The following is a 56,776-nucleotide window of genomic DNA, read 5'->3' as shown; positions in this document are numbered from 1 at the left end:
AATTGGGTTAATCGTCATGATGTATCCACCGCTTGCAAAAGTGAAATACGAAGAAATGTGGCGCGTGTTCAAAGATTGGAAAGTGCTTCTGCTCTCCTTGTTTCAAAACTGGCTGTTAGGGCCGGTTTTAATGTTTTTCCTTGCAATTATCTTTTTACACGATTATCCGGAGTATATGGCCGGGTTGATTATGATTGGCTTGGCCCGTTGCATTGCGATGGTCATTGTATGGAATGATCTGGCGCGAGGAGATAGGGAGTATGTCGCGGGACTCGTGGCGTTCAACTCGATATTCCAGATCCTATTCTATTCCGTATTCGCCTACTTTTTCTTGAATGTGTTGCCTGGCGTATTCGGCATGGAGAACCTATCTGTCGTGATATCGATGTGGGAAATCACGAAAAGCGTCATGATATATCTTGGCATTCCATTCGTAGCAGGGATGTTGACCCGATTCATTGGCTTGAAAATTAAGGGGAATGAGTGGTATGAAAATAAGTTCTTACCCAAGATCTCCCCATTAACATTGTTTGCTTTATTGTTTACGATCGTCATGATGTTCTCTTTAAAAGGGGACACCATCATTGCCTTGCCGCTTGATGCAGTGCGGATTGCGATACCGCTTTTCATCTATTTTTTAATCATGTTTGCCGTATCGTTTTTTGCATCAAGAAAGGCGGGTGCATCCTATCCGGTTACGGCTTCCCTTTCCTTTACGGCAGCAAGCAATAACTTTGAACTGGCGATTGCGGTGGCCGTTTCCGTATTCGGAATCAATAGCGGCGCGGCGTTTGCGGCGGTCATTGGACCACTCGTGGAAGTGCCGGTACTGATCGCTCTCGTCCATGTCGCTCTACGTTGGGAAAAGAAATATTTCCGGACCATTAAATTATAACTGTTTGTTTTCAATACAGGAGGAAACCTTCATGACACATAGAAAAACCATCTACTTCTTATGCACAGGCAATTCATGCCGCAGCCAAATGGCAGAAGGCTGGGCGAAAAAGTTCTTACCGGATTGGACTGTGAAAAGTGCAGGCCTGGAAGCTCACGGATTGAATCCCAATGCTGTTAAGGCGATGAGGGAAGTAAACATTGATATTTCCGATCAAACATCGGATGTGATTGATAGGGGAACCTTGAATCATGCAGATTTAGTGGTTACATTGTGTGGGCATGCAGACGAGCATTGCCCAACCACGCCTCCACAAGTAAAGCGAGTCCACTGGGGTTTTGATGATCCAGCCAAAGCGGAAGGAACCGATGAGGAAAAGTGGTCCTTCTTCCAACGCGTTCGTGATGAAATTGGCGAACGGATCGAAGAATTCGCTGAAATGGGAGAATGAGCCTGCAAATAGCCAAGGGAAATTACTTGGCCATTGATTTATCCATAATAGAGGCATCTGCTTATTTATATGAAAAAAGGAGTGACTTCAATGAAGAAAATACAGATTTTTGACCCTGCCATGTGTTGCCCTACAGGTGTATGCGGTCCTTCAATCGACCCTGAGCTATTAAGGATGTCTTTTGTGACAAGTAATCTGAAGAAAAAGGATTATCCGATCGAACGATATAATTTAACCAATGATACCGAACAGTTCATGCAACATGAACAAGTGAGCACGTTATTGAACGAAAAGGGTCCGGATGTCTTACCGATTGTTTTCGTTGATGGAAACGTGGTACGAACAGGGAGCTATCCAAGTAATGAGGAGTTGGGAAGGTGGACGGGGTTCTCTGTTGAGGAACTGATCCAAAAGCCGAAAGTGCGATTGTCACTGAAGACGCAAAAAGATGGGGAGAGCTGACATGAAGTTATTCACTGATGAATTCTTCCCACAAACGCGATTTATATTTTTCACAGGCAAAGGTGGAGTGGGGAAAACATCCGTGGCAAGTTCGCTTTCCCTTTCTTTATCGAAGCAAGGAAAAAAAGTTCTGTTGATCAGTACAGATCCCGCTTCGAACTTACAAGATGTATTCGGGCAACCGTTAACCAATCATCCCCAATTGATCAAGGGCACATCGAACCTGTATGCCCTGAACTTGGACCCTGTCCAAGCGGCAACCGAATACAAGGAACGGATGGTGGCCCCGTATAGAGGAAAGTTACCAGATGCGGTGCTTGCAACGATGGAAGAGCAAATGTCAGGGGCTTGCACCGTAGAAATTGCGGCATTCAACCAATTCTCGACCCTTTTGACGGATTCAACAATTACGGAGGAATATGACCGGATTGTATTTGATACCGCACCAACTGGTCATACGCTGAGGTTATTGCAACTACCAACTGCATGGTCCGGTTTTTTAGATGTAAATACAAACGGGGCATCTTGCCTGGGTCCGTTAGCGGGATTGGAAAGTCAGAAGCAGATGTATCAGAAGGCCGTCAAGGTGTTGGCGGACAAAGGGCAGACTACACTAGTCCTTGTGAGCCGACCTGAAGAGGGGCCATTGAGGGAAGCGGCACGTGCGTCGGATGAGTTGAAGGAAATCGGGATTGCCAATCAACTCTTGATCGTGAACGGTGTCTTCGAACAGACGGATCGAGGTGATCGTTACGCAAATGCCTTGCATGACCGACAACAGCGGGCATTGGAAGACATTCCGTATCCATTGAAAAAACATCCGACTTTTTATTTGCCTCTTGTTTCATTTGCCATCACAGGAATCAATCACATGGAGAAATGGTTCACTCAAACATATGGGGAGTCTGAAAACTTATTAGATGAAATAGAAACGATCCCTCATCACTCTATTAAAGATTTGGTAGATTATTATGAATCAAACTCCCATCGGGTCATCCTTACGATGGGAAAAGGCGGGGTAGGAAAAACGACAGTAGCGTCACTTGTCGCCTTGGGACTCGCCGAAAAAGGGAAAAAGGTCCACTTAACGACCACGGATCCAGCCGCTCATATTGCTTGGACTTTTGATGCTAACACCTTATATGACAATCTAACGATAAGCAGCATCGATCCGAAGAAAGTCGTGGAAGAGTATAAAGATGAAGTGCTTTCCAAAGCAAGTGAAACGATGGATGAAGAAGGCTTGGCCTTTATAAAAGAAGACCTGGAATCTCCTTGTACCGAGGAAATCGCCGTTTTCCGGGCACTCGCCAATGTTGTGGCGCAGTCCAAAGATAGCATGGTCGTAATTGATACGGCACCAACAGGTCATACCCTTCTATTATTGGATGCATCTGAAGCTTATCATAAAGAAATTTCCCGTTCTTCTGGTGATATACCAGAGCCGGTACGCGATTTGTTGCCAAAATTAAGAGACGGGTCCTATACGAGCATCATCATTACGACACTTCCTGAGATGACACCTGTTTTGGAAGCAAAACGATTGGCAGAAGATTTGAAACGGGCGAATATATCCATCCATTGGTGGCTCATCAACCAAAGTTTTTTCGTCACGGATACAATGGAACCGATGCTTACCAGGAAAGCAAAGGGAGAGAAGAAATGGATCGAGAAAGTGAAAGAGCTATCCGGCAACCAAACTGTCATCCTCCCTTGGAGCCGGGAAGAGCCAAAGGGAATCAAGCAATTGCATCAAATTCTGGACATGTAAAAATGACATGCGAAACCTATTGGAGGAATAGAACATGAAAATGACCAATCAAGCAAAAGAGTATTTACAAGAAGCGATGAAGGCAAATGACGTATCCACTCTACGATTTTATGGAATTGCAGGGTGTTGCGGAATGAACCTTGGCGTTGCCTTACAAGAAGCAGAAACAAATGATATGGTGGTAGAAGTGAATGGGGTGAACATTGCCATTCAATCTGAGATGAAGGAACAGTTATCAGATGTAACCATAGATGTAGAAGAGGAAAATGGTGAAATGGGCATAGTGCTTACAGGATATAATGAAAACTCTTGCTGCTAAATATGAATGGGAAGGATATGGAGAGAATGAGTGAAATGAAAAAAGATGAAATCCGCGAAAGCGTACGAAGTAATTATAAAAAAATCGCCCTTAAAGTCGTGAACTCTGACAGCTGTTGTGCGCCAAGCTGCTGTACACCCGAAGAAAACCAAAATATTTCCGTCGAAGAGATTTCTAAAAAGATGGGATATACCAAAGAAGAGCTTCAAAATATCCCGAATGGCGCAAACATGGGATTAGGCTGTGGAAACCCTCAGGCGATCGCGGACTTAAAAGAGGGGGAGACCGTCCTTGACCTTGGGAGCGGGGGAGGGTTCGATGCTTTCTTGGCTTCTCCTAAAGTGGGGGAAAAAGGAAAAGTCATAGGCGTTGACATGACACCGGAAATGATTAGCAAAGCTCGGAGCAATGCCGAAAGAAATCAATTCGTAAATGTCGAATTTCGTTTAGGGGAAATCGAACATCTACCTGTTGCCGATCAATTCGTTGATGTGATCATGTCGAATTGCGTCATCAACCTATCCCCGGATAAAGGAAGAGTCTTTCAGGAAGCGTATCGTGTTCTGAAAAAGGGCGGGAGATTAGCGATTTCCGATATCGTGTTGACTGCGAATCTGCCTGAAGCATTGCAAACGGATATGAACCTCTACTCCGGATGCATCGCCGGGGCATCTTCAATTGAAGAATTGTCAGAGACGATGAAACAAGCTGGGTTTAAGAACATCTCCATTATCCCTAAAGATGAATCCAAAGAATTCATCAAGGAATGGGCACCGGAACATAAGGTAGAAGAATATATTGTCTCAGCGATTATCCAGGCGGAGAAGTAGAGTGGCTGAATACTAGAAGTTAGTTATATGTAAGCAGTTAAGAAGAACATGACCAACTGCATATAGTCTATTATTGTCGAGGAAGGAACTGATATGCAGTTCCTTGGGCGTGAGTTCGGTATTGTACCGGGCTCATGCCTTTTATTTTTCCCGGTTCGTTCAAGAAATGGTATTCTATCTATTTGAATCTCTAATATCCGTAACCTCATCGCATTTGTAGCAATCTAGCCCACAGACTTCCATGTAGATACATGGTTTTTTTGAACGTGTTTCTACTATTATATGGTAATTGGTTTCACCATTCATCAGATTCGAAAAACGCCCCACTGAATGAATTTCAATCATCGGAGCGTCTTATCCATAGGTATATACATGATCGGTTCTTTACTACATGGCTCTTTTGATGCTAGGCAATTTCTTTTTTCCTTGCCAACGATAATACATTTTCATCAAAGGCATAATTAAAATAAAAATGAACAGGAGCCTGAACGTTTGGAACATTGAAACAAGCGAGACATCTGCATGTACTGCATTCGCTAATAACACCATTTGATCTAAGCCCCCTGGGGCGGTGCTTAGGAAACTTGTAGCGAAGGTTGTATCCAATGCAAAGGACATGAAAAAGCTTGATCCAAATGTTAGCGCGATCAGTGCAAAGGCACTGAAAATACCCCCTATAAGTACACGTACCGGCAGTTTGATCATATGCGGCTTGAGCATGAGTCCGATATGGGCACCGATTAGTAACTGAGCGATATCCATGATTATGCCAGGTATTTGAGGCATTGCCAGTGGTGTTGTGAGTTGCAATGTAATGAATAAAAGAATGGGTGTAATGAAAAATGCGACCGGCAAATGGATGCGTTTCATTAAATGAGAGCAACCCCAAGCAAGTGCAATTAGTAGTACTAAACTGATTGTTAGCTTAGCGTCAGTTGGTGGCTTGCTCATTACTTGGCCAGCGACGATAAATGGTACGAAAACAACGACCAGTAAAAGTCGAATTACTTGAAAGTAAGAAATAACGCCGATATCTTTAACTTTTTCTTCCTCGGCAAAGACGACAATTTGTCCTAAACCGCCTGGGATGGCGCCTAATATGGCAGCTTTCACCGGGATTTTTGTCCATTTGCTCGTTAAGTAGGCGATGCCGATTGAACCGCCGATCAAAATGACGTTTAGGGTTATCATGTAAAGTAAAATGGAGCTCATCATGCCGAATAAATCGGTGTTGAATTGTACACCAATCGCGGTCCCGACCATGACGACACCTAAATCACGCATTTGGCTGGACCATCTAAGCGGTCCTTTATAAACGAATTGAGCTAACATGACGACAACAATTGGGCCAAGCATCCAGGGAATAGGGATGTGCAGCAAGCTAAAAATATAACCGCCAATGAAAGATAAGATTAACACTTTTAACATTGCCTTCAATAGAGACACCCCTTCCTATATAACATTCATCGCATAAGAACCACCAGCATCCTTCATCATGAATGGCTGGTGGTCAATTTATTATGAATTCGCTAATTCCTTAACTTGTGCTTCACGATCTACGTCATCGCGGCGACGGTCGCCCCAGTATGCAGATCCGTTTTTCAAGTATTCTTCATACGTCCATTTCACTGGCTCCCAGTCTGGCTCGAAGATTAAATAGCTGTTTGTAAAGATTTCAAGACGTAAGCCACTTCCTGGATCTTTTACGTAAATGTACATGGCTTGAGAAATACCGTGTTTACCAGGGCCTACGAATTGTACATCAGCTTCGCATAAAATATCAGCAGCACGTAGTAAGTCTTGGGAGTTGTCTAACCAATAAGCGATATGATGCATTTCGTTTGGTTCTTTTGAACGGGATGTAGACATGATTGCCACGTCATGAACTAAGTTTGTTACGGATAACCAGCTTGCGACTTGTACATCGTCTGGATTTACGAAATATTCACGTAGCTTGAAGCCTAATGCTTGTTGTAAGTAATTTACGATCACAGCGTTATCTTGTGAAGTTTGTAAGTTAACATGGTCGATGCGACGTGGTGATACACCTTTGGCCCAAGATTTATACGTTTGGTTTTTAAGCACTGATTTACGAGATTCATCAGCAGGTGTTTTTTCCATATCGTAATACAGTTCAAAGCGGTGACCACTTGGTAATTCGAAGCGGACTGCTTCCCCTTGGGCTACTTCTTCGCCTGCTTCTATCCAACGTACTTCTGTACCAGCATCTTCTAATAATTTAGCGAAAGTTGCTACGTCCTCAGGACGTTTTGTACGCCAGCCAATGTGATCGATGTAAGAAGTTTCACCAGCTGTAATGGATAATGTATGGTGTTCGAAATCGCCCCAAGCGCGCAAGTAATGTACACCATCTATCACTTCGGTTTCTTCTAACCCGATTGTGTCGCGGAAGAACCATAAAGATTTTTCAAGATTTGCTGATACTAAAGCTACGTGTCCTAATTTTGCAATTTCCGGTGCGTAAAGAAATTTTTCCATTTATATTCACCTCATAGTCATGTTTTTTTAATAAGAGGACAAGGAAAATATGATTTCAATCTTTATCCATCATACTTTCCGATGTTGAAATTACCCTTGAATGTTTGTTTGAACGCCGAATAAATTTCTACCGTATCCTAATATGCCGTCTTCATATAAAGAAGTAATGTGTGTGGCGATTGCCATCAGGTCACGAGTGTGCATTTCTACCGGATGACCTTTTAATAATGCGTGCCCACCTAAAGTCAGTAGGGCCTTAACACCGATTTGTGTACACTTATCGATGATTTTTGCACGAATCGCTTTATATTTTGCTCCTTCGTATGGACCACCTTTATCTTCTTCCATCATCCGGATGTATTCGTTCAATAAGCTTTTTGCAGAAATCATTTCTAGCTTTAACTCCGAAAGCACGCGTTGGCTTGTGGGAGAATCCTTTTCGTTTATGCCAGAGAAGCGGACGCGGCCGGCTGTATGCTTTTCGAACTCGTCAACTACACGCTCTGCACCTCCAACAGCCATTGCGGCGAACCCTACATAGAAGCCAGGATAGAATGGTGTATTGTAATATAAATAGTCTTGATCGAAATCTTCATATGGCGGTTGGCTCTTTTCGATTATTTTGCTGAAGCGTAAAATGGCATCGGGCTTAACGAAAACATTATCAATGATCAATGTATTACTGCCTGATCCACGAAGACCAAGGGAATCCCAAGTTTTCACCACTTCCAAGTCAGAAACCTTCAATAAAATGCCGACACGTTCGGGCTTGTCATTGTCTTCGAATTTCATCATGGCGCCAACGCCAACCCAATCACAGTAATTGATACCGCTTACAAAATTGTACTTTCCGGAAACGACATAGCCATCTTCAACTGGTTCCACTTTACCGATGGGGGCAAATACGTCAGCTACAAATCCACCTTGGTTAATGACTTCATCACGAATGTGCTTCGGATAATAGCAAACCCAAGAGTTATGAACGGAGAAGAAGTAGGTTAACCATGAAGCTGATAAGTTATGGTAACCAACTGTGCTTACCATATCAACGAATGTATGCCAATCGAGTTGTGGATAACCAAACTCTTTCGGTAAAATCAAACGGTGAATGCCTTCCTCGCGGATAATTTCCGCGATGCGTGGGGACACGGTCGAATTTCGATCTGCTTCGATTGCTTCTAACTCTGCGGCTTCACCGATGCGTTTTGCCTTTTGTATAATTTCTTCATACAGCCCTTTACTTTCAACTACTGTTACCATTTGATCAATCCTTTCAAAAATAGTTTATTGTGCTGTAACGGCTTGATCTTTTTCCACTGCCAAAAAGTCAACGACAAGTTTGTTCACGATTTCCGGTTGGTCCGTTTGAGCTTGATGACCGCAGTTTTCTATATATTCAAATGATATGTTCGGTAATAATTTCTCGAGTTTATAACCTGTCTCCACTGGTGCAACGGCGTCTTGTTTACCCCAAATGAATAGGCCTGGAATTTTCAATTTTGGTAAGGTATCTTTCATGCAGTAACGATCCCAAAGCTTAGGCTCTTCGTTCATCCTCGCTAAGTAGGCATCGAACGCCTGATTGGATTCTTTAACGCCTGGGCGGGTTGCCGCTTGATGACGTAGTTGAATCAGTTCTTCAGGAATGACCGTGTCTTCGCTTGAATTACGGTACATGAATTTACGTAAGGATTCTTCTGTATAGTCATAACCAATCACTTCTAAGAATGACCGCAGCTTTCTTTCAGGTACTTCATGCATCGCTTGATAGATGGTATTACTACCGATGTAAACAATTTTATTTACTTTTTCGGGGTGGTCTATGGCATATTTAGCTGCAACGTAAGCACCTTGTGAATTGCCGACAAGTGATACTTCGTCGAGGCATAATGCTTCAATGAAATCATGTACATGATCGACTAGGCTTTGATGACCATTTACAGGCCATGCGTGAGGGCGGGCGTCGGTGAAGCCCATTGAAAGTTGGTCTACTGCATATGCTCGGAAGCCAGCTTTAGCTAATGCAGGTAACATAAAACGCCAACCTGCTGCGCCGCATGCTCCAGGTCCTGCACCATGCAGTAAAATTACAGCTGGTCCTTCTGTTCCAGCCCAGGAATAATGTGTACGTACACCGTTTGCCAATATGTAACTATTATGAAACCCTTCAAGAATTGTCATCGCTTTGCCTCCTCATACTGATGTGCTTTTATTTTCTGTTTTGAGTATACCTGTTAATAATTTCAAACGTTATACTGATTTTTATTGAAAGAATAGTGTTAATCTTTAAAATTTATTGAAAAATCAATTTCACTTTTGTAATATGAGGAATAGATAGTCAAAGGGGATGTGATTTTAATGAGCGAAATTGCATTTGATTCCAGCGAAACGAAAAATATTTTAATGTCGGCAAATGCCTTCCATACATTAAAGAACAGCTTGTTTAACAACATTGGTTCTCATAAAACAAAAGGATTTTTATTTCGATTTGGGAAAGAGTTCGGGATGGAATCAGCAAGAAAGATGCTTCAAAATAAAGACTCGATAGATCCAGTCGGTAAGAGACATTCACGCTTAGGTCACGTGAAGGATGTAATTTTCATGGGGGAAATTGTGCGACATCCAGATGGCACGGTTGAATGCATCGATACGTGGGGACAATGGGTAGAATCATTCGAAGCCACGTTACACCTAAAAAATTATGGTGTAGCAAACGAATGTGTTTGTCATATGTTATGTGGGTTTGCAAGTGGTGCATTGACCTATGAGTATGGTGAATCGATTATTGCCGTTGAGTACAAGTGCGTCGCAAAAGGTGATCCGTGCTGTGAGTTTAAAGTGCGCTTGGAGAGCGATTGGCTCGAAGATGAGGAAGAGCTTATCCACCTTTATCAAAACGACAACATTTTATCTGAACTTGAAATGACTTATGATGCACTTTTACACCATAAGCAAGTGCTCGAGAAAATTTCATTGTTTAATAGTCAGCTCACACAAAAAGTAACAGATAAACATTCGATGGATGAAATTGTTCAGGTTGCGTCCGAGCTGTTGAACATATCGATTTTGATTGAGGATATCCATGGCAATGCGTTAAGCCATTTTGGTTTAACGGAAGAACAGCAACTAGCAATAAAAAAAGATAAGGTGAAATTATCGCATTTCGACGATACGCATAACGTTTCGCATTACAAAGGCGAAACATTCAGGAAGTTGACGGCACCTGTTCTTATTAACAAAAGGAATTATGCCACTTGTTCATTTTTCTACTTTGATGAAAAGGATATGGATGAAAACGACCACTTATTTTTAGAGCGGATTTCTACGGTGGTGGCCTTATGTATTTTATATGAGGAGGCGCAGTTTGAAGAGCAACAAAGGATGCGTAGCTCACTTTTGGAGCGCTTAATTCATAATCGGAAAATTAAAGATATCGAATCTTACTATAAATTTTTACCATTTAAATTTCAGCCGCCGTTCTCTACAGGTATTATCAGTGTCAAAAAGAAAAAGAAAAATAAAGAAATCATCGACATTCATGACCAGTTGACACAGCTGTCCAAGTTGGCAAAAGAGTGGGATTTGCCTTGTATTTTTGCAGTGCTTGGTGAGGAAATTGCGCTCCTCAATTCGCTAAATAGTGATAAGCAAGGCTGGAATAAGAAAATCACGAAAATTTTTCAAAAGATGGAGAAGCAAAATGCCAATTATAAATATTCGATCGGGCTTAGCGGAACATTTAGTAACTTCAAAGATTTCGAGCGTTCGCTACAAGAGGCGCGTGTTGCACAGCGCTTTCCCAACGATAAGCTGCTAACGGATTACGAAGATTTAGGAATGCTTGGGGATATCGTAAAGAACATGAGTATGGAGCATCTGCACGAAATGGCGAAGAAGACGTTAAAAGACTTATACAATTTTGATGATCCCCGTAAAAAGGAATTATTGCATACGCTTTACGTCTATTTATTAAATAGTCAGCGCTTGAAAGAAACGATGGACGAGTTGACGTTATCTATCGGCGGTATCCAATATCGTATCAAGCAAATCGAAGAGCAACTACAAATTTCACTGAAAGACGCATCGACTGCAGCGTATACCTTATTAGTCATTCAGGTACTGATCTTGTCGGATAGCTTAAGCTTCGAGGAATTTGCAAGATAAGAGCGGAGTCTATCAACCATTAGGCTCGAGATGGATGGAAGAGTTACGTAAACCGCTTTTATAAACAAAACAGACTGAAGACAAACTCATTCTTTGAGTTTGTCTTCAGTCTGTTTACATGTGATGAACCCATGGTTGAGTATTATCGCCCTGGGGCGATGTCAAGGTTTATCTGCTCTTCTTCTGTAGCACGACGAGCATCTTCTTTTTCAGTTGCGGTGATTTTTAATTTACGTGTGGCTACTAACACGATGGCCGTAACAACATATAAACTAACGATGACCAACACACCTAAGTTGAAGCCTGACCGCACGTTATCGCCTGCTTGTGTAATCAAGTACCCGGTAATCCATGGCCCGATTACTCCAGCCATACTTGAAATGGATAATGAGACACCCGTTACACTACCTACTAGATTTTTCGGAATGATCAATGTTTTAATCGCTGTATTTAACGGTAATAAGCAAGTGTTTATGATTAAGCCCATCCCTAGGAACAAACAGGCTAGAACCGGTGAAGCGACAATCGTGGTCATCGCATAAGAAGCAGCGCCGACCAGCAATACTGTAATTAATACACGATCATAAGATTTGATAAGGCTTTTATTTTTCTTGAATAAGTAGTCTGTGAATTTACCTATACAAATTGCGAACACTGTTCCTGAAATGCCCATTGCAGCGAAGATTAAGCCCATACGCTGTGGCTCAAGACCCACGATTTGTGTTAGGTAAGTTGGTGCCCATGTAAGGACCCAAGTTGTAATCCACATGGATACGAAACCTACAACTAAAATCGATAATACATAAGGGTTGATGAATACTTTAAAGATATGTTTGAACGGTACTTCCTTGTTGGAGGCTAAACTTTTTACGTCTTCGATGAGGGGTTGCTTTGGCTCGTCTCTCATGAAGAAGAAGAGGATCGCCCATGCAAAGCTTGCTATCCCTAATAATGCGAAAGTGTGCTGCCAACCAAAATTCGTGATGCCTTTAACTAAAAGTGGTGCAGCCAAGTACGTTCCAACTGTTGTACCAGAAGTCATGATAGCTGCAGCGACACCACGTTGTGAGCTAGTGAACCATCGTGCTAAGTGCACGATGCACAGACCGAGCGTACCACCTTCGAAGAAACCTAAGACAACACGCAGTAAAATTAAGTGTGTTAACGTTTCTACAAAATAAGCGCTTGCTAATGAAATGGTCCATCCAGTAGCAATCATCATTAATAAGTATTTTGTGTTGAAGCGATACGTTAAGGTACCTAAAACGATACTTCCGACAGCGTAAGCAGCGAAGAAACTACTTCCTACTAAACCGAACTGATCATAAGATAGATTCAGTTCAGTCATGATTGGTTCTGCGGCTAATCCTAAAACCGATTTATCCGTATAATTTAAAACAGATAGTAAGAATAGAAAAGCTAATACAACCCAACGCATGAAAATCCCCCTTGTATTACCGTATTTTCCCCATCCACAATTGTTTTTCAAAAAAGTATTGGTGGTCTGATACTTCTGTCTTTTTCTGAAAAGTAGTGATAGCGCTTTCAATTCGGTATTGGAATCATCAAACACCTCCATTATTGTAAGTAAAGGCACACATTTCACCATTATTTTCACTTTTCTCTACAAGAATAATAGTGAATGGTGGGAAAATTCGGAAATTTTTCTTCCATGAACAGAATTCTATTTGAAAAAAAAGAGATTTACAAGCAAAAAAATAAGGATACTAATTTGTGTTTTGAAAGAGAACAAAAATGAAAAAGAAAAATTTCCGATTTACATTGTGGAATTTATAATGGAAGGATATATGATACAGCTGATTTTTTGTAAAAATAATTCACAAAGAATTCAAATTTATTTTCATGTGCAATTTTATTGTTTTTATCTGAATTTTCAATAAAAAATACAATGATAATTTTAAATGGACTGATTTATGATTGAATTATTCAGTTACGAATGGAGGAATTAGGATGGATGATCGTTTATTTAGAGATGCAATGGGAAAGTTTGCGACAGGTGTAACCGTTCTTTTAACAGAAAACGAAGGTGAAACACATGGAATGACGGCAAATGGTTTCGTGTCAATATCATTGGATCCTAAGCTTGTCTTAATTTCCGTTGGACATAAAGCAAAATTCTTAGAGAAAGTTTCACAATCCAAAAAATACACAGTTAATATTTTAGCCGAAGACCAAGAGCATTATTCACGTCATTTCGCTGGGAGACCTGGTGATGCAGTAGAATTCGAAGCATTGGCTGAACAACCTGTATTAAGAGGGGCCATCGCCCAAATTGCATGTGAAGTCGTATCGGAACATGTAGAAGGTGACCATACATTATTCATTGGTAAAGTAATCGACTTACATCTTGAAGATAAAAATCCGTTATTGTTCTTCAGTGGTAAATATCATCAGTTGAATGCGGTAGAAACAGTCAATTCATAAAAGGAGAATGGTCTATGAATACACAAATAATGGCGGAAGCATTGCTTGAAGCGGAACGTACGAAACAGCCCATTGCACCATTAACTGAAACTTATGAAAAGATTACCCCTGCTGATGCCTATGCCGTGCAATTGGCGCAAATTCGTCAAAAGACGGACAACGGGGCGTCTGTAAAAGGGCTGAAAATTGGGTTGACGAGTAAAGCGATGCAAGAAATGTTGAATGTCTATACACCGGATTACGGCTTCATTTTAGATACGATGGTTTACGACGAGGCTGATGGTTTAAGGACTGAGTCCTTCATTCAACCAAAGGTGGAATTTGAAATCGCATTTGTTTTCAATAAAGAGTTAAAAGGACCTGACGTGACGGTGCAGGATGTAATCGATGCCACGGCATATGTTGTGCCAGCAGTGGAAGTGATCGATAGCCGGATTGCGAATTGGGAAATAAAGTTCGAGGATACAGTGGCGGACAATGGCTCTTCGGCAGGTGCCATTTTAGGAGAAAAGCGGACCCTGCTTGAAGAGATTGAAGACATCACGAATATACCAATGACCGTGCATAAAAATGGTGAATTCTTAGATGAAGCAACGAGCGCGGCCGTGTTAGGCAACCCGCTCCAAGCGGTGGTCTGGTTAGCAAATGAAGTGAGTACATATGGGATCTCCATCGAGCCTGGCATGTTTGTTTTATCAGGAGCCCTATCAAAAGCCGTGACCTTTGAAACAGGCGATAAATTCGAAGTGGACTTCGGTCAGCTCGGAAAAGTAAGCGTTAACATTTCTAAGGAAGTGGTGAAAAAATGACGAAGCTTAAAGTGGGAATCATCGGGTCAGGAAATATAGGAACCGACTTAATGTACAAAATCGAGCGCAGTCCCGTATTGGAAATGAGTGTGATGGTAGGCATCGACCCGAATTCCGATGGTTTAAAACGTGCAAAGAAGCGCGGATATGAAATAATTTCAAACGGGATTGACGGACTCATGGAACGTGTTGATTTAGTGGATATCGTATATGACGCGACAAGTGCGTATGCACATAAGCATAATAGCGATCGATTAACGGCTGCCAATAAAAAAGTAATTGATTTAACACCAGCTGCAATCGGACCATTTACAGTTCCACCAGTAAATTTAAAAGAGCATATCGATAAACCGAATGTGAATATGGTTACGTGTGGCGGTCAGGCGACAATTCCCATCATTCATGCCATAAATCGGATTGTGTCCGTAGAGTATGCTGAAATTGTCGCAACCATTTCAAGCCTTTCTGCCGGTCCTGGTACACGCGCAAATATCGATGAATTCACAAGTACAACTTCTAAAGCGATCGAAGTGGTAGGAGGTGCGAAAAAAGGGAAAGCCATTATCATTTTGAATCCTGCGGACCCACCAGTTATTATGCGTGATACCATCCATGCCTTGGTCGAAGAAGAAGGTCATGAAGAAGCGATCACCAATTCGATTCACGAGATGGTAGCGGAAGTACAAGCTTACGTACCAGGTTATACATTAAAAGTGTCGCCGATTTTTGAAGGTAGGAAAGTATCCGTATTTGTCGAAGTGAATGGGGCAGCAGACTATCTACCGGCTTACGCTGGTAACTTGGATATTATGACGGCAGCTGCCGTGCAAGTCGGCAATGAAATGGCACGTCATTTACAAAGAGGGAAGGAGGAGGTCATCTCATGACATTAAATATTTTGGATGTATCGTTACGTGATGGAAGTCATTCCGTCCGCCATATGTTTACAGAGGAACAAGTACGTGCTGCAGCAAAAGGTTTAAATGCGGCGGGTGTTCGCTATTTTGAAGTATCACATGGAGATGGCTTGGGTGGTTCTTCCTTACAATATGGTTTGTCAGCAACCGATGAACTGAAACTGATTGAAGTGGCTGTATCAGAATGTACGACTTCAGAAGTCGCTGTATTATTGATTCCTGGAATCGGTACAAAACATGACTTGGAAAATGCAGCGAACTTAGGGGCGAAAATGGTTCGTGTAGCAACGCACGTAACAGAAGCCGATGTAGCTGCCCAACATATTGAATTAGCACGCAAACTCGACTTGAAAACAGCTGGATTCTTAATGATGAGCCATATGGCACCTGTTGAAAAAATCGTGGAGCAGGCAAAATTATTTGAAAGTTACGGAGCAGAGATCGTATATGTAACAGATTCGGCTGGAGCCATGTTACCAAAAGATGTAACCGAGCGAATTACAGCGCTTAAACAAACTTTACAATGTGATATCGGTTTTCATGCCCATAACAATTTATCGATGGCCATGGCTAATACAGTTGCAGCGGTGGAGGCTGGAGCCACTTATATTGATGGAAGCATGCGTGCATTAGGTGCCGGGGCCGGTAATACACAAACAGAAGTAATGGTCGCTGTTTTAGAAAAACTAGGTTTTGAAACGGGCATCGATTTATATACATTAATGGACACGGCGAATGATGTAATTGCGCCCATCATGCAACAATCACAAGAAATAACTGGCGGTAGCTTAACCTTAGGGTATGCTGGCGTGTACTCAAGCTTCTTATTGCATGCACAAAAGGCCGCAAAACAATTTGGTGTCGACGAACGGGACCTTTTAATGAAAATCGGCCAAATGAAAGCGGTTGGTGGGCAAGAAGATTTAATTTATGAAGTGGCACAAAATCTAGCAAGATAAAGAAAAAGGAGAGAATCGCAATGAAGGTAATCTATGTGAATGCGAATAATTTACAAGAGATTAAGCAAACCGCTCCCCATGTAGCGATGGCCCTTGGTTATTTTGATGGTGTGCATTTAGGGCATCAAAAAGTTATTCGAACCGCTAAAGAAAAAGCAAAAGCACAAAACTTATCTCTAGCGGTTCTCTCTTTTTTTCCGCATCCTAAAAGTGTGCTATTTTCGGATAAAGAAGTTTCCTATCTTGAGCCGCTAGAACAAAAGGTTGAGAAACTAGAAAGGCTTGAAGTAGATATTTTTTATATCGTGGAATTCACAAAGGAATTAGCTAAAGTAGAAGCGAACGATTTTTTAGATGATTATATTATTGGGTTGAATGCTAAGGAAATCATTTGCGGTTTCGATTACACATATGGGGCAAAAGCGAGTGGAACTGTTCATACCCTGGCAACTTATGCAGCAATCCAGCAAGTAGGCCTCTCAGTTGTCGAAGAGCTAAAGTGGAATGATCAAAAAATCAGTTCGACCTTGATTCGGAGGTATTTATCAGAACGAAAGCTTAGTGAATTACCGAGGCTATTGGGACGCTTTTATAAAACGAAATATTGTCAGAAAAATGGTCTACTACCTAATTATTCGTTACCGAATGTAGGTAGCTATAAAGTATTGATAGAAGATCAACATTCTATTATTGAGTGTGTTGCGACAGTGAAGTGCAAAAAATATATTCAGATTCATCATGAACTGTCGACTCTGCCGAATTTATTAACGATACAATGGGTTGATCAAGTTGATCGACTAGAAACAATACCTAGCTAGCTGAATACTCTTTGAATCATGTGGCAGAACCATTACTGAAATTGTTCTGCTTTTAGTTTTTTTGAATGCAGATCCCCTAAAAACACTTATTTCAAATCTCTCCTCATGGACGACTTTCTTCTATTATATATTAACTGCAAACGCTTCCGATTTTCCCATATGAACTTTCCCTTTCAAGAATTCAGCAGACTCTAACCATCTCGGAATAGGGGCTGGAAACTATTGAGATTGCTATAAACAAACGAATCAATTTTAGTCCGAACAATCGGGTTAAGGAATCAATATAAAGAGATAGTGTTGTTCATCATGTCATATAATCCATGTTTATGGTGATTCTAATGGGGTAAAAATATAAGAGAGACAGGATACTTACACATGTAGTAAGGGTGAGCAGAGTACATACATATATTTTAGGCTAGCATTCTGTTTCGACTTATTAAATAATCTATTAGGAGTGACTACAACTATGAAAAGCAAAAAATTAGCAATTGGTTTGGTTTCTTTGGCATCAGCTTTCGCATTATCCGCATGTAATGATGATAATGAGGAGAAAAGCACGGATCAAACACCGAAAACGGAACAAAGTACGGATACAGATACGACTAAAGAGGAAACGAATCATATGGACCATGCTAAAGATACTTCCAATGAGGCAGAGGTTCCTGATGGTTTGAAAGCTGCAGAGAATCCAAAGTATGAAGTGGGAAGTAAAGCAACGATTAAATCAGATCATATGGAAGGCATGGATGGAGCCGAAGCAACAATTGTCGGAGCCTATGATACGACAGCTTATTCCGTTACGTATACACCTACAACAGAAGATAAAAAAGTAGAAAATCATAAATGGGTGATTCATGAAGAAATCGAGGATGCTGGGGAAGTTCCTTTAGAACCAGGTACTGAAGTGACTCTTGATACCGATCATATGGAAGGTATGGAAGGCGCAAAAGGTGTCATTGAGGAAGCCGATACCACTACTGTTTATATGGTTGATTACAAACCTACAGATGGTGGGATTGAAGTGAAAAACCATCAATGGGTAACAGAAAGTGAACTATCATCTAAATAATGATGATGAGCTGTCAGAAGACCTTATCCCTTTACCGATAAGGTCTTTTTGGCGTTGAGTTCATATAGTCATTCATGACCTCTAAAAAACATGTCCTGCTAATGGAGGACATGTTTTTTTTATTTTATCTCATTCATAATCAATATTCGCTGCTTTCTGTAGTCATTTCGAAAATTTCGCCTTGTGAAGGGGTAGGATGATTGACTGATTCTGTAGAATACCAGCGAAATTCAGCGGTTTATTTCCCTGTTTTTATAATAGTTAAGGGGATTTTGTCGATATAAGTAGAGGCGTCTTTTAGGAGAGTAGAATCTTCTTAAAAGCTCTCTAAAAGACCGAGGACTAGTAAAAGGATGATCCTTGTATTTTCAAAAGATATCAGCATATGTAGGGGGACAAACGTAAATGGTGCAAATAAAATCCGCTTATAGTAGTAAAAAAACTGCATTAGAAGCCTTTCGCGAATTGAAGAGCGGTATACATAGTGAACCAAAATTACTTCTTTTTTTTGCAAGTACCACTCAAAACTTCGAGGAATTAACGGGGCTTTTTCATGAGTCGTTCCCACACTCCGAGATATTGGGATTAACCACTGTTGGTGAAATAGGTCCCAATGGGATTACGGAACATGGGGTTTCGGCCATGAGTTTTAATGGAAGTAATTTCTCGGCAAAAGGTGTGATGATCAAAGATATCATCAAATATCCGATTTTTTATCGCGATCATTTAATTCAAGGGTTAAGTGAGGTTGGGATTGATCGAAATAGTAGGAATATCGAGACGGAAGGCATCGGCCTTGTCTTTCCCAATGGGTTAGTGGGGGCGGAGGAAAAGATGCTTTCCGTTGTGAACTCGGTATTTAAACAAGAAGGGTTTCCACTGTTTGGCGGTACGGCAGGGGATGATGAAAAGTTTCTAGAGACAATGGTTTCTTATAACGGGGAAACTTCGAATACGGCCGGTCTGGTTGCTTTCATTAAAACGGATGATGAGTTTGTCATTCTTAAGGAGAATATCTTTCAGACGACTGGCAAGGAAATGAAGATTACTAAGTCGGATACGGAAAGTCGCACGGTTTATGAAATGAATGGAAAAAGGGCAACGAGTGAATATGCCCGATTATTGGGAGTTCCTGAGAATCAGCTCTCCAAACATTTTATGTCCAATCCTTTAGGTCGTGCGGTCAACGAGGAAATCTATATAGCATCTCCTTTCCAAACACAGCCGGACGGATCCATACAGTTCTACTGCCAAATATTCCAGGACTCGGTTGTAGAGATATTGGAGCCGAAAAATCCAGTGGAAACGCTGAAAAGTACAGTGGCTGATTTCAAAGAAGAGTTTTCTCAATTGGATGGCGTACTGGGCATCAATTGCATATTACGAAAACTACAATTTAAAAGTCAAGGAATCGTCGCCACGTTAAATAAGGAATTAGAGAAACTTCCTCATTTGGGTGGGTTTTGCAGTTACGGGGAGCAATTAAATAACATGCAATTAAATCAGACCCTTATATTACTGGGGTTCGGGAAACGCAAACGAGGAGATAGAAAATGAGTATTCTAGATTTGCTTCGTAAGGGCAACGTCGAGAAAGTGACGAAGAAAGAAATCATCGAGCTTGCGACCACGATGGATAAACAAGACTTCGATCAAGTTGTAAAGGGATTAGAAGACTTGGTCGGACTGTTACGGGATACCAGTAGCGACAATTCCAAGCAGGATAGCCAGTTGAATCATTTCGTCCATGATTTGAAATCTAGTATCGAAGTTCAGAATCTGGCCTTGGGAGAGACGGTTTCTAATATTCGTCATGTAGTAGGCAGTACGGAAAACATCGAGACGATTACGGATGAAGTATCTATACAAACAAAAGAAAGTATGGAAATGGTCTTGGCTGGTAGTGATAATATCGATAACTTGGTCAACCAAATGACGAATGTTAATGCGATGTTCCAACAATTCGAAGAAACCATCATGAGTTTACAAGAAGAAATCAAAGAGATTTCAAGCTTTGTCGTGGTGATTGAATCGATCGCCGATCAAACGAATCTTCTCGCCTTGAATGCTTCGATTGAGGCAGCTAGAGCCGGGGAGCACGGACGAGGTTTTGCTTTAGTGGCACAGGAAGTAAGGAAATTGGCAGATAAAAGCAAAGCCTCCCTGACGGAAATCAATCTGAAGGTAAATAGTATCGTGAAGAATGTGGATACTTTTTCAAGTAGTGTTTCAGAGAAAACGAAAGAAATTGAAGCGGTAATCCTGACCACTGAAAATACGAAAAAGTACTTTAATGATATTTCCAGCAATGAGAAGAAATTATCCGAGAAAATGAACGAAATCAAAAAGGCCACGGGTATTACCCTTCATGAAATGATCGGTTTCTCAGAGGGACTGGATGACGTGCTGAATGGTTTTATCGACAATAACGATAAAATCAAGGCACTCCATGCTTTATCACAGGAAAAATTCATTTTTTCTACAGAAGCTTTTTCCTATATTACACAAATGAAAGACTTGGTTCATTCTTTGAAGCAGGGGAAGCTGTAGACCCTGCAACTAATTTTGAAAGATAGAGGAAAACTGCCATTCCAAGGGCAGTTTTTTTATTTTAGTTTATACAAATTATTTTGCCTTAAGGAAACATTTTGTCGGAATTGCATAGATTATAAAAAAGGAGAGGATTCATATGAATTTTACGAACCGTACCCAAAAGAAAATCATTGGATATTCCACCTTGTTCAAGAAGTTGGGAATCATCAATGATAAGGAATATAAAAATATAATGAATACTGTTCAATCGAAGGATTAAGCTGTGGATACCTATAACCGTGGTTTTCAATAAAAGGTAAGACCCCATCTTTATTACTAAGTAAGGTGGGGGAGGCTGCGGTTACAAAAGAGATGGGATATGGTAGAGTGATTATATTACATTTAATAGGTAAACATCCGTTAAGTGGTGGGAGGATGAGTTGAAAATGAAGCAGAACGTGTTTGTACATATGCCCTCTTTTATTCTATTAGTCTTCAGTTATTTACTTATTGCCCTACTATTCTTTGTTGTTTACAAAAAACAACAGAATCCGCCAAAGGTATGGAAAGGGCTCCTAGTTATGCTCATTGGGATTTTTTCTTTCAGTATTCATTTTAATTTATCAAGTGAAGTGACAAAGATACCAATATTGCCATTAGGGGTCGTCTTTTTATATTGGTTTTTGAGAAGAAAGGACAATACAGAGCGTTGGCCGCGGTACCGTCGTTATGCTTGGCTAGGGTTTTGCGTGAATTTCATCTTTTTTGCTTCTTCATTCTTAAACTCGCCGCTTGAACATTTAATGGTCCCAAAAGATCAACCCTCGACCTATATGCAGGACGTTGAAAAAGCTTCCCTGATTATCACTCACCCAGCTGGCAAGGATGTCACATTGAATAATGAAGTGTTGCAAGTACAGGTGGACAAGATGAAACAAAATCAAATCAAAAGTGAATCTTGGTATTATAAAATTAATGAAAAGAACGGGTATAAAGAACGGTTCCCTTATCTTTTGATAGGAACGGTTCCTGAAAAGGGCAGCGGACTTAAAACAGTCATTTATGTAGAAGATGATGGAAAGGGTTTCCTCATTACACCGAATAATGGAGGCCAGGTTTACTTCCGGTCTGAAGAATCTGTGTTGATCGGAGGTGCTGAAAGAAATGAATAAAAAAACGAAAACCATCATTTTATTGATCGTGATTTTCCTTATAGTGGGTGTCCTTTTTATCATTCGAGCTCCTAGAGAACCTGAAGCATTTCTTACGGATAAACAAGTGATTAAACGAATCAATTCTTTTTTTCCTGAAGCAGAACCCAAGGTTATTCAAGACGTTCTTTATTTAGATGAAACCCATGTTTTTGTCCCTTTCATCAATGAAAGCAAAGAATACGGGATGAGTTTCTGGGTATGGAAGGACAAAAAGTGGAGAGCGGCTTCCGTAGATAATGGGGGTGAGCCAAAGGCCTGGAATGGAGAAGGAGATTCATTTTTTATGTGGAATCTAAATCCAAAGGATGAAGTGTCTGAAATTAAGGCGTTTATGAAAAAAGATAGGAATTTCAGTGTATCAGGGGATGAGGCGACCTATGAACCCGGTTTGGAAATGATGCACAGCATCACGGTTGAGGATAAATCATATGGAGTGGAAAAATATCCGGATAGCTGGCGGACTCTTATGGATCAGTATGCAGAAGTACAGAAGGAATCCAGTTTTGATGGGTTCTTTGAGTATGGACAAACATTTAAAATAGGGAATAGATTCTATGACAAGGATGGTAAGGTAGTTTTTCCTACAGTGCCTACCGATGGAATCGGGTATGGAACAGGGAATGATTATGTGGATGTACCTTTCCTGTGGTATGTAGAAGAAAGTGAATTGGAAGGTTCATATTGACAGGGGGCTACCAAGAGATTGGTGGCCTTTGTACGTTGTGTAAAAACTAGTATTCTTATATAGTTAAAGGACGAAAGTTTTATAGAAGGAGTGGCTTAGAGGTGCTGGCATCATGAGTTCGACGTTTTTAGCTCTACTTATTTTTATGATTACATTAGTGTTGGTCATCTGGCAGCCAAAGGGTCTGGGAATTGGCTGGAGTGCCTGCGGAGGGGCGATCATCGCTCTTTTGTTCGGTGTTGTTTCATACCAGGATGTAAGTGATGTGACGCAGATTGTTTGGAATGCGACATTGACGTTCGTGGCCCTGATTATCATTTCGTTAATTTTAGATGAAATTGGATTTTTTGAATGGGCTGCGCTTCACATGGCCCGATATGCAGATGGTAAAGGCTTCCGTCTCTTCATTTTGGTGATGATTCTAGGAGCCATCGTTTCGGCGCTTTTTGCAAACGATGGGGCGGCATTGATCTTGACGCCGATTGTGCTAGCGATGGTGCGAGCATTGAAGTTCGACGATAAGATGGTGCTCCCATTCATCATGGCGAGCGGATTCATTGCCGATACAACTTCCTTGCCATTCGTCATCAGTAATCTGGTGAATATTGTGTCAGCGGACTTTTTCGGGATCGGTTTTGGCGAATATGCCAGCCGGATGATCGTTCCGACTTTATTCAGTTTAGGAGCTAGCATTCTCGTATTGTATTTGTTTTTCAAAAAGGATCTACCTGTAACCTATGATTCCTCTCATTTGAAGCGTCCTGCCGAAGCGGTAAAGGATCCACGTATGTTCAAGATTTCCTGGTTCGTCCTGGCTATTCTTCTAGTCGGCTATTTTTCAAGTGAGTTTGTAGGTTTACCCGTTTCGTTTGTGGCTGGTGCAATTGCCATTGTCCTTTTGATTTTGGCAAGAAGAAGTCCAGCCGTGAAAATCCGTACCGTTTTAAACGGTGCCCCATGGAATATCGTATTCTTCTCTATTGGGATGTATGTGGTCGTATATGGACTGCGAAATGTAGGACTGACTAGTCTGTTAGCTGACGTCATTAAGGCAACGGCCAATCAAGGTTTGTTTTCGGCGACGATTATCATGGGATTCATTGCGGCTATTCTATCTTCATTCATGAATAATCTGCCAACGGTCATGATTAATGCCTTGGCCATTGCGGAAGTTCAAACAACGGCGCCTATTAAGGATGCTCTGATTTATGCCAACGTCATCGGTTCCGATTTAGGACCAAAGATCACGCCAATCGGCTCTTTGGCCACACTTTTGTGGCTCCATGTATTAAAGCTAAAAGGTGTCCGGATCACATGGGGATATTATTTTAAAGTAGGAATCATCCTGACTGTTCCAACACTATTCATCACTCTGTTTGGACTATATATTTGGCTATTGATTCTTCATTAACGAAACTGCCGGTTTTCTGGCAGTTTTTCTTTTGCATGAAAATAATTGGTGAAGGGCCCTATCCTTTGAGATAATAGAATAAATGATTCGAAAAGGAGTTACATAGATGGCAGAGGACTTTAGCATTCCAAGCACCAAGGTGGATGAAATCGATAAGAAAATCATTTCGATCTTGCATGAAGATGCGCGGATTTCGTATACGGATTTAGCAAAGCAAGTGGAACTGTCGAGAGTGGCGGTTCAAACAAGAATCAATCATTTAGTGGAAAAAGGGGTGATTGAACGTTTTACCGCTGTCATCAATCCGGCTAAGATAGGCATTCATGTTTCTGCATTTTTCAATGTCGAGGTGGAGCCTAAATATTTGGAATCGGTGGCACAACAACTGGAGGATGAGCCTGCAGTAACGAGTTTGTATCATATGACGGGGCCTAGTAAGCTGCATATGCATGGAATCTTCACGGATAATCAGGAGATGGAACGCTTCCTCAATGAAAAGTTATATCCGGTCGTCGGGGTTGTCAGCGTCGATTGCCAACTCCTTATTAAACGCTATAAGAGCCGGATGGGAATGAAGCTCTAGGAAAAGCTCCATGTAGAGATAAAAAAAGATTGTCGAGAAGATATAGTTATCTCGACAATCTTTTTTTTGGGCGCATAATGCCTACAATTCTATTACTATTCCATTTCTTCCACAATTCCTTTGACCAATCCAACGAATTGCGTTCTAACTTTACTTGCGACTTCAATCACTTCATCATGACTTAATGGTTGATCTAAAATCCCGCAAGCCATATTCGTTAAGCAGGAAATCCCTAGCACTTTCATCTTGCCATGGACGGCTACAATGGCTTCCGGAACGGTTGACATCCCTACAGCGTCTGCCCCCAGCGTACGAATCATTCGAATTTCCGCTGGTGTTTCATATGCGGGACCACTCCACCAAGCATAGACGCCCTGTTGCAAGGAAATGTTCTTTTCCTTAGCTACTTTGGACGCAATGTTTCGCAAGTCAGGATGATAAGTTTGGGAAAGGTCAGGGAAGCGAGTACCCAATTCATCATTATTAGGTCCTATGAGAGGATTTGTACCAACTAAATTGATATGGTCGGTAATGAGCATTAAATCACCTGGATTAAAGTCTGTATTAACTGCGCCACAAGCATTGGTAATGATCAATTGCTCCACCCCTAATGCCTTCATGACACGTACGGGAAAAGTCACTTCATCTAGTGTATATCCTTCATAATAATGAAAGCGTCCTTTCATAGCCACTACAGTCTTACCTTTCAATTGCCCGATTACTAGTTCGTTTGCGTGTCCGATTGCTTCGGATTTTGCAAAGTGAGGAATTTCACTATATGGGATTTTGAACGGGTTCTCAATTTCATCAGCAAGAGATCCTAACCCCGATCCTAAAATCATACCGATTTTTGGCTGATTGTCTGTTTTGCTCATAATAAAATCTCTGGTCTCTAAAATTTCTTGTAATCTTTGCATACAAAATTCCTCCTCGATAAATGAAAATCCAAGTACTCTATTTGAATATGGATGGTAACCAAAAGTTTAAGGGCTTTACTGGCTAATGTAAATAAAATATTTAGATAAATGGTAATATTAAAATAACTTTTTTAAATGAACGGGGGAGTTGTTGATCATAATTGCTAAAGAATAACTAGAAATTATTAGTGAAATTAAAACTGAACAAGCAGATCAAATCTAAAACTCAATGGCTATCAACTAATTTATAAGGAGACAATTTAATGTTTGGATTTTTCCGTATGTATCGATTTACATTATCAATTTTACTATTATCAATTATTGTATTAAGTGGTTGTGGAAACACTAATAAAATGGACTTCTATGAAAATACTGATAGCACAAGTTTGTCAGAGGAAGTAAATACAATTTCTTTAAATTCAACAGAAGATAAGATTAAAGAAATTTTAGGAGAACCAGACTTTGTTGAAGAGGTAGAAAAGTCAAAATCCACCTATTTAATATATGGGAAAGATAGAGATAATAGTGATATAGAATTTCAAATAGTTAATGGGCAAGTTGCTAGTTATTTTTTTTCAAGCAATACATATAAAACATCAAAGAAAATAACAAAGGGCAGTTCAAAGGAAGATGTTATACAAGAATATGGAGAAAATTACTACGAAAGAGATGATTCTGGTGCGAAAATAATGGGGTACTTTGATAAAAACCAAAAGGTTAATATGGAATTTTCTTTTAATGAAACGATAGAGGGTATAATCATATCAAAAATTAATTAATTTAGCGGTTTAGTTATAGTATCCTTTTCAAATAGTTTTCTTGCTACCCTAATAAAAAAACCACCTTTAAGGTGGATTTTTTTATGTGATCGGGAGGATGAACCCTCCATAGGCAAAGGCAAAAATGATGACGAAGGCAGGGTGAATCTTGAATTTCCCCAATGCTAGGAAGGCAATTCCGGCAATGATTAAGGAATGAATATATCCAATGGAGCCGACAGCGTCAGCAGCCATATGCCATGTAAGCAATAGCATCATGATGGCGATCACGGGCTGAACGAGTAAGGACATGCCTTTTACGATGGGCGACTGCTTGTATTTTCGCAAGATTTTCAATAAATAAATCAAGGCCACGGCAGAAGGAATGATCGTCCCCGCCAAAGCGACGAAGAACCCGGGCCAACCGTAAACATCGTAACCGACATAGGCGGCGATTTTTGTGGCAATCGGTCCTGGGAGGGAGTTTCCAAGCGCAAGCATTTGTGAGAATTCCGTATTAGAAAGCCAACCATAGCGGGTGACAATTTGGTCGTACATAAGCGGAATCGAAGCCGGACCTCCTCCATAGCCAAGGATATTCGCTATGAAAAATGCCAAGAACACAGCTATACCAATCGGGATGAATAGGGCACCCATTATGCTGATTCCTCCTTCCTATCCTGTTTCTTATTTTTCAATCTGTTCTTCAATTTAAAATGAAAGGCGCCATATAAAAGGAAAATCATGATGACGATTCCAGGATGCAGGGAAACGACCTGAAGAAGTAAGAAGGAGATGGCAAAAAATAAGATGCCAAGCACTTTCCCTAACCCTTTAACGGCCTTTTCACCAAACTCATATGCCATTTGTCCAAGCATGACAGCAACGACTGGCATCACGGCCGCAATCATATTGCTGATTATCGCCGAATTACTGAGGACGTTTATGAAGGCGATCAAGAATACCATGGCAAAGGCAGATGGTAAGATATGCGCCGCCACACTTACGATGGCACCAGGCCATCCTTTCAGTTTGTACCCCAGATAGGCGGCCATCTTTGTGGCAATCGGACCAGGAAGTGTATTGGCAATGGCCAATGTATCACCGAATTCGTCATCATCCAGCCATTGATAACGGGAAACTGCTTCATGCCGGATGAGTGGAATGACCGAGGGACCACCACCGAACCCTAAAATCCCCGTCCGCATCATTCCCACGGTTAATTCGCCGTATGGATTGTTCACATTGGTTCCTCCTCTGTTCGAATAATAATTTCCATGATTATCTATTAATCATAACAAAATAGGTTTCGAAATGCTCATAAAATTTTAATAAAAGTATCGAATTGTATGTAATTATATAACTTATTAGTTCAATAGATGATTTAAAGATGAAAAATGATTTCTATTTGTTAATAAAAACAAAAAAGTGGATTACGTATTGTGAGTTAATGGTTTATAATACAAATATAGTTAATTTTCAGAAAAAATAAAATAAATGAAAGGAGCAACTGTATGACACAATCGATTATCGGAACGAAGAGCATGGTAGTGAGCCCCCACTATTTAGCATCGATGGCAGGAAATCATATTCTCGAAAAAGGAGGCAATGCTTTTGATGCAGCGGTGGCTGTCAGCGCCTGCCTGGGTGTTGTTTATCCGCATATGACGGGACTTGGCGGTGATATGTTCTGGCTGAATTATGAAAACAGTGACGGGAAAATAAGTGTTTATAATGGTAGCGGACGATCTGGGGCAAATGTCAGCCGTGAAACGTATGCAGGAGAAGCGGCCATTCCCTTTCGTGGCATAAGGAGTGCCATCACCGTTCCGGGAATGGTAGATAGCTGGGATGCTATATTAAAAGAATTAGGTACCTTATCATTGGCTGAAGTTCTTGTACCGGCAATCGAGTATGCGGAAAATGGTTTTCCCATTACGAAGAACCAAGTGGACTATACAAAGCAGAACTGGGACTGGCTTTCAAAGATGCCGATCACAGCCGATATTTATGCGCCAGGAGGAAGAATTCCGGAAGTGGGGGAACGTTTTTTTCAAAAAGACTTGGCCCGTAGTTTAACCTTGATTGCTGAACGGGGGAGGGATGTTTTTTATCATGGCGAACTTGGTCAATCCATCGTTACTTATTTGCAGGAACAGGCTGGACTGTTAACGGCTGATGACTTTGCTAACCATGAAGGTAACTGGGTCGAACCTATATCCACTACCTACCTCGACTATACCATTTATCAAGTCCCACCCAACTCTCAGGGGTTCGTCGGTTTGCTGGCGTTGAATATTCTAGAGAACTTTGACTTGGAAAGCATGGAGCATGGTTCTGCCGATTATTATCATCTATTGGCGGAGGCATTAAAAGCAGGGTTTCGTGACAGAAACGAGGTATTAACGGATCCTGAATTCTTTGAGATTCCCCTGGGTAAGCTCCTTGATAAGCGATATGCTGCCAAGATCGGGGCAGCCATTCAACGAACGAAGGCAGAAAAGGTGGCAAGCCCGCCGATGGGCAGTGACACCGCTTATGCCGCCGTTGTAGATAAGGATGGGAATTCCGTATCATTCATTCAGAGCCTGTACTTCGAGTTCGGATCGGGTGTCGTTGCCGGGGATACAGGAGTGATTCTTCAAAACCGGGGGTCCTTTTTCTCGCTAGATTCCAACCATGTCAATACTTTGGAACCTAACAAGCGTTCCTTCCATACCCTGATGCCGGCAATGGCCTGTAAGGATGGAAAACCTAGCATTATTTACGGAACGCAAGGTGGGGAAGGTCAACCGCAGACGCAAACCGCGATCATTACCCGGATGATCGATTATGGGATGGATCCCCAAACGGCCATCAATGAGCCTCGTTTTGTCTGGGGCAGGACCTGGGGAGAATCTAGTGAGGCGTTACGCATCGAAAGTCGTGTCGAGAAAGATACCATTAAGGAACTCCAAGAAAAAGGGCATCTTGTCGAAGTCGTGGATGAGTTTGATGGGGCAATGGGACATGCGCAGGCCATCCGGATCGATGAGCATGGGTTCCTTAAAGGTGGAGTCGACCCACGGGGAGACGGTGCAGCCGTCGGATCTTGAAAGAGTACGAACGTAACCTCAATATAACCTGATTTTATTTCATAAAAAACGTAGGGCCCCGGATTTTAAGCCGGGGCCCTACGTTTTTTACTATTACTTTTGATAAAGTTACCAATTTTTTAGTATTCACTCTCACTATATGTATTTTAAATGAATAAGATGTTAGTTAGTTCCTACAGATAATACTACTTTAGTCTAGTGATAAATTGAATATGGGAAAATAATACCATTTTGACCTTTGCTGGCTATCATTAAATATACGTACCTAGCAATTCCAGCGTCATTTTAAGATGGCAGTCGGAAGCTCTTTCTCGCTATTTTCCTACTTCTATACAAGGATTAACCTTGGGAAAGTGTCGAAGACTAAGGGTAAAGTGGATAATTTAAAAGATAATATTTTTTGAAAACCTAAAAAGATTATAAACATATAAGACTATATACAATAATATGTAAAATTAGGTAATATTATGTAAATACATTCTTTATTGAGAACAAATAAATCTTAATAAGGAATATTATGGAGTGAATGTACTCCTAGATTAGTATTGTAAGGTTGCTTCAAGGGTACTCATACGAGTTAAAAAATAAAAGGGAGGAGATAATTTACTTTATATTCCATATTATATAACTTGCAACATGAAGAAGGCTACTAAAGATTTTTAGAAGTAAAAATAGAAATGCGGGGGGAATTGAAGTGGGTATGAAGAAAAAGTTAGGTTTAGGTATTGCATCAGCAGCATTAGGACTATCACTGATTGGTGGGGGTACATATGCTTATTTCAGCGATCAAGAAGTAACCAATAATACGTTCGCAGCCGGTACATTGGATTTGTCCATTAATCCACAAACAATCGTCAATCTTGAGAATATGAAACCTGGTGACTCGAAAACAACTGAATTTAAATTAGCGAATAATGGTTCGTTGAAAATTAAAAACGTCAATCTAAAAACAGCGTATTCGGTTGTCGATGCGAAGGGTGACAATGGTTCTGAGGATTTCGGGAAGCATATCCGAGTGAACTTCTTATGGAATTGGGACAAAGAGAATGAACCTATTTTTGAGACAACACTGCAAGAATTGAAAAATATGGATCCAGACCTTGTTAAAAAGAGTGTTCTAGACCCTTTCTTTGCAAAAAATGGTGGGCTTGAACCGGGTGCTGAAAACGATCTTTGGGTACAGTTTGAATTTATCGATAATGGTGAGAATCAAAATGTATTACAAGGCGATCAACTTAAACTTGACTGGACATTTATCGCCAATCAAACGGCTGGTGAAGCTAAGTAAAATTTCTCATATACCTATGAGAAGTAATTTAAAAACTATTTATCAGGGAGATGAGATAATTGAAAGTAAATAAGAAAATGGTTTCTACTACTTTAGCTCTATCCGTTTTTTTAGGGACGTTCGGTACAGCTGGATCACTTGTAGGTGCTCAGGATACTATTAAATATAATGATGAATATAAAACTCCTTCTTTTATTGGTGAAACCTGGTCCCCAAAAGGGAAAAGTGGCTTAAGTAAGAAGGAAATCGCCTATTCTTTCCTTAATGAAAATAGTAAGAAGTTTAAACTAAAAGGTGATATGAAAAAAAACTTTAAAGTAATAGACGAACAAGCTGATAAAGAGGTCGGAACCCATCACTTTAGACTGATTGAACAGTATAAAGGAGTTCCTATATACGGATCGGATTCGACGATAGCGATTGACGAGAATAATAATGTTACGTCGTTCTTCGGTGAAGTAGTACCTGATCTAGAGAATGAAAATATCAAGACAGAGGTTGCCATTTCTGAAACAGAGGCGATTGAAGTAGCAAAACAGGATCTTGAAAAGAAAATTGGCAAGGTAGATCAGTATGATGGTGACATTGCCGTTGAACAGTATATTTATGAATTCGATGGAGCATTCCATAATACTTTTCTAGTTAAAGCTTCTACTATTGAACCCGAGGTTGGATACTGGCATTATTTCATTGATTCTACCAATGGAAAAATTGTAGATAACTATAATGCTTCCCATGAAGTTACTGCATTTGGTAATGGCGTATTTAATAACAAGCAGATGTTTGAAGCGCAATATGCTAACGGGGTGTATGGTCTCACTGATGTGACGCGAGGTAAAGGTGTAGTCACCAATGATGCAAAGAATGGCAATCGACTAGTCACAAGTCTTATTAAAATGTTTAAAGACGGTGCTGCTGTAGATGCACATGCAAATGCACAAAAGACCTATGATTATTTCAAAGGCACATTTGGGCGTAATTCGGTTGATGATAAGGGTCAACAGTTAATTTCTTCGGTCCATGTGAATAATAATTGGAATAATGCATCCTGGAATGGAAGAACGATGTCATATGGTGATGGTGATGGCATCGCCTATCATAATTTCGCGGGAGGTTTGGATGTTGCTGCGCATGAGATGGCGCATGGTGTGACTGAACATACGGCAAATCTAATCTATCGAAATGAATCCGGGGCCTTAAACGAATCCATGTCAGATATATTTGCTGCCATGGTAGACAGAAGTGATGAAGAATGGCTAATTGGAGAAACAATCGTTAAGGATGGAAGAAAGGGATTGCGTTCCATGAGTAATCCGGCAGAAATCGTTGACGTCAGAACGGATAGCGGCTATTCTCCAGATCATTGGAGTAAAAGGTATACAGGTACTTTAGATAGTGGTGGCGTTCATATCAACAGTAGTATCAATAACAAGGCAGCTTACCTGATCTCAGAGGGTGGAACTCATTATGGAGTTACCGTGAGTGGGGTTGGTCGTGAAGCGACAGAACAAATTTATTACCGCGCCCTTTCTAAATACCTGACAGCCAGTTCAAACTTTACAATGATGAAAGAAGCAGCTATTCAGGCTGCAACGGATTTATATGGAGCTAGCTCAAAAGAAGTAAGAGCTGTAAAAGCTGCATATATCGCTGTTGGTGTGAACTAAGAGTTTAAAAAGTGGAGGTGTCCCAAAAGTGTTCTTTTGGGCACTTCTTTTATATCGAATACTTGAAGTACATTCTATACATAGGAGTTCCAGAGCATTAGTCTAGGAATCGTAAATCTGAAAGGCAGCAAGCACTATAAAGAATGAAGCCTAGGAAGAAGGGGTTTCCAATACTAAATAAAAAGGGAATTTGGAAGAGAAAAAAACTATTATGGACATTAACCAAGCTGGTGGCTATATGGTATTTATTTTTAGGAACAGTGGTGGCTGTTACGGGGCAAACGAATGCCTATTACACCGACATGGAACTAGTAAACCAAGAGATTCAAATTGGGACTTGGGAGATAGCCGAGGACATGGATTGCTCTAACGCAAAAGAGAATGAAAATCATGAAGAATGTGAAGAAGTGAAGGAACCGATCGACGATGAGCCAGATCCAAATGAAAATCAGGAGAATGAGAGTGCTGAGCCCGAAACTGAGGAGAATGAAGAAGCAAAGGACTCTGATGAAAAAGTAGAGGATTCCACTAAAGACGAAATTGAAAATAAGCCTAAAGAAAACGAGGCTATCGATAAAGAAAAAGAAGAAAGTGAGTTACCGATTAAAAAGGACCCTATTACAGAGGATGAGAACACAGATGGTAAGGTAGATAATAAGTCAGGAGGCGAAGAGTTTGAAAAGAACGCTGAAAGTAATAAGTAATTTGATTACAGTGGTACTATTTTTAAACTTAATGGTAATGGTATTTCTTGTCATATCTTCAAAAGCATCTGGGGGGGAACCCCAGGTTATGGGGTATCAGCTTAAAACTGTTTTGTCCGGGTCGATGGAACCTACCTTTCAAACCGGGTCAGTTATAGCTGTCAAGCCACTAAGTTCAGACGAGAAACTAGCCCTTAAAAAAGGGGATATCATCACCTTCCAAACAAGTGAGGAAATACTCATAACGCATAGGATCACCAAGGTGAACAGTAGCGGAGAGCATGTTCTTTATGATACGAAAGGTGATAATAATAAAACTGCAGATGCTGACCCGGTTCTATCCGATAATATTGTAGCTCTATACTCTGGATTCACCATCCCTTATGTAGGATATTTCATCGATTTCACCCAATCAAAAGAAGGTGCTGCCCTTTTACTGATTGGTCCGGGTTTATTGCTCTTAGCTTACTCAGGTTTTTGCATCTATCAAGGGTTAAGAGAAGTGGAATCAACCGAAAAACTAACACCCAAGAAAAAAATAGTGTGATGGTGTATGGGCTTAAAAAGACTAATGAATCAATAAGCAGGAAACCCCCGGCAAAGGGACAATGTATATGCCTCTTTGCCGGGGGTTTGTTTGTAGTATTCCTAAATTCATTAACTTCCCCGGTATACCTGATAGCCCCATGGGGAGACGAGTAAAGGCACATGATAGTGGGAAGCGGGGGACGCTAGACCGAAGCGGATAGGAACTTGGTCCAAAAAGGGAGGGTCAGGTAGCTCAATTGATTGACCGCGGAAGTAATCGCCGATATGAAAGACGATTTCGTACTGTCCGGTTTTTGCCTCTTCCCCGGTGAGGAGAGGGGCATCGAGCCGCCCATCCGCGTTCGTGACAGCTGTTTGGAGTAGCTGCCAGGTAGAGGATGATGATTCGGAGTAATATAATTCAATCGTGACGTTTGCAGCGGGTTTCCCGTGCGTTAAGTCCAAGATATGCGTTGTTAAACCAGACATATATGTCTCCTTATCCCTTGCATTCTTCGGCCAAGGCCGAGACTATTTAGCTTTTGATTTTTTCTTGTAAACGAAAGAACGCTATTTGATAAATCTCTGCTAAGGCTATTTCAAACTCGGTTTCTTCTGTATGATGAATCCTTAATTCCATTGCTTCATATATGTCATGCTTATCCTTGCCGCGTACTGCGAGGATGAAGGGGAAGCCGAACTTTTTTTGATAACGCCTATTTAATGAAAGGAAATTTTCGTATTCCAAAACGGTAAGGTCCTTTAATCCCGCTCCTCGTTGTTCCTTGGTCGAGTCAGCTGTCATTTCGACTTTTTCACCCAGGTTTGGGTGCTTCCTTATTAAATCCATTTGCATTTCCTTAGGTGCGTGGTTCACGATATCGACCATGCATTGATGAAGGCTTAATAAGGAAGAAAACGGCCTGGACGCTGAGGCTTGCTCTGGAATCCAAGGTGAGTGCTCGAAAATATCCCCGAGAATCTCCGTGAATTCCTTATCGCTTTTTTTCTGTAACATCTCCAATGTGATCATGTTCTAGGCTCCTTTTATACGCTTTTGGCTAAGAGCTGGTCCGTTTTAGGCACCACTCTAGGATCTGATTTTTTATTCCGGGGAGTTAAAATTAAGTTCAGGATGATGGCTGTCAGGCTACCGGTAATGATTCCATCGCCGACAACAATACGAATCGCTTCCGGCAGGCTCGAGAACAATTCGGGAACGACCGTTGCGCCGAGACCCAATGATACCGAACATGCGATGACCAATAAATTCGAGTTATCGGAAAAGTCTACATCGCCTAACATCTTGATTCCTGAGGATACAACCATCCCGAACATGACGACGGTAGCTCCACCAAGAACGGCTGTAGGAATCAATGTAGCGAGTGCTGCAATTTTTGGAACCAGTCCAAGCCCGATTAAAATGAAACCTGCCGCGATGGTGATGGATCGTTTTTTCACGCCGGACAATTGAACCAGTCCGACATTTTGTGCGAATGTGCTATAGGGAAAGGCGTTGAAGATTCCTCCTAAAGTGAAGGCAAGCCCTTCTGCACGATAGCCCCGTACAATATCCCGTTCCTTCAAGGCACGCCCGGTTATTTTTCCAAGGGCAAGGAAGGCACCGGTCGATTCGATTAGGATGACCGTTCCGACTAGCATCATCGTCAGGATAGGCGCGATTTCAAAGGTGGGTACGCCGAAGTAGAATGGAGCTGGGACATGAAACCACGAGGCTTCCATGACGGTGGAAAAATCCATTTTTCCTGTAAATGCGGAAACGACCGTTCCTGCGATGATGCCGACCAATACGGAAATGGCACGGATGAATCCAGTGAAATACCGATTCATCAGTAAAATGATGGAAAGGACACCGAATGAGAGCATGAGGTTTTCAGCTGAACCAAAGTCTTTGCTTCCTGCACCGCCAGCCATGTTTTTAATGCCGGTGGGAACTAAGGATAATCCAATGATGATGACGACTGTCCCAGTCACGACAGGAGGAAATAACTTTAGTAGCTTGCCAAAGATATTGGAGAAAAAAATGATGAACAGACCTGCTGCGATGATCGATCCATATATGGCGGAAATGCCATAGTTACTTCCTATGGAAATCATGGGAGTGACCGCTACGAAGGAAGTCCCTAAAACAATCGGGAGCCCAATGCCGAAGAATTTGTTTTTCCATGCTTGGAGTAACGTCGCGATTCCACAGGTTAATAAGTCAATGGCAATGAGGTAAGCAAGCTGTTGAGGAGTGAAGCCTAAGGCGCCTCCGACGATGATGGGCACCAGGATTGCCCCTGCATACATGGCGAGGACATGCTGTAGGCCTAAGGAGAAAACCTTGGACTTGCCAACTTTTTCATTCATATAAGTAAAACTCCCTTCTTGAAAAAAATGTCATATAATATAACGCATACTTGTTATGATTAATATCATCATAATAAATATTCTGATAATTGTCATTGGGTATTGTAACTAATTTTCAGAGGGGATTATGGACAAACTATATAAAGAGAGAACAAGGTAGTCCAAAGGATGATAGAGTATTTTCCTGCTGGCTTACTTGAAAAGTGGGGATTTGTCGTAATATGCGAAATATATTGACAGATTCATAATGAACATATTAGTATATATGTAATCATTTGGTTGGAATTTAGATATCTCCATATATACCTGTTGGATGTCTGTAATGACAGGAGGCCACTAAGGATGTTTCAGGAAAATACAGTGTACATAGTGGGCGAGTCAAAGGCGGCGTCCAATAATCCGATTACTCAGCAGTTTAACTGCTTTTTTATTGGATTGGTCATTGATAGTGATACACATGAGATCGTGGATGTGGAATGTTCGACTACAATATCGCTTACATCCAAGTTCATTCGCTCCATGTTGAATGGACATTCCATTCTTCAACCTGATGTGTTGGAGAAGGAAATTGAGAAACGGTATTTTGGTTCTTCTCAGAAAGCTCTGACCGTTGCCATAAGGAATGCAAGTATTAAATATCTTCAACTTAATAAGATATAGCTGCTTCTTTTGTTAGACGCAATTGAAATCCAGCTGTTAAAGAGTGTATTCGTGCGCTCTTTGGCAGCTGGATTTTTTTATTAGGGACATGTTGACTAAATCGTAGTTTAGTAGAACGGAATCCTTTGACTATAAGGAGGTATGGGAAATGATTCAAGATGGTGTGATGTTTGTCTGTTTTTTATTGGCATTTACTGCTGCGATTGCCGTAGTGGAGAAGAAAGTAGGAGGAAAGTTCTTCAAGTATGTACCTGGCATTGTCCTCATTTATATTGGAGCGGCCTTGATGAAGACATTTGGGCTCTTTTCAGACAGTGAATCAGTCGAAAATGCATATGGTACTGTCAGGGGTCTCCTGCTTCCAGCCATGCTGATGCTCATGTTGTTGCAATGTGATATGCGTAAAATAATGAGACTTGGACCGAAGATGCTTTTAACTTTTTTTGCGGCATCTATCAGTATCATAGGAGGGTTCACTCTAACTTACGTCTTGATGAATGGTTTTTATGCGGAAGGAACTTGGAAGGCATTTTCGGCTTTGAGTGCAAGTTGGACTGGGGGATCGGCCAACATGGTGATCCTGCAAGGGATATTGGATGTACCTGAAAATATCTTTGGTTATGCGTTAATCATGGATACAGTCAATTACTCCATTTGGGTTATGTTTTTGTTCTGGTTGGTACCTCTAGCCGGGAAATTCAATTTTTGGACCAAAGCGGATACTTCTTTCATTGAACAAATGACCTCCGAGCTTGAAGCGGGAGAAACGACAAAGACGGAATTTGGCTTCGTGGAATTGATCGGTTTCTTGGCGCTCGCTTTAATCGTATCAGCAGGGGCAACGAAAATCGGGGAAAATCTGCCAGTGTTGGGTGCTGCAGTGAATGGGACGACGTGGACCATCATCATCGCGTCGACTGTAGGGTTGCTTCTGGCCGTCACGAAGGTTGGGCGCATCGCGGGCTCCATGGAAATTTCCAAAGTCATGCTGTATATAGTCATTGGTTTAATTGCCTCCCATGCCGATTTTTCACAGCTGTTTCAAGCACCTGTGTATATTCTATCCGGTTTCATGATTCTATTCTTCCATGGATTGATCATGGTCATTTTGGCAAAAGTCTTCAAGTTGGATCTATTTACAATGGGAGTTGCCTCATTGGCTAATATAGGAGGGGTTGCTTCAGCTCCGATATTGGCGGGCGCATTTAACCGGGCTCTAATACCTGTCGGAATCCTGATGGCTGTTTTGGGTAGTCTTCTGGGTACCTATTTTGGAATATTTACGTCATATATACTATCAAGCTTTTAAGGAAGGAATGTTACGATGAAGATTGAAAGTTTACAAGTATCAGTGGAAACTCTACCACTCATCAAACCATTCAAGACTGCCTTGCGCACTGCAATGGAAATTGAGAACATCATGGTTTCCGTGAAGTTGGAGGATGGTACGGAAGGATTGGGTGCAGCAGCCCCGACGGTTGCCATCACAGGAGATTCCACTAATGGAATCATGACGGTCATTGAAGAAGTGATCGCGCCACATCTCATTGGCCGTGACATTGAGAGTATTCATGTATTGTCTCAGGTAATCCAACAATCCTGTGTAGGCAATACAAGTGCAAAAGCTGCTGTTGAAATCGCTTTGTATGATGCAGTCAGCAAAAGGTGGCAGCTCCCTTTATATCAATATCTGGGTGGGAAATCGAATGAGCTGAAAAACGATATGACAATCAGTATTGATACACCTGATGAAATGGCAAAGGCGGCCTTGTCTCTAATAGAAGGTGGATTTTCAACGATGAAAATCAAGCTGGGGAAGGATTGGAAGAGTGATGTGGAACGGGTCTCCCGCATTCGAGAAGCTGTGGGGGATCAAGTCATCATCCGGGTCGACGCGAATCAAGGATGGACAACAAAACAAGCAATCTCCATCATTCGTGAAATCGAGGAGAGGAAGCTGAACGTTGATTTGGTGGAACAGCCTGTGCAAGCACATGACATCGATGGTTTGAAAGAAATAAAGAGGTCGGTGAACGTGCCGATCATGGCCGACGAAAGCCTGTTTTCCCCTCGTGATGCCTTGAGACTTTTAAGTGAACGGGCTGTTGATTTACTGAATATTAAATTAATGAAAACCGGAGGAATTCGGCGTGCACTTCAGATCGCGGATATGGCAGAAGTAGCCGGGGTTGAATGCATGATCGGAAGTATGATGGAATCAACCATAAGTGTAGCGGCCGCAGCTCATTTGGCAACCGCGCATCCAAACATCACGAAGATTGATCTGGATGCACCATTATGGATTAAGGATGAACCATTTGAAGGACTTCAATTTAAGAAAGACCACCTCTTCATTACCGATAAACCTGGACTAGGGGTCAAGAGGAAATCCTCTTTTACTCAATAAAAATTTTTGGAAGGGTGATTATGTAGATGGAAAGAAAAAAGGTATTGGTTTTAGTGCTATCTTTCTTTGCACTTAGTATTTTACTATTCAGTTCAAGTGAAGCAAGCGCAAAAGAAAAAGTGAGAAGTGCCTATGTAGATGTAGCGGTTGCCACTCTGTGGACGGAGCCGGACCTATTAAGACAATTGGATGCTCCTTCTGCGTCGAACCCCGTTGATTTGAATGCCTGGATCAAGTCCATGAAGTATGAGGACAAGCTGTGGCTTGTGGGTAACCTGGAAACACAGGCGTTATATGGGTCAAAAGTGACCATACTCGAAGAACGAGGAAATTGGGTGAAAGTAGCAGTAGCCAATCAGTTGACACCCCGAAATGAAGCGGGTTATCCAGGGTGGATGCCAAAAGGGCAATTGAAGACAGCAAAGGCCTTTGAAAAACAACTCTCTAAAGGGTTAGTCCTTGTGGATGCTCCCAAGACTTGGCTTTATTCGGATTCGAAACAGCGGTCGAAATTCATGGAAGTCAGCTTTGATACACGCCTTCCACTTTTACAGGTGAAAAAAGATAAGGTAAAAGTTATGACACCAAGTGATGGAGCCAAATGGATAGATAAGAAAGACGTAGAGATCTATCAAAATGAAAATCAAATTCCAAAACCGACGGGTACGGACATCGTGCAATCGGGCAAAGGATTTTTAGGTCTTCCTTATCTATGGGCCGGAATGTCTGGTTTTGGATTTGACTGTTCCGGGTTTACCTATACGATGTACCACGCTAATGGAATAACGATTCCAAGGGACTCTTCCGTTCAGGCGCAACAGGGGGAAATGGTGAAACGGGAAAACCTTGAACCAGGCGATTTACTCTTTTTTGCCTATGATAAAGGAAAAGGGAAGGTCCACCATGTAGGGATGTATATAGGAAAAGGGAAGATGATTCATTCACCAAACACCTCTACACATGTAAGGATAGATGAAATCGATACATCGGGTTACGGTGAAGAATATGCTGGGGCAAGAAGATATCTAGATTAACTTTAGGCGTTATGATAGTCTAAAGGGGTTCGAAATCTTCATTTCGAACCCCTTTTATTTTGATATTCAGTTCGTCATCCTGGGCATTATTTTATAATGGCAACGGCAGGATCTTTTTTATCTTGATTAGCATGTATTTTTACCATGGCCATTCTTGCAAGGGGTTGAATGACTAAACTCTCAGCAATAAGAACGATGAAGAAGTTTCTTGGCCAATATGAAATAAAGTTGCTAAAGGTATCCGAATTAAAACCGTTACCGATGATTCCGCCAATGAAAGTCATGCACATGGACATGCCGAATACAGTGAATACGATACGGAATAAAATCTTTGCGTTAAAGCTATCTGTTGGTTGAGTGAACTTTTTTACCATGTTTTCTGCAATGCGTCCTACAAGGACTGGCTCAATGACCATGGCGATAATAAACATGATTGGCCAAATTTTGATAATATCCATTGCAACTTCCCCGTTAAATTCACCAGTTACTGTAATGATACTGAATGACGACATGAATAAAGAGGTAAGAAAACAGATGATACCTCCGTATAATGCGCCCTCTTTGCCGTTTCTTGGTAATCTAGTTTCGTTTTTCAATGTTTTCTTCCTTCCGAAAATACATATTTAGACGTTGTGGCTACGTGATCAATACACGTAAAAAGTATTTACACTACTGATTCTAAGGCGTAATGAAAATCCCTCAACAAGCAAGTCGAGGGGCTTTGTATGGACGTAATTATATTACATTAATACGCCTTTAATAAATTGGGCAATCCCTTCGAAATCGTTCTTAATGGTTCGCTCGAGTTTTTTGTTAAACAAAGCATGATCCCACCTTCGATGGTAGCGGTCAGCATTAATGCCAGTGCCTGAGCTGCTTCTTTGGAAAAGCCATCTTCTATTAATTTGATTGAATAAATATCTTGAATCTTTGTGAAAGTGAGAGCACAAGTGGTTCTCACTGGTTCGCTTAGCGATCCCATTTCGCTTACCATACTACTGAATGTATAACCACTAATCATCCCATCACGATCATACTGAACGGCCAGTTTTTCAATCATCGATTGAGTAGCCATTTGTGTAGTTGGATGTTGTTGGAAAATTTCTTTCATATCCGAAGTGATAATAGTATTCAAAGATTGAAGACAAGCGATGAGTAATTCTTCTTTTCCGTTGGGGAAATGGTGATAAAGTGAGCCTTTTGAAATGTTACATTTCTTTAAGATTTCATTTAATCCTACGCCTAAATATCCTTTTTTCTGAAAAAGGTTTGTAGCGATGTCAATGATCAGTGATTTTGTATCCAATCGCAGTAAACCTCCTCTAAACCAACCGGTCTGTTTTTAAATATATCAAAATAATGTTTTATAAGTCAAGATAATTATAAATTCACATTTTTAAGAAATTAAAGTTTATCCCCATTCCACAATCCTACTGGGATAACGCATATGTGGATGGTATATACAACGGTATATTCTTTGCTTCCATAAAAAAGAGAGCCTTTAACAGGCTCCTGAATACTCCCAATCATTCTTATTCTTTGTAAGTTCGGTCGAATCTTGGAAGGTATTTAGCTTTTTACCCGTTCAAGCAATTCCATGCGGTTACCGAAAGGGTCGGAAATGAAGAATCTTTTAACACCTGGGATTCTATCGTCCTCCATGACATCGATTCCATTTGTTACTAAATGCTGTTTTAAAGCTTCTATATTCTCTACTTCAAAAGCGGGATGAGCTTTTTTTGCCGGATAAAATGGTTCTTCGATTCCGATATGTATTTGGTGATTGGCGAATTCAAACCAAACGCCACCACGTTTCTTTAGGGCTTCAGGTTTCTCGACTTCATCAAAGCCTAGCAGGTCCTTGAAAAATGTTCTTGCCTTGTCCTCGCTGCCTTTAGGGGCGGCGAGCTGAATATGGTCAATGGACTTAAAAGTAAATGGCATGTAAATCAATCCCCTCTGGATCCAAATGGATAGTATGTTCTTGATTCAAATCTTACACCTATTGTAATAATAAGGAAATTATAAAGTTGTTATTTAAGTTGATAAGTCTTGCTTATGGTTAACGATCCTAACGTGTTTGTAATGGAAGGATGTAATTGGAAAGATGAAATCTAAGTAGTTAGCAGGGTGTTGATCCTTAAGGCAAGTCGTATTTGTAGTGTGGTTTCAGGGTCTTTCAAGCTCTTCCCAAGTAGTTCCTCGCATTTCTCGAGTCTGTATACAACGGTGTTCCGATGAACAAATAATCTCTTGGCTGTTTCGGAAATTTGGCAATGGGTCTCCAGGTAGACGGATAGTGTCTGCAATAATGGTTCTTGCTCTTCGTTCTTTATTTTCGAAAATCCTTGTAGGGCGAAGTGGTTAAAGTTCTTTAGGTCTTCTTCAGGGATGATTCGTAGCAATTCCATGATGTCTTTTGTCCGGAATGTCTGGATATATCCAGCCCTTTTTGATAGACCGCCTTCCTTGAGGGAGTCATTCGCTTCCTTGAAGGCGTGTTTGATCTGAAGAAATTTCGGGGCCATATGGCTGACTCCGAACGACATGGTACAGTCAAATTGTTTATTCACTGTTCTTTGCAAGGCATGTAAGGAGGATTCTACATATTGAAGGGAACGGTTTGAATCTTCGTTTACCTCATATAAAAGAATGCACTTCTTTCCTTTTGTAAAGAGGTGGATAGGGAGGGTTGAGTCGAGAAGTTCCTCTTCTAAAAATGCATAAACCGAATCGGCTTTTTCCTGTTGCTGTGTATAGTTTTTACTTTCATGGGTTTCGTCCATTTTCCCAACGACGCATATATATGTTTGTTCGTTATGTAAGGAGAACTCTTTTGCCCGGTTTATGATTTCCTCATGTGAGGAGAAGCTGCCATCAAGGACATGGAGGAAGAATTCATTTCGTATATTTCGATCATGCTGTTTGAGTGCGTGCTCTTTCATTAATGCGAAGGAGATGACGTTTGTGGCCTGTTCGATTGTTAAGGTAATCAAATTGTCGCTGGACTTGATTTCTCCTGAAATGGTCAAATATCCAAATGTTTTTCCATCCAGATAGATGGGGAAAACAGTATAGGTTTGCTGATTGGATAGGACTGAAAATGAGAAAAAAGGAGACTTGGTTAGTTGGAAATTGTATCCTTCACTGATAATTTTTTTGATTATTGAAAAAACTGAAGAGGTGCGATATGGATGAATCATCGGTTTAAGGTATTGATCAACCAATGTGATGGGATATTCAATCATATTGGATAAATGATCGAGTAATTTCTGAATTCCTTTTCCACGCATAATGAGATTGGTGAATTGTTTATGTGTTTCCATCGCGTGCGTTAATTCATTGGCTCGTTGATCGAGAATTTGCCGGAGTATGAGATTGGTGATTTCACCGAGAGACAAGTCTGCGGGAAGATCGATGATAGGAAGAGAGAGTTCGTTGGCAAGTTGAAGTATCTCCTCAGGTACTTCCTTCAAGTACCGTCGAGTCTTGATGCCGAGTGCGGCACAACCTTGTTTGGCCATGCCTTCGATGAGAGTCTTGAATAAGAGTGGCTGGTCCTTCAGGTGGTACGCGGTCGTTACGAGAAATTCATTAGGTTTTAGAAAATGGATGATATCCGGGGCATCCATCATGTTGACCGTTTGTACTTCCCCATCCAATCCTAATTCTCCAGCGATAACGTGCATGCCGGGTAAAAACGGCAAATGTAAAAGTTCGGCTACCTTCATCTAAACACACCTCATTCATTAAGATTTTGATTATCTAGGGGTGTGCGAGTGTAATAGTCTTTTCCTATAGAACGTGCTGTGGACTATTTCCTTATCGCCTTCATGATGTGAGTTTTTTTCTATCATATCATACAATTCCTTTGACAATCCTTACAAATTTTCCATTTTATTTTGTTGAGATAGCCAAAATTATATTTTAATGTAAGGTTTTATAACATTGGTGGTGACATAATGTCTGAATATTGGTACTATTTATAAAAAGCTATGAATGAAAAAGGGGAGATGAAGGAATGAAGGAAACCAATGTTGCTACGAAGAAGAAAAAAAGAGTGACACCCTATCCAAAAGAATGCACGTTCAGTAAAGAGGATTGGGATGTATTGACGCAGTATTGGTTTCCGGTGGCGGCGGTCGAGGAAGTGACGGAAAAGCCCCTCGGCATTAAATTGCTGGATGTCCATCTTGTACTTTACCGTGCGAGCGGAAAAATCATTGTGGCTAGGGATCTTTGTCTGCACCGGGGGGTTCCGCTAAGCATGGGGTGGGTGGAAGAAGACAATATCGTTTGTCCTTATCATGGATTTAGATACGGGCCAGAGGGGAACTGCACGGGAATTCCCGCACACCCTAATGCGAAAATATCTCCTCGTCTTTGCATTACCATCTATCCGACGGTAGAACGTTATGGATTGGTCTGGACTTCGATAGCAAGCGATGTTGAGGATATCCCGCCATTGCCGGCATGGGACGATCAGGCATACCTGAATATTCTGCCTCCGTTCATCGACATTGCTGGTTCTGCAGGAAGACAGATGGAAGGGTTTTTGGATGTATCTCATTTTGCCTGGGTTCACTCAGAAAGCTTCGCTGATCGTGATAACCCCGTTGTGCCAAGTTATAAAGTGGATAAAACGGAATACGGCTTACATGTCGAGTATAGAAGTTCGGTCAGCAATTACGGAAAAGACCTGAAACATTTGGAACCGCCGAATTTTGAGTGGCTACGCGTGTTTGACATTTATCCTCCATTAGCGGCGAGGTTGACGGTCCATTTTCCGGAAGGTGGGAAATTATTTATCCTGAATTGCGCTAGTCCGGTCTCGGCTAGGAAAACAAGAATGTTTTCCCCGATGGCGCGAAATTTTGATTTAGATGCACCTCTTGAAGACACATACGAATTCAATTTACAGATATTTAATGAAGATAAGGAAATGGTCGAAAATCAAAAGCCGGAGGAGTTGCCGCTCGATCTTCAAGCGGAAGCCCATATCGCGGCGGATAAGACTTCGATTGCCTACCGTCAACTATTGAGGGAATTGGGGTTAGGCTCAAATTATACAAGTTGATGTGTGAGGGTGTCCTTGTGGACGCTCTCGCTTTTTTTCTACCAAATAAGTTTGTCGTTTAGTGATGGTGTACAAAAATATCTTTGATTTCTAACAGAATTGTCAATGAAGTTCATCATGTAAGCAAGTAAAATAATCCATATAACATAATTTGTGAAGATTCATAACATACAATAGGGCTGAATAAGAGGAGGTAAACGTGATGGCCATGCAAATCAAGGAATCTCTTTATGAAAAAGATGATGTTGCTTCTATGATTGAATGGTTGGCTTCTTACGGGTTAACGGAGAAGCAGGGAGTAACTCGGTTATTATATTCCAAGGCATGGGTGCAGGCCCAGCGAGCATTGAAAATGGAAATGGAAAAAGTGGGTTTACGGACGCATTTTGATAGCGTAGGTAACTTGTTTGGAAGATTGGAAGGGACGAATCCCGGAAGTAAAACAATCCTGACGGGGTCTCATATTGATACGGTTGTCGAAGGAGGGAAGTATGATGGTGCATTTGGGGTCATCGCTAGTTTTCTAGCGGTACAAAGGTTGCATCAAACCTATGGGCCTCCCCGGAAAACGATCGAAGTCGTTTCCTTTTGTGAAGAAGAAGGGAGCCGTTTCCCCTTGACATTCTGGGGATCGAGGAATATCCAAGGGGTGTATGGTCTGGACCAAGTGAAAGGGCTGATGGATTCAGAGGGGTATCCATTTTTGAAAGCCATGAAGGAAGCAGGTTTTGACCCTGATACATATATAACGCCAGTCCGTGATGATATTGAGGGATTCGTCGAGATTCATATTGAACAGGGAAGTATCTTGGAAAAAAATCAAAAGACGATCGGGGTCGTCAGTCATATTGTTGGGCAGCGTCGCTATACGATTAGGGTTCTTGGTGAAAGTAATCATGCAGGCACCACCCCGATGCATGATCGAAGGGATGCAGTCAGTGCAGCTTCGGAATACATTTCTTTTTTAACGAGTAAGGCCAAAGAAATGGACCCTCATTTAGTGGCGACGGTCGGTAAAGTGGATGTGTTTCCAAACGTTCCGAACGTCGTGGCTGGTGAAGTGGCATTTAGTTTAGATATCAGGCATCACCAAGAAGATGTCCTTAATTCGTTTTGTCGGGAGATTTTCTCTACCTTCCAATCTCATGCGGATGGTAACGAGATACAGTTGGAAGTTGCACAGTGGATGGATGTCGTGCCGGTTGAATTAAGTACAGAGATGAATTCCTTGGTTCGGGAAATTACCGAAAATCATAAGATTCCTTATCAAGATATCATTAGCGGTGCGGGGCATGATGCACAGGTGTTTGGTTCGATTTGTCCGACATGCTTGCTCTTCGTTCCAAGTCGGGATGGAATCAGCCATTCACCGAGAGAATTTACGAACATTCAGGACTTAGAAAAAGGAATCGATGTGTTAAGCGACCTATTATATAAATTAGCCTATTAAAGGGGGAAGATGAAATGGCATATAAAGAATTATGGACACCGGTCAGGACCATCATGACTCCAGGGCCCGTGGAGGTGGACCCCCGGGTTTTACGGGCGATGAGCACTCCGATTTTAGGGCAGTTTGATCCTGCCTTTACGAATATTATGAATGAAGTAATGGAAATGCTTCGTCTCGTATTCCAGACGAACAATCACTGGGCTTTTCCAATCGACGGGACATCCCGATCCGGAAATGAAGCGATACTATGCAGCATTATTGAGCCTGGCGATAAGGTCCTGGTTCCGATTTTTGGGCGGTTCGGTCATTTGCTGGTTGAAATTTGTGAGCGATATGGTGCGGAAGTGCATACGATCGAATGTCCATGGGGGGAGGTTTTTGATCCAGCGGAAGTCATTGCGGAAATCAAGAAAATATCCCCGAAAATAACGGCAATTGTTCACGGGGAAACGTCCACAGGATGCATGCAGCCGTTAGCGGAAATCGGTAAGGCCTGTCGGGAGCAAGATGTTTTGCTTGTGGTCGATGCGGTTGCATCGATTGGAGGAACGGAGGTAAAGGTGGATGAATGGTATATTGATGGGTTGATAGGCGGTACGCAAAAATGCCTGTCCGTTCCTTCGGGTATGGCGCCAATCACATATAATGAAAGAATTGAAAAGATCATTCAGTCCCGTAAAAAGGTGGAACGGGGGATTGAAACAGAAGAAGATCGTCAACGTATTTCTAGCCATCGTCCCATTCCCTCCAATTATTTCGATTTGGGCATGCTGCAGGATTATTGGGGACCACGTCGTTTGAACCATCATACAGAAGCAACTTCGATGATTTATGCATTACGTGAAGGACTACGCCTTGTGCTCGAAGAAGGATTGGAACAGCGATTTGCCCGCCATAGGCATCATGAGTCCGCACTTGTTGCTGGCATCAAGGCGATGGGGCTTACGTTATTTGGGGATGGGAAAAATAAATTACCATGCGTAACTTGTGTTGAAATTCCAGAAGGGGTGGATGGAGAGCAAGTCCGGTCGATGCTATTGAATGAATTTAGTATCGAAATCGCATCCTCGTTCGGTCCCCTTCACGGGAAGATTTGGAGAATTGGAACAATGGGATTCAGTTGTCGGAAAGAGAATATTCTCTTTGTGCTGGCTTCTTTGGAAGCGGTACTTTTACGCCAAGGGTTCGAGGTGAATCGGGGGGGAGCTTTGCAGGCTGCACTCGACATATACGTAGGGGAATCGGGAAAACGGATCGGAGTGAAATCATAACGGGAAGGTGACTTCCTGTATCTTTTGCCAAACGATTTGAAGGAGTGAACAAGATGTCCACATACGAACTCATTATCCGTAATGGCTACGTGGTATTGCCTGAAGAAGTGAAAAAAGCCGATGTTGCCATCCGGGATGGCATGATTGCCGAGATTGGCAATCTGATCGATGATAAAGGGCTCGAAGAATATGAAGCATCGGAACACTATGTTTTTCCTGGAATGATTGATGTTCATGTCCATTTCAGTGAGCCGGGACGTGCCCATTGGGAAGGGTTTGAAACCGGTTCGCAGATGATGGCAGCAGGCGGATGCACGACCTATTTTGACATGCCATTGAATGGGATCCCTTCCACGATTGATCAACTGGCGCTTCTTGAGAAGGCGAAAATCGGTGAAGCGAAGTCGGTTGTCGATTTTGGTTTATGGGGTGGTTTGGTACCCGGAAATATAGATGAATTGGAAGGGCTAGCTAAATCAGGGGTCATTGGTTTTAAGGCCTTTCTTTCTGCGACGGGCAATGATGAGTTTGAACGGGCGGATGATTTAACTCTGCTTCATGGTATGCGGGAAATCGCCAAGTTGGATAAGATTTTGGCACTGCATGCCGAAAGTGATTCAATTACTCGCTGGTTGAAGCAAGGGAAAGAGGAGCAAGGATTATACAGCGCTGACGACTATGCGGCGACTCGTCCCGTATTAGCAGAAGCAGAGGCAGTCGAACGAGCCATTACATATGCAGAATTGACAGGATGCCGACTGCATTTTGTCCACATCAGCAGTGCATTGGCGATAGAAAAGATAGAACGGGCCAAGCGACGTGGCCTGGATGTAACCGTCGAAACCTGTCCTCACTATCTACTATTCAATCAAGCTACACTCATCGAGAAAGGGTCGGTCGCAAAATGCGCACCTCCACTCCGTGAGAGGGACGAACAGGAAAAGTTAATTGCTTTATTAATAGAAGGAAGGTTTGACATGATTTCATCAGATCACTCCCCAAGTCCTTATGAAATGAAGGATCCTGCGGTGCATAACCTGTTCGAGGCATGGGGTGGAATAAGTGGCGGGCAGTTTTCCTTACTATCGATGATCGAACTGGCCATTACATACGATATTCCTTTATCGAAAGTGGCTGATTGGATAGCGGCAGCACCTGCTGAGCGATTTGGACTTTCTTCAAGAAAGGGACAAATCAAGGAAGGAATGGATGCAGATCTTGCTGTTATTTCCCTGAGTCAAAACTATACAGTCAGTAGGGACAATTTTTATGCCAAGCATAAGCAAAGTGTCTATATGGGCCACACCTTCCCCTGTCAAATAACCGCCACCTTCAACAAGGGAAAGCTAGTCTATGATAAGGGCGAAATCAGGAAACAGGCGCGGGGAACGTGGCTAAAATAGTAGGGAAATCGAATTGCACATCTAATATTACAATATTATATGAAGTGGAAAGAAGGTGATTCTCCTATATTTGGATCGCCTTCTTTCGTTGTTTTTGCGGAAAGGGTGAAATGAAAAATCTATATAGTGTAGACTAGTATAGGTATAAGTAGCGATGAATGCAGGGAAGAGACTATCCTCCAACGGTACTAGAAAAATATCCCGGTAATAAAACGTTGACTCTTTATGAACCGTTGTTATAGGATTACGGTATGAAAAAATGTGTAATAGGTATAAAATCCACACGATAGATACCGGTAACTGTCCTTTTAGCAAACAAAGGGTGCCCGTGAACAGCGGGGGCATCCTTTTTTATATGTAATTGTCAGAAAGGGGGAAACCTCTATGGAATCTTTGATCATGGATATGATCGAAGCGTTTAAATCTTTATCTTATTTCGGGGTGTTGCTTGCGTTAACATTTGAATTCATCCCAGCTGAAGTCGTTCTGCCGCTTGCCGGCTATTGGGTATATCAAGGTGAATGGAATTTAGTCTTGACAATACTGGCTGGTTCAATTGGTGGGGTAACGGGTCCATTGACACTTTACGCCCTAGGAAAGTATGGGGGAAGGCCGCTAGTAATGAAGTTTGGGAAGTACTTCTTGGTGAAAGAGGAACAGCTGAACAAGGCTGAGTACTTCTTAGATAAGTATGGAGCGGGAATTGCCTTTTTCGGAAGATTTGTTCCCGGAATCCGTACGGCCATTTCATTACCTTGTGGTATTTTGAAAATGAATATCTGGAAATTCATGCTTTATACATACTTGGCGATGCTTCCCGTGACCACGATTTATGTATATCTAGGATATAAGTTAGGGCCGCAATGGGAGCAGGCTGGAGCGATTTTCGCGCAATACGCGAACTTCTTGCTCATCCCAATCGTCCTGATCGTCATTTGGCTGTTCTTCAAAGCAAAGAAAAAAACGAATCAATAACAAAGAAGGCGCCGTTTCAGGCGCCTTGTTTTTATTTAACCTGTTAGCAGCATCCGCCGTAGCCGCCACCGTAGCCGCCACCATAGCCGCCGCCGAAGCCCCAGCTACAACCAATGATGACTAGTAGGATAAACAGTACGATTAATAAGGCAAAGCCGTTATCGAAACCGCCACCGCATCCATCGTTACAACTTTCGTTACATCCATTATGATTATGACCACCCATTAAATTTCCTCCTCATAACATTTATGATTTACATACCTAGCAAAACATCTTTACTGGGAATACTCCATACTATGTATTCTAGGCCGAAGTGTTTGCTTATTCATTAAAAATGGGCGTGGGTAGACAGGGGGAGATGAGCCCGAATAATTTTTCCTGGATTTTAAAGATGTTATAATATACCACATATATAGAAGGGGGCTGGTCTTCTCCGTGAAAGTTGCGATTATGACAGATATACATGGCAATGCTTCGGCATTGAAAGCCGTTCTTAAGGAAATTGATGAAAGAAATGAAGTGGAGCGAATCTATTGTTTGGGGGATATGATCGCAATAGGACCCGATACCAATGACGTCTTGGATTTGTTATTTTCGAGAGATGACCTAACGATGATCAGTGGAAATCATGATGAAGCCGTATTGGCCATTGTTAAAGGGGAGGAACATCCAACGGGACATGTCCATGTTAAAGAGCACCATGAATGGATTGCGAAAAGGATGGACCCCCTATTCGTGCCGCTCCTGGAAAAACTGCCTCGCACCCTGGAGGTTCCGGTTCATGACCGCACTCTTTTCTTCACCCATTATCATATGGAAAAGGAAAAGGGGAATGCACACATCAGTGAAAATCCCTTCAGCAAGATCGTTGCACCCAATTTAGCTAACTTGGAGGCCCTTTTTAGAAATCGGTCAGAGGATTTGATAGGATTTGGGCATCATCATCCTCTTCATCACTTTCAAAACGACAAAACGATTTTCCTGAATCCCGGATCGCTTGGGTGCAATAGTGAACCAATTGCACGGTATGCCGTGGTTACCATCGAGGACAACGGCATTCAGGTTCATCTGGGAAATGCGTCGTATGATAATGCTGCCTTTCTTTCGTCCTACAAAAAGTTACAGGTCCCGGAGCATGAATTCATTATACGTGCCTTTCATGGAAATCAGATGATATAGATCCAAGCATAAAATATCTTCCTAAGGATATGATAAAAGTCAAACTGTTACATATTCGAGGAGGAGAGTCCCATGAAGGATTCGGAACAGAACCGTCATCTTCAAGATCCCGAAAATGCAGAGCAGCAACATAGCCTCGTCTGTAATGATGAATTATTCAATAAGGACTTGCGTGCGATCGTCGATGATACCATGCAAAATGAAGGATAGCTTGTTAGGACACTGTAGGACATCGCCTGCAGTGTTTATTTTTGCCCTCCCGTACCTTTTACGCTTTAAATGGGTAAGTCAATCATTTGAAACCATTCTGAAATTATCCCATACTATATATAAGGTTATAGATACGAGAGGAGGGGAAATCATGGGACATCATGAGGGTCACTCCCATGACCACGGACACCACCATCATCATTCAGATAATAAAAAAGCTCTGCTGGCGTCGTTTGTGCTAATCTCGACATTCATGGTAATCGAAGTGATTGGAGGGTTCATGACGAATAGTCTGGCCTTGCTATCGGATGCAGGGCATATGCTGAGCGATGCAGCGGCTTTGGGGCTCAGTTATGCAGCGATAAGGCTAGGCGAGCGAAAGGCGACCCAATCCAATTCCTTTGGATACAAGCGTTTCGAAATCATTGCCGCCTGTTTAAATGGTTTGACGTTAATCGTAATCTCGGTATTCATTTTCGTAGAGGCGATTCGGAGGTTTGTAGATCCGCCTGAGGTTCAAAGTTTGGGAATGCTAATGATTTCAATCATTGGCTTGTTTGTGAATATCATTGCCGCATGGATTCTAATGAGTGGCGATAAAGAAGAGAACCTGAATGTACGGAGTGCTTTCTTACATGTAATCGGCGATATGCTCGGTTCAGTGGGCGCCATTGTGGCAGCACTATTGATTTACTTTTTCGATTGGGGAATGGCGGACCCCATCGCGAGTATGATTGTCGCCATTCTAATAGTTATAAGTGGGTATAGAGTGGTGCGCGATTCTTTCCATATTCTAATGGAAGGCACACCAGAACGAATCGACATGGAAGAAGTGAAAGAAAATTTGAAGGAATTGCCGCATGTATCGGATGTCCATGACCTCCATATCTGGACGATTACCTCCGGATTTCTCTCGTTAAGCTGTCATGTCGTCATTGATGCTGGTGGAGACCACGATTCAACCCTTGCTGTTGCCCAAAAACTGCTTCATGACCGACATGGGATTGAACATAGCACGATCCAAGTGGAAAAACAGGATGTGGGGTGCCCGAACCCGCATGAGACATGTAATTGAAACAAGGCCGGCTCATCGATGAAGCCGGCTTTTTTGATGTGTCGTATTTCGGATGAAACCGAGAAGTGTCCAAAAATGTCGAGAAATGATTAGATGAACATATTCCTGACACATTAAGGGGATATGATGGGGGATAAAAGACTGATGCACAGTTAGGTTGGATAATGCAATATGATTCAACTATAATTTTAAGAAGGAGGAATTCCTTTATGAAAAAAATTCTAGTCGTTGAAGATGAAATTGCCATTTCGATGGTGTTGAAAGCATATTTACAGCGTGAAGGGATGGAAGTCGTACAAGTTTTCGATGGACTCAAGGCTATTCCGACCTTCGAAGAAACGAACCCTGATCTGGTTCTACTTGATGTGATGCTGCCTGGTAAAGAGGGCTGGGACATCTTGAAAGAAATCAGGGAGAAGGATATGTGTCCTGTGATCATGCTGACGGCATTGAATGATGTGGATTACCGCCTATCCGGCTTTAAGTCGGGAGCGGATGATTATATTTCCAAGCCCTTTGTGGCGGAAGAAGTGATGGCCCGGGTGCATGCCGTTTTAAGGAGGAGCTCGACACCTGTAGTCGAAGAAAAACATGTACATCAATTTGGTAGCTTGTCCATTGATAACAAGGCCTATGCGGTGCACTTAAAAGGGGAGGAAATTAGCTTGACGCCCCGTGATTTGTCATTGCTCATTTTTTTCGCGAAGCACCCCAATCATATTTTCACGAGAGAGCAACTCCTCGATCAGGTGTGGGGCATAGACTATGACGGAAGTGACCGTGCCGTGGATTTGGCTATCAAACGAATCAGGAAAGCCCTCGATGCCTGGCCATCATCCGAAGGGGAAATTAAAACGTTGCGTGGATTGGGGTATCAATTGAGTGTCTATGAAAACTAGGAAACGGACTACCTTGCAGCTCTATTGGACAAAAAGATATGTATTGACGTTGATTTCGGGCTTATTGCTATTATCTGTCTTTTCCTTATGGTGGATGGAAAAAACGGCCCTGGAATATAGGCTGAGCCTGCTTAAGTATTTAGCGGATGAAACGTCCGACCGGGCAATGAAGGAGAATGGCCAAATTGTCGTCGGTCCCATCCTTTCCGAAATCGTGGAAGAAAGGGAAAAAATCCTTCAGCTCAATAAGCAACCGATCATTTATATCGTTGATCCTGATGGCAGTATCATCTATACGATGCCTCAATTATATCTTAATGAAGATAATAGTAAGCTTCCTCACGCCATTATGGATAGTCAGGAATTGATCCAGAAGGTCAAGATTTCCGAAAACAAGGTATTTGTCGTCAAGTCGCCGATCACATTTGAAGGCGAGACAAAGGGGTGGGTCGTCATTGCCCAGGAAGAAGGGGCTTTGAAGGAAGTCAACCAGGATCACGGTTTGCTTGCATTCCTGATAGGAGGTTTGCTATGCCTTGGGACGGGCGTCATTTATTTTCTTTCAAGAAAGATATCGAGACCCATCCAAGATGTGGCTAACGCTGCTGTCCAAGTGCGGGAAGGCAACTATGATATCCATTTTAAAGAAGAAGAGGAGATACGCGAAGAAGAGATATACGAACTCGTGGAATCCTTCAAGGAAATGACAAACCGGTTGAAACTCATGGAGAAATTACGGGCCGAATTGCTTGCTGGTGTCACCCATGACCTGAAAACACCGGTCACATCCATTAGCGGGTTGATTCAAGCGGTAAGGGATGACGTGGTTACTGGCGAGCAAAGTAAGGAATTTCTTGATATATCCTTGAAGGAAACTCAACGCCTACAGGTGATGATCGAGGATTTGCTGGATTATAATGCAATGTCGGCCGGTGCCTTTAAAATTCGATTGGAAAGAGAAAATCTAAATACATTCATTCAGGAGATCGCTTATCGTTGGCAGATTACCCAGGAGGATCAGAACTTCACCCTGAATGTGCAGGTTCCGGATGAACCGATTCATGGGCAGATTGATTCACTGCGGATGCAGCAAATTATCATAAATCTGTTGAACAATGCGAAGCATTCCCTGGATGGCAATGGTCAAATCGAGATAGGTCTCTATGATCTGGAAGATTCCCGAATAGGAATCGACGTGAAGGATAGTGGACGCGGCATTCCGCAACATGAACAACAGTATGTGTTCGAACCCTTTTATCGGGGCGAAAACAAAAAACTGAAAGTGCGTGGATTAGGATTGGGCCTTCCCTTCAGCAAGATGCTTGCTAAAGCACAAAAGGGAGACCTCGTGTTGAAAGAAAGCAATGAACAAGGGACGATTTTTACCATTACAGTAGAGAAATCAGCGCGGGTATAACAAAAAAAGGGTTGTCCATTTCTAGTGGACAACCCTTTTGTCAGGTATAGTTGATTAGGCGAGTTGGCTGATGGCACGCCACAATTGAATGTGACGGACTTTTCTTGGAAGGAAGCGGCCCATTTCTTCTTCATTATAGCCAGCATGCAAATTCTTATGATCAAAAATGATCGGGCGACGTAATAAATCTGGATTTGCTTGAATGAGCGTACAAAGGTCGTTAAGTGGTGTATTGTTTATATCGATATTCAAGCTTTTGAATTTTTTGGAACGGGTTGAGATGATTTCATCTGTACCGCCTTCCGTTTTACGTAAAATCGCTTTGATTTCTTCTATAGATAAAGGTTGAGAATATAAGTTCCGTTCATTGTAGGAAATTTCATTTTTTTGAAGCCAAGCTTTTGCCTTACGACATGCTAAACTGCTTGGTGTAGTATAAATTGTAACCATTAAAATCGACTCCCTTAAGGTTTCATATTTTTTATAGGTTTTTTTTGGGTTTTTGCTTTTTCGGTTTATGGGTTAAAATTATTTTGTATTTGTTATACTCTTACTTTAACGTTTGTATGTGTCAGCAATATGTCAAGAAAAATAAACTTAAAAGTTTTTTTGGAAAAGGGAGAATTCGAATGTGGATGTTTAAAATATCGGGAGTGCCTGCATCTGAAGGAAATCCGGGGAATAGGATGAGGGTGGCTGAGCCGTTTTTAGCTAAGGAAAACTATTTCTTAGAAGAGCAACTGTTGCGTTTTCCTTCATTGATGATGTCGACTGTGGGGCAAGGATCATGACCGCGGACTTTTGGTCACCTGTTAGACTGTCCGTTCAGATAGCCGGAATCTCGGGAATCCTCGTCTTTATTATAGGAATCATGCTTGCCCGCATCATGGCCAAAAAGCGCTTCAGAGGAAGGGTCATCCTGGAAACCGTGTTTTTGCTGCCCCTCGTATTGCCGCCTTCCGTCGTTGGTTTTTTACTGATCGTGTTTTTCGGTAAAAACGGAACGCTAGGTCAAGTCATCGAGAAGGTGTTTAGCCAACCAATCATGTTCACCTGGTGGGCGGCGGTTATTGCTTCTACCGTTGTAGCCTTCCCGCTTATGTACCAATCGGCCAAAACGGGCTTTGAGGGCATAGATGAAGAAATAGAAAATGCCGCGAGAGTGGATGGAGCGGGTGAATGGAAGTTATTCTGGTATGTATCCCTTCCATTAGCCGGCAAATCCATCCTGACCGGAGCGATATTGAGTTCAGCAAGAGCCTTGGGGGAATTTGGGGCGACACTCATGTTTGCTGGAAACATCCCGGGACAGACCCAGACGATACCGACCGCGATATATATAGCCATGGATTCAGGGAATATGACTCTAGCCTGGCTATGGGTCGGTGTGATCATCGCCATCTCTTTCATCATGCTTTTCATCGTGACGTACATAAAATGATTATTTTTCGTATAAACTAATGAAAAATTGAGGTGCGACTTCCACGTCTTTCTTATGAATAAAGCCATTTTTTTCATACAGTTTACGTGCAGGCATGTTCAAGGTACCGGTCGAA

The 56,776-nt window shown here is 41.8% G+C and carries 60 protein-coding genes (2 of these 60 cut by a window edge); 42 read left to right on the top strand and 18 right to left on the bottom strand.

The annotated features are described in order from the left end of the window. From arsB to ACQKL6_RS12505, 6 genes are all read left to right on the top strand, one after another. A protein-coding gene (gene arsB, locus ACQKL6_RS12530; RefSeq protein WP_427651198.1) for an ACR3 family arsenite efflux transporter crosses the window boundary here: on the top strand, positions 1–895 show its 3' portion. Its footprint begins 164 nt before the window's first position; 895 of the gene's 1,059 nt are visible here — the last part of the coding sequence; its start codon lies beyond the left edge, outside the window; it ends in the stop codon at positions 893–895. Between the two features lie 31 nt (positions 896–926). Next, on the top strand, positions 927–1,346 hold the full coding sequence (arsC, locus tag ACQKL6_RS12525; protein ID WP_427651197.1) for an arsenate reductase (thioredoxin): 420 nt from the start codon (positions 927–929) through the stop codon (positions 1,344–1,346). Between the two features lie 90 nt (positions 1,347–1,436). Next, a complete protein-coding gene (gene arsD / locus ACQKL6_RS12520) occupies positions 1,437–1,808 on the top strand; it encodes an arsenite efflux transporter metallochaperone ArsD (RefSeq protein WP_427651196.1) in 372 nt (123 codons plus the stop codon). A gap of 1 nt (position 1,809) precedes the next feature. Next, entirely contained in the window at positions 1,810–3,579 is a 1,770-nt protein-coding gene (arsA, locus tag ACQKL6_RS12515; protein WP_402990621.1) for an arsenical pump-driving ATPase, read from the top strand. A 34-nt stretch (positions 3,580–3,613) separates the two neighbouring features. After that, positions 3,614–3,898, top strand: coding sequence for an iron-sulfur cluster biosynthesis family protein (locus ACQKL6_RS12510; protein WP_402867554.1), 285 nt, complete (start codon positions 3,614–3,616; stop codon positions 3,896–3,898). Between the two features lie 26 nt (positions 3,899–3,924). Then, positions 3,925–4,728 carry an arsenite methyltransferase gene (locus ACQKL6_RS12505; RefSeq protein ID WP_402990619.1) on the top strand — a complete coding sequence of 268 codons (804 nt, stop codon included), beginning with the start codon at positions 3,925–3,927 and terminating at the stop codon, positions 4,726–4,728. A 387-nt stretch (positions 4,729–5,115) separates the two neighbouring features. On the opposite strand, the gene ACQKL6_RS12500 is transcribed toward ACQKL6_RS12505, so the two are convergent. The 4 genes from ACQKL6_RS12500 to ACQKL6_RS12485 form a co-directional block, all read right to left on the bottom strand. Further along, on the bottom strand, positions 5,116–6,156 hold the full coding sequence (locus ACQKL6_RS12500) for an AbrB family transcriptional regulator (RefSeq protein WP_402990777.1): 1,041 nt from the start codon (positions 6,154–6,156) through the stop codon (positions 5,116–5,118). Positions 6,157–6,246: 90 nt separating this feature from the next. Continuing rightward, entirely contained in the window at positions 6,247–7,227 is a 981-nt protein-coding gene (locus tag ACQKL6_RS12495) for a VOC family protein (RefSeq protein WP_427651195.1), read from the bottom strand. Positions 7,228–7,317: 90 nt separating this feature from the next. Then, positions 7,318–8,487 (bottom strand): acyl-CoA dehydrogenase family protein, encoded by a 1,170-nt coding sequence (locus ACQKL6_RS12490; RefSeq protein WP_427651194.1) that lies wholly within the window; start codon positions 8,485–8,487, stop codon positions 7,318–7,320. A gap of 24 nt (positions 8,488–8,511) precedes the next feature. Beyond that, positions 8,512–9,408, bottom strand: a complete 897-nt coding sequence (locus ACQKL6_RS12485; RefSeq protein WP_402955397.1) for an alpha/beta fold hydrolase — start codon at positions 9,406–9,408, stop codon at positions 8,512–8,514. Between the two features lie 177 nt (positions 9,409–9,585). On the opposite strand from ACQKL6_RS12485, the gene ACQKL6_RS12480 reads away from it, so the two are divergent. After that, the gene (locus ACQKL6_RS12480; RefSeq protein WP_427651193.1) at positions 9,586–11,391 is read left to right on the top strand and encodes a V4R domain-containing protein; all 1,806 of its coding nucleotides are present in this window, start codon (positions 9,586–9,588) and stop codon (positions 11,389–11,391) included. A 142-nt stretch (positions 11,392–11,533) separates the two neighbouring features. Here the strand turns inward: ACQKL6_RS12480 and ACQKL6_RS12475 are convergent, their stop codons facing one another. Continuing rightward, the gene (locus tag ACQKL6_RS12475) at positions 11,534–12,829 is read right to left on the bottom strand and encodes an MFS transporter (protein ID WP_402867561.1); all 1,296 of its coding nucleotides are present in this window, start codon (positions 12,827–12,829) and stop codon (positions 11,534–11,536) included. A gap of 533 nt (positions 12,830–13,362) precedes the next feature. Here ACQKL6_RS12475 and ACQKL6_RS12470 point away from each other — a divergent pair. The 13 genes from ACQKL6_RS12470 (at position 13,363) to ACQKL6_RS12410 (ending at position 24,832) form a co-directional block, all read left to right on the top strand. After that, positions 13,363–13,836, top strand: coding sequence for a flavin reductase family protein (locus ACQKL6_RS12470; RefSeq protein WP_402867562.1), 474 nt, complete (start codon positions 13,363–13,365; stop codon positions 13,834–13,836). Between the two features lie 14 nt (positions 13,837–13,850). Then, positions 13,851–14,645, top strand: coding sequence for a 2-keto-4-pentenoate hydratase (locus ACQKL6_RS12465; RefSeq protein ID WP_407408448.1), 795 nt, complete (start codon positions 13,851–13,853; stop codon positions 14,643–14,645). Continuing rightward, positions 14,642–15,532: an acetaldehyde dehydrogenase (acetylating) gene (locus tag ACQKL6_RS12460; RefSeq protein ID WP_407408446.1), complete on the top strand. Its 891-nt coding sequence runs from the start codon at positions 14,642–14,644 to the stop codon at positions 15,530–15,532. The genes ACQKL6_RS12465 and ACQKL6_RS12460 overlap by 4 nt, the downstream gene beginning before the upstream one ends. Continuing rightward, on the top strand, positions 15,529–16,521 hold the full coding sequence (dmpG, locus tag ACQKL6_RS12455; protein WP_402867565.1) for a 4-hydroxy-2-oxovalerate aldolase: 993 nt from the start codon (positions 15,529–15,531) through the stop codon (positions 16,519–16,521). Before ACQKL6_RS12460 ends, dmpG begins: the two co-directional genes overlap by 4 nt. Positions 16,522–16,541: 20 nt before the next feature. Further along, entirely contained in the window at positions 16,542–17,339 is a 798-nt protein-coding gene (locus ACQKL6_RS12450; protein ID WP_402867566.1) for an adenylyltransferase/cytidyltransferase family protein, read from the top strand. Positions 17,340–17,805: 466 nt separating this feature from the next. After that, entirely contained in the window at positions 17,806–18,408 is a 603-nt protein-coding gene (locus ACQKL6_RS12445; RefSeq protein WP_402867567.1) for a YdhK family protein, read from the top strand. A 405-nt stretch (positions 18,409–18,813) separates the two neighbouring features. Further along, a complete protein-coding gene (locus tag ACQKL6_RS12440) occupies positions 18,814–19,965 on the top strand; it encodes an FIST signal transduction protein (RefSeq protein WP_427651192.1) in 1,152 nt (383 codons plus the stop codon). Continuing rightward, positions 19,962–20,957: a methyl-accepting chemotaxis protein gene (locus tag ACQKL6_RS12435; protein ID WP_407408441.1), complete on the top strand. Its 996-nt coding sequence runs from the start codon at positions 19,962–19,964 to the stop codon at positions 20,955–20,957. Before ACQKL6_RS12440 ends, ACQKL6_RS12435 begins: the two co-directional genes overlap by 4 nt. A 139-nt stretch (positions 20,958–21,096) precedes the next feature. Further along, on the top strand, positions 21,097–21,219 hold the full coding sequence (locus ACQKL6_RS12430; RefSeq protein WP_402867568.1) for a hypothetical protein: 123 nt from the start codon (positions 21,097–21,099) through the stop codon (positions 21,217–21,219). 166 nt (positions 21,220–21,385) lie between these two features. After that, the gene (locus ACQKL6_RS12425; RefSeq protein WP_427651191.1) at positions 21,386–22,111 is read left to right on the top strand and encodes a hypothetical protein; all 726 of its coding nucleotides are present in this window, start codon (positions 21,386–21,388) and stop codon (positions 22,109–22,111) included. After that, on the top strand, positions 22,104–22,838 hold the full coding sequence (locus ACQKL6_RS12420) for a hypothetical protein (RefSeq protein WP_402990610.1): 735 nt from the start codon (positions 22,104–22,106) through the stop codon (positions 22,836–22,838). The genes ACQKL6_RS12425 and ACQKL6_RS12420 overlap by 8 nt, the downstream gene beginning before the upstream one ends. A 112-nt stretch (positions 22,839–22,950) precedes the next feature. Beyond that, complete coding sequence (locus ACQKL6_RS12415; protein ID WP_427651190.1) at positions 22,951–24,249, top strand: arsenic transporter; 1,299 nt, start codon at positions 22,951–22,953, stop codon at positions 24,247–24,249. Positions 24,250–24,355: 106 nt separating this feature from the next. Continuing rightward, positions 24,356–24,832, top strand: coding sequence for an Lrp/AsnC family transcriptional regulator (locus ACQKL6_RS12410; RefSeq protein WP_402867572.1), 477 nt, complete (start codon positions 24,356–24,358; stop codon positions 24,830–24,832). Between the two features lie 95 nt (positions 24,833–24,927). Here the strand turns inward: ACQKL6_RS12410 and ACQKL6_RS12405 are convergent, their stop codons facing one another. Continuing rightward, positions 24,928–25,749 (bottom strand): purine-nucleoside phosphorylase, encoded by an 822-nt coding sequence (locus ACQKL6_RS12405; protein WP_402955427.1) that lies wholly within the window; start codon positions 25,747–25,749, stop codon positions 24,928–24,930. A gap of 263 nt (positions 25,750–26,012) precedes the next feature. On the opposite strand from ACQKL6_RS12405, the gene ACQKL6_RS12400 reads away from it, so the two are divergent. Beyond that, entirely contained in the window at positions 26,013–26,528 is a 516-nt protein-coding gene (locus ACQKL6_RS12400) for a hypothetical protein (RefSeq protein ID WP_427651189.1), read from the top strand. A gap of 81 nt (positions 26,529–26,609) precedes the next feature. Here the strand turns inward: ACQKL6_RS12400 and ACQKL6_RS12395 are convergent, their stop codons facing one another. Together ACQKL6_RS12395 and ACQKL6_RS12390 are read right to left on the bottom strand one after the other, a co-directional pair. After that, positions 26,610–27,164 (bottom strand): chromate transporter, encoded by a 555-nt coding sequence (locus tag ACQKL6_RS12395; protein ID WP_427651188.1) that lies wholly within the window; start codon positions 27,162–27,164, stop codon positions 26,610–26,612. Next, complete coding sequence (locus ACQKL6_RS12390) at positions 27,164–27,751, bottom strand: chromate transporter (RefSeq protein WP_427651187.1); 588 nt, start codon at positions 27,749–27,751, stop codon at positions 27,164–27,166. The genes ACQKL6_RS12395 and ACQKL6_RS12390 overlap by 1 nt, the downstream gene beginning before the upstream one ends. 270 nt (positions 27,752–28,021) lie before the next feature. On the opposite strand from ACQKL6_RS12390, the gene ggt reads away from it, so the two are divergent. The 5 genes from ggt (at position 28,022) to sipW (ending at position 33,808) form a co-directional block, all read left to right on the top strand. Beyond that, positions 28,022–29,602 (top strand): gamma-glutamyltransferase, encoded by a 1,581-nt coding sequence (ggt, locus tag ACQKL6_RS12385; RefSeq protein ID WP_427651186.1) that lies wholly within the window; start codon positions 28,022–28,024, stop codon positions 29,600–29,602. Positions 29,603–30,296: 694 nt separating this feature from the next. Beyond that, positions 30,297–30,890, top strand: coding sequence for a TasA family protein (locus ACQKL6_RS12380; protein ID WP_427651185.1), 594 nt, complete (start codon positions 30,297–30,299; stop codon positions 30,888–30,890). A gap of 77 nt (positions 30,891–30,967) precedes the next feature. Then, positions 30,968–32,557 carry a M4 family metallopeptidase gene (locus ACQKL6_RS12375; RefSeq protein WP_407407106.1) on the top strand — a complete coding sequence of 530 codons (1,590 nt, stop codon included), beginning with the start codon at positions 30,968–30,970 and terminating at the stop codon, positions 32,555–32,557. Between the two features lie 230 nt (positions 32,558–32,787). Then, positions 32,788–33,261, top strand: coding sequence for a hypothetical protein (locus tag ACQKL6_RS12370; RefSeq protein WP_402955444.1), 474 nt, complete (start codon positions 32,788–32,790; stop codon positions 33,259–33,261). Continuing rightward, positions 33,233–33,808: a signal peptidase I SipW gene (sipW, locus tag ACQKL6_RS12365; RefSeq protein WP_402955447.1), complete on the top strand. Its 576-nt coding sequence runs from the start codon at positions 33,233–33,235 to the stop codon at positions 33,806–33,808. The genes ACQKL6_RS12370 and sipW overlap by 29 nt, the downstream gene beginning before the upstream one ends. 110 nt (positions 33,809–33,918) lie before the next feature. Here sipW and uraH read toward each other — a convergent pair whose 3' ends face one another. Genes uraH through ACQKL6_RS12350 form a run of 3 tightly spaced genes read right to left on the bottom strand, consistent with a single transcriptional unit; the run spans position 33,919 to position 36,162 of the window. Then, positions 33,919–34,278: a hydroxyisourate hydrolase gene (gene uraH / locus ACQKL6_RS12360; RefSeq protein WP_402867583.1), complete on the bottom strand. Its 360-nt coding sequence runs from the start codon at positions 34,276–34,278 to the stop codon at positions 33,919–33,921. 46 nt (positions 34,279–34,324) lie between these two features. Then, positions 34,325–34,822 carry a 2-oxo-4-hydroxy-4-carboxy-5-ureidoimidazoline decarboxylase gene (uraD, locus tag ACQKL6_RS12355; protein WP_402955449.1) on the bottom strand — a complete coding sequence of 166 codons (498 nt, stop codon included), beginning with the start codon at positions 34,820–34,822 and terminating at the stop codon, positions 34,325–34,327. A gap of 14 nt (positions 34,823–34,836) precedes the next feature. Next, complete coding sequence (locus tag ACQKL6_RS12350; RefSeq protein WP_402955451.1) at positions 34,837–36,162, bottom strand: nucleobase:cation symporter-2 family protein; 1,326 nt, start codon at positions 36,160–36,162, stop codon at positions 34,837–34,839. A gap of 342 nt (positions 36,163–36,504) precedes the next feature. Here ACQKL6_RS12350 and ACQKL6_RS12345 point away from each other — a divergent pair, with 342 nt between their 5' ends. The 4 genes from ACQKL6_RS12345 (at position 36,505) to ACQKL6_RS12330 (ending at position 40,263) form a co-directional block, all read left to right on the top strand. Then, a complete protein-coding gene (locus tag ACQKL6_RS12345; RefSeq protein ID WP_402990339.1) occupies positions 36,505–36,822 on the top strand; it encodes a DUF3870 domain-containing protein in 318 nt (105 codons plus the stop codon). A gap of 148 nt (positions 36,823–36,970) precedes the next feature. Beyond that, positions 36,971–38,131 carry a DUF819 domain-containing protein gene (locus ACQKL6_RS12340; protein WP_427651184.1) on the top strand — a complete coding sequence of 387 codons (1,161 nt, stop codon included), beginning with the start codon at positions 36,971–36,973 and terminating at the stop codon, positions 38,129–38,131. A gap of 15 nt (positions 38,132–38,146) precedes the next feature. Next, positions 38,147–39,229, top strand: a complete 1,083-nt coding sequence (locus ACQKL6_RS12335) for a dipeptide epimerase (protein WP_427592114.1) — start codon at positions 38,147–38,149, stop codon at positions 39,227–39,229. Between the two features lie 26 nt (positions 39,230–39,255). Beyond that, a complete protein-coding gene (locus tag ACQKL6_RS12330) occupies positions 39,256–40,263 on the top strand; it encodes an NlpC/P60 family protein (protein WP_402955460.1) in 1,008 nt (335 codons plus the stop codon). A gap of 86 nt (positions 40,264–40,349) precedes the next feature. On the opposite strand, the gene ACQKL6_RS12325 is transcribed toward ACQKL6_RS12330, so the two are convergent. From ACQKL6_RS12325 to ACQKL6_RS12310, 4 genes are all read right to left on the bottom strand, one after another. Further along, entirely contained in the window at positions 40,350–40,859 is a 510-nt protein-coding gene (locus ACQKL6_RS12325) for a DUF2798 domain-containing protein (protein WP_402990327.1), read from the bottom strand. A gap of 149 nt (positions 40,860–41,008) precedes the next feature. Continuing rightward, positions 41,009–41,569, bottom strand: coding sequence for a TetR/AcrR family transcriptional regulator (locus tag ACQKL6_RS12320; protein WP_402955466.1), 561 nt, complete (start codon positions 41,567–41,569; stop codon positions 41,009–41,011). 263 nt (positions 41,570–41,832) lie between these two features. Beyond that, positions 41,833–42,207, bottom strand: a complete 375-nt coding sequence (locus tag ACQKL6_RS12315) for a VOC family protein (RefSeq protein WP_402955469.1) — start codon at positions 42,205–42,207, stop codon at positions 41,833–41,835. A gap of 170 nt (positions 42,208–42,377) precedes the next feature. Then, positions 42,378–43,994, bottom strand: a complete 1,617-nt coding sequence (locus tag ACQKL6_RS12310; RefSeq protein WP_402990324.1) for a PucR family transcriptional regulator — start codon at positions 43,992–43,994, stop codon at positions 42,378–42,380. Positions 43,995–44,284: 290 nt separating this feature from the next. Here ACQKL6_RS12310 and ACQKL6_RS12305 point away from each other — a divergent pair, with 290 nt between their 5' ends. The 5 genes from ACQKL6_RS12305 (at position 44,285) to ACQKL6_RS12285 (ending at position 50,439) form a co-directional block, all read left to right on the top strand. Next, on the top strand, positions 44,285–45,340 hold the full coding sequence (locus ACQKL6_RS12305) for a Rieske 2Fe-2S domain-containing protein (RefSeq protein WP_402867595.1): 1,056 nt from the start codon (positions 44,285–44,287) through the stop codon (positions 45,338–45,340). A 202-nt stretch (positions 45,341–45,542) separates the two neighbouring features. Beyond that, a complete protein-coding gene (gene allC, locus ACQKL6_RS12300) occupies positions 45,543–46,790 on the top strand; it encodes an allantoate deiminase (RefSeq protein WP_427651183.1) in 1,248 nt (415 codons plus the stop codon). Between the two features lie 14 nt (positions 46,791–46,804). Next, positions 46,805–48,061, top strand: a complete 1,257-nt coding sequence (locus ACQKL6_RS12295; protein ID WP_402990318.1) for a pyridoxal-phosphate-dependent aminotransferase family protein — start codon at positions 46,805–46,807, stop codon at positions 48,059–48,061. A gap of 53 nt (positions 48,062–48,114) precedes the next feature. Continuing rightward, positions 48,115–49,464 carry an allantoinase gene (locus ACQKL6_RS12290; RefSeq protein ID WP_402990313.1) on the top strand — a complete coding sequence of 450 codons (1,350 nt, stop codon included), beginning with the start codon at positions 48,115–48,117 and terminating at the stop codon, positions 49,462–49,464. A 384-nt stretch (positions 49,465–49,848) separates the two neighbouring features. After that, positions 49,849–50,439 (top strand): DedA family protein, encoded by a 591-nt coding sequence (locus ACQKL6_RS12285; protein WP_402990308.1) that lies wholly within the window; start codon positions 49,849–49,851, stop codon positions 50,437–50,439. A gap of 43 nt (positions 50,440–50,482) precedes the next feature. Here the strand turns inward: ACQKL6_RS12285 and ACQKL6_RS12280 are convergent, their stop codons facing one another. After that, entirely contained in the window at positions 50,483–50,665 is a 183-nt protein-coding gene (locus ACQKL6_RS12280) for a YjcZ family sporulation protein (protein WP_402990305.1), read from the bottom strand. 225 nt (positions 50,666–50,890) lie between these two features. On the opposite strand from ACQKL6_RS12280, the gene ACQKL6_RS12275 reads away from it, so the two are divergent. The 5 genes from ACQKL6_RS12275 to ACQKL6_RS12255 all read left to right on the top strand — a co-directional run bounded on the left by ACQKL6_RS12275 (position 50,891) and on the right by ACQKL6_RS12255 (position 55,220). Continuing rightward, the gene (locus tag ACQKL6_RS12275; protein ID WP_427651182.1) at positions 50,891–51,619 is read left to right on the top strand and encodes a metallophosphoesterase family protein; all 729 of its coding nucleotides are present in this window, start codon (positions 50,891–50,893) and stop codon (positions 51,617–51,619) included. Between the two features lie 72 nt (positions 51,620–51,691). After that, the gene (locus ACQKL6_RS12270) at positions 51,692–51,829 is read left to right on the top strand and encodes a hypothetical protein (protein ID WP_402867602.1); all 138 of its coding nucleotides are present in this window, start codon (positions 51,692–51,694) and stop codon (positions 51,827–51,829) included. Positions 51,830–51,980: 151 nt separating this feature from the next. Then, positions 51,981–52,904 (top strand): cation diffusion facilitator family transporter, encoded by a 924-nt coding sequence (locus tag ACQKL6_RS12265; protein ID WP_402867603.1) that lies wholly within the window; start codon positions 51,981–51,983, stop codon positions 52,902–52,904. A gap of 209 nt (positions 52,905–53,113) precedes the next feature. Beyond that, positions 53,114–53,803: a response regulator transcription factor gene (locus ACQKL6_RS12260; RefSeq protein ID WP_402867604.1), complete on the top strand. Its 690-nt coding sequence runs from the start codon at positions 53,114–53,116 to the stop codon at positions 53,801–53,803. Then, positions 53,793–55,220: a HAMP domain-containing sensor histidine kinase gene (locus ACQKL6_RS12255; protein WP_402868516.1), complete on the top strand. Its 1,428-nt coding sequence runs from the start codon at positions 53,793–53,795 to the stop codon at positions 55,218–55,220. Before ACQKL6_RS12260 ends, ACQKL6_RS12255 begins: the two co-directional genes overlap by 11 nt. Positions 55,221–55,274: 54 nt before the next feature. Here the strand turns inward: ACQKL6_RS12255 and spx are convergent, their stop codons facing one another. Beyond that, positions 55,275–55,670: a transcriptional regulator Spx gene (gene spx, locus ACQKL6_RS12250; protein ID WP_402867605.1), complete on the bottom strand. Its 396-nt coding sequence runs from the start codon at positions 55,668–55,670 to the stop codon at positions 55,275–55,277. Positions 55,671–55,849: 179 nt separating this feature from the next. Here spx and ACQKL6_RS12245 point away from each other — a divergent pair, with 179 nt between their 5' ends. Next, the gene (locus ACQKL6_RS12245; RefSeq protein ID WP_402867606.1) at positions 55,850–56,011 is read left to right on the top strand and encodes a hypothetical protein; all 162 of its coding nucleotides are present in this window, start codon (positions 55,850–55,852) and stop codon (positions 56,009–56,011) included. Continuing rightward, the gene (gene modB / locus ACQKL6_RS12240) at positions 56,008–56,661 is read left to right on the top strand and encodes a molybdate ABC transporter permease subunit (protein ID WP_402867607.1); all 654 of its coding nucleotides are present in this window, start codon (positions 56,008–56,010) and stop codon (positions 56,659–56,661) included. The genes ACQKL6_RS12245 and modB overlap by 4 nt, the downstream gene beginning before the upstream one ends. Here the strand turns inward: modB and ACQKL6_RS12235 are convergent, their stop codons facing one another. Then, positions 56,662–56,776 carry the final stretch of a GNAT family N-acetyltransferase gene (locus tag ACQKL6_RS12235; RefSeq protein ID WP_402867608.1) on the bottom strand. Its footprint extends 329 nt past the window's final position, so only the last 115 of its 444 coding nucleotides appear in the window; the start codon falls outside the window, past its right edge — the gene reads right to left on this strand; the stop codon is at positions 56,662–56,664.

It is taken from the genome of Peribacillus sp. NPDC097197 (assembly GCF_050278025.1).
Classification (GTDB): domain Bacteria; phylum Bacillota; class Bacilli; order Bacillales; family DSM-1321; genus Peribacillus.
Note: the sequence above shows the minus strand (reverse complement) of the source record. Positions and strands in the feature narration are given on the sequence as shown.

What these genes read in the sequence shown, in the direction of transcription:
- arsC (WP_427651197.1), top strand. Translation starts at nt 927, where the DNA reads ATGACACATAGAAAAACCATCTACTTCTTATGCACAGGCAATTCATGC.
- arsD (WP_427651196.1), top strand. Translation starts at nt 1,437, where the DNA reads ATGAAGAAAATACAGATTTTTGACCCTGCCATGTGTTGCCCTACAGGT.
- arsA (WP_402990621.1), top strand. Translation starts at nt 1,810, where the DNA reads ATGAAGTTATTCACTGATGAATTCTTCCCACAAACGCGATTTATATTT.
- ACQKL6_RS12510 (WP_402867554.1), top strand. Translation starts at nt 3,614, where the DNA reads ATGAAAATGACCAATCAAGCAAAAGAGTATTTACAAGAAGCGATGAAG.
- ACQKL6_RS12505 (WP_402990619.1), top strand. Translation starts at nt 3,925, where the DNA reads ATGAGTGAAATGAAAAAAGATGAAATCCGCGAAAGCGTACGAAGTAAT.
- ACQKL6_RS12500 (WP_402990777.1), bottom strand. Translation starts at nt 6,156, where the DNA reads ATGTTAAAAGTGTTAATCTTATCTTTCATTGGCGGTTATATTTTTAGC.
- ACQKL6_RS12495 (WP_427651195.1), bottom strand. Translation starts at nt 7,227, where the DNA reads ATGGAAAAATTTCTTTACGCACCGGAAATTGCAAAATTAGGACACGTA.
- ACQKL6_RS12490 (WP_427651194.1), bottom strand. Translation starts at nt 8,487, where the DNA reads ATGGTAACAGTAGTTGAAAGTAAAGGGCTGTATGAAGAAATTATACAA.
- ACQKL6_RS12485 (WP_402955397.1), bottom strand. Translation starts at nt 9,408, where the DNA reads ATGACAATTCTTGAAGGGTTTCATAATAGTTACATATTGGCAAACGGT.
- ACQKL6_RS12480 (WP_427651193.1), top strand. Translation starts at nt 9,586, where the DNA reads ATGAGCGAAATTGCATTTGATTCCAGCGAAACGAAAAATATTTTAATG.
- ACQKL6_RS12475 (WP_402867561.1), bottom strand. Translation starts at nt 12,829, where the DNA reads ATGCGTTGGGTTGTATTAGCTTTTCTATTCTTACTATCTGTTTTAAAT.
- ACQKL6_RS12470 (WP_402867562.1), top strand. Translation starts at nt 13,363, where the DNA reads ATGGATGATCGTTTATTTAGAGATGCAATGGGAAAGTTTGCGACAGGT.
- ACQKL6_RS12465 (WP_407408448.1), top strand. Translation starts at nt 13,851, where the DNA reads ATGAATACACAAATAATGGCGGAAGCATTGCTTGAAGCGGAACGTACG.
- ACQKL6_RS12460 (WP_407408446.1), top strand. Translation starts at nt 14,642, where the DNA reads ATGACGAAGCTTAAAGTGGGAATCATCGGGTCAGGAAATATAGGAACC.
- dmpG (WP_402867565.1), top strand. Translation starts at nt 15,529, where the DNA reads ATGACATTAAATATTTTGGATGTATCGTTACGTGATGGAAGTCATTCC.
- ACQKL6_RS12450 (WP_402867566.1), top strand. Translation starts at nt 16,542, where the DNA reads ATGAAGGTAATCTATGTGAATGCGAATAATTTACAAGAGATTAAGCAA.
- ACQKL6_RS12445 (WP_402867567.1), top strand. Translation starts at nt 17,806, where the DNA reads ATGAAAAGCAAAAAATTAGCAATTGGTTTGGTTTCTTTGGCATCAGCT.
- ACQKL6_RS12440 (WP_427651192.1), top strand. Translation starts at nt 18,814, where the DNA reads ATGGTGCAAATAAAATCCGCTTATAGTAGTAAAAAAACTGCATTAGAA.
- ACQKL6_RS12435 (WP_407408441.1), top strand. Translation starts at nt 19,962, where the DNA reads ATGAGTATTCTAGATTTGCTTCGTAAGGGCAACGTCGAGAAAGTGACG.
- ACQKL6_RS12430 (WP_402867568.1), top strand. Translation starts at nt 21,097, where the DNA reads ATGAATTTTACGAACCGTACCCAAAAGAAAATCATTGGATATTCCACC.
- ACQKL6_RS12425 (WP_427651191.1), top strand. Translation starts at nt 21,386, where the DNA reads ATGAAGCAGAACGTGTTTGTACATATGCCCTCTTTTATTCTATTAGTC.
- ACQKL6_RS12420 (WP_402990610.1), top strand. Translation starts at nt 22,104, where the DNA reads ATGAATAAAAAAACGAAAACCATCATTTTATTGATCGTGATTTTCCTT.
- ACQKL6_RS12415 (WP_427651190.1), top strand. Translation starts at nt 22,951, where the DNA reads ATGAGTTCGACGTTTTTAGCTCTACTTATTTTTATGATTACATTAGTG.
- ACQKL6_RS12410 (WP_402867572.1), top strand. Translation starts at nt 24,356, where the DNA reads ATGGCAGAGGACTTTAGCATTCCAAGCACCAAGGTGGATGAAATCGAT.
- ACQKL6_RS12405 (WP_402955427.1), bottom strand. Translation starts at nt 25,749, where the DNA reads ATGCAAAGATTACAAGAAATTTTAGAGACCAGAGATTTTATTATGAGC.
- ACQKL6_RS12400 (WP_427651189.1), top strand. Translation starts at nt 26,013, where the DNA reads ATGTTTGGATTTTTCCGTATGTATCGATTTACATTATCAATTTTACTA.
- ACQKL6_RS12395 (WP_427651188.1), bottom strand. Translation starts at nt 27,164, where the DNA reads ATGGGTGCCCTATTCATCCCGATTGGTATAGCTGTGTTCTTGGCATTT.
- ggt (WP_427651186.1), top strand. Translation starts at nt 28,022, where the DNA reads ATGACACAATCGATTATCGGAACGAAGAGCATGGTAGTGAGCCCCCAC.
- ACQKL6_RS12375 (WP_407407106.1), top strand. Translation starts at nt 30,968, where the DNA reads ATGGTTTCTACTACTTTAGCTCTATCCGTTTTTTTAGGGACGTTCGGT.
- uraH (WP_402867583.1), bottom strand. Translation starts at nt 34,278, where the DNA reads ATGTCTGGTTTAACAACGCATATCTTGGACTTAACGCACGGGAAACCC.
- uraD (WP_402955449.1), bottom strand. Translation starts at nt 34,822, where the DNA reads ATGATCACATTGGAGATGTTACAGAAAAAAAGCGATAAGGAATTCACG.
- ACQKL6_RS12350 (WP_402955451.1), bottom strand. Translation starts at nt 36,162, where the DNA reads ATGAATGAAAAAGTTGGCAAGTCCAAGGTTTTCTCCTTAGGCCTACAG.
- ACQKL6_RS12345 (WP_402990339.1), top strand. Translation starts at nt 36,505, where the DNA reads ATGTTTCAGGAAAATACAGTGTACATAGTGGGCGAGTCAAAGGCGGCG.
- ACQKL6_RS12340 (WP_427651184.1), top strand. Translation starts at nt 36,971, where the DNA reads ATGATTCAAGATGGTGTGATGTTTGTCTGTTTTTTATTGGCATTTACT.
- ACQKL6_RS12335 (WP_427592114.1), top strand. Translation starts at nt 38,147, where the DNA reads ATGAAGATTGAAAGTTTACAAGTATCAGTGGAAACTCTACCACTCATC.
- ACQKL6_RS12330 (WP_402955460.1), top strand. Translation starts at nt 39,256, where the DNA reads ATGGAAAGAAAAAAGGTATTGGTTTTAGTGCTATCTTTCTTTGCACTT.
- ACQKL6_RS12315 (WP_402955469.1), bottom strand. Translation starts at nt 42,207, where the DNA reads ATGCCATTTACTTTTAAGTCCATTGACCATATTCAGCTCGCCGCCCCT.
- ACQKL6_RS12310 (WP_402990324.1), bottom strand. Translation starts at nt 43,994, where the DNA reads ATGAAGGTAGCCGAACTTTTACATTTGCCGTTTTTACCCGGCATGCAC.
- ACQKL6_RS12305 (WP_402867595.1), top strand. Translation starts at nt 44,285, where the DNA reads ATGAAGGAAACCAATGTTGCTACGAAGAAGAAAAAAAGAGTGACACCC.
- allC (WP_427651183.1), top strand. Translation starts at nt 45,543, where the DNA reads ATGGCCATGCAAATCAAGGAATCTCTTTATGAAAAAGATGATGTTGCT.
- ACQKL6_RS12295 (WP_402990318.1), top strand. Translation starts at nt 46,805, where the DNA reads ATGGCATATAAAGAATTATGGACACCGGTCAGGACCATCATGACTCCA.
- ACQKL6_RS12290 (WP_402990313.1), top strand. Translation starts at nt 48,115, where the DNA reads ATGTCCACATACGAACTCATTATCCGTAATGGCTACGTGGTATTGCCT.
- ACQKL6_RS12285 (WP_402990308.1), top strand. Translation starts at nt 49,849, where the DNA reads ATGGAATCTTTGATCATGGATATGATCGAAGCGTTTAAATCTTTATCT.
- ACQKL6_RS12280 (WP_402990305.1), bottom strand. Translation starts at nt 50,665, where the DNA reads ATGGGTGGTCATAATCATAATGGATGTAACGAAAGTTGTAACGATGGA.
- ACQKL6_RS12275 (WP_427651182.1), top strand. Translation starts at nt 50,891, where the DNA reads ATGACAGATATACATGGCAATGCTTCGGCATTGAAAGCCGTTCTTAAG.
- ACQKL6_RS12270 (WP_402867602.1), top strand. Translation starts at nt 51,692, where the DNA reads ATGAAGGATTCGGAACAGAACCGTCATCTTCAAGATCCCGAAAATGCA.
- ACQKL6_RS12265 (WP_402867603.1), top strand. Translation starts at nt 51,981, where the DNA reads ATGGGACATCATGAGGGTCACTCCCATGACCACGGACACCACCATCAT.
- ACQKL6_RS12260 (WP_402867604.1), top strand. Translation starts at nt 53,114, where the DNA reads ATGAAAAAAATTCTAGTCGTTGAAGATGAAATTGCCATTTCGATGGTG.
- ACQKL6_RS12255 (WP_402868516.1), top strand. Translation starts at nt 53,793, where the DNA reads ATGAAAACTAGGAAACGGACTACCTTGCAGCTCTATTGGACAAAAAGA.
- spx (WP_402867605.1), bottom strand. Translation starts at nt 55,670, where the DNA reads ATGGTTACAATTTATACTACACCAAGCAGTTTAGCATGTCGTAAGGCA.
- ACQKL6_RS12245 (WP_402867606.1), top strand. Translation starts at nt 55,850, where the DNA reads ATGTGGATGTTTAAAATATCGGGAGTGCCTGCATCTGAAGGAAATCCG.
- modB (WP_402867607.1), top strand. Translation starts at nt 56,008, where the DNA reads ATGACCGCGGACTTTTGGTCACCTGTTAGACTGTCCGTTCAGATAGCC.